A 57671-nucleotide genomic window follows, 5' to 3' on the forward strand; every position below is an offset into this window, starting at 1 on the left:
CCGATCTCACTTGTGTTTGCCACATGGGTTCCTCCGCAGAACTCAATGGAATAATCACCCATATTGACAACGCGCACGATATCCCCATATTTTTCTCCAAACAATGCCTGCGCTCCGGTCTTTTTTGCCTCTTCGATCGGCATGTCCTTTATCACGACTGGATAAGAAGCTGCAATCGCATCGTTCACCAATCTCTCCGTCTCTTTAATCTCTTGTGGCGTCATGGCAGAGAAATGGGTAAAGTCAAAGCGGAGTCTGTCCGCATTGTTCAGGGAACCTGCCTGCTCGACATGAGTTCCAAGCACAGTGCGCAATGCTTTCTGAAGGAGATGGGTCGCACTATGGTTTCTTGCGCCAAGCGCTCTTCTCTCTTTATCAACTTCCAAAGTTACTTCATCGCTGCTTTTTATCATACCGGATACCACTTTCCCGATGTGTCCGATTTTTCCACCGCGCAGTTTAATGGTGTCTTCCACCTGGAATACACCGTCTTTTCCACGTATCATCCCATGGTCTGCCTCCTGTCCTCCGCTTGTGGCGTAGAACGGTGTCTCTTCCACAAAAACAGTGCCTGTCTGCCCGTCAGAGAGCGCATCCACAAGCTCGCTCTCCGTTGCAAGAACAGTCACCTTGGACTTCCAGGAGAGATTGTCATATCCCACAAACCTGGAGGTGACGGAAGGATCAATGGATTCATACACCGTTACATCCGCCCCCATGTAATTGGTAACTTCACGGGCATCTCTTGCCTTCTTCCTCTGAACCTCCATGGCCTGGCGGAATCCTTCCTCGTCAATGCGAAGTCCCTTTTCTTCCATAATTTCCTTTGTAAGATCAAGTGGGAAACCGTATGTGTCGTAAAGTTTGAATGCGTTTTCACCGGACAGAGTCTTCTCGCCTTTTTTCAGCATTTCTTTTTCCATCTCTTTTAAGATGCCAAGCCCCTGGTCAATGGTTTTGTTGAACTGTTCTTCCTCTTTTGCGATTACGTTGAGAATGAAATCTTTCTTTTCCTCCAATTCCGGATACCCGTCTTTGGAACCTGCGATGACAGTCTCACTTAATTTTGGCAGGAACTCTCCTTCAATGCCCAGCAGCCTTCCATGACGGCATGCACGCCTTAAAAGTCTTCGAAGAACATATCCTCTTCCTTCATTGGATGGCATGATTCCATCGGAAATCATAAATGTTACGGAGCGGATATGATCTGTGATGACACGGATGGACACGTCTGTATCGTATTCTTTTCCGTACTCTTTTCCGGCGATTTCACATACATGGTCTCTCAGCGCTTTGATCGTGTCCACATCAAAAATGGAGTCCACATCCTGAACAACGGATGCAAGTCTTTCCAAGCCCATTCCAGTATCAATGTTTTTCTGCTCCAGCTCACTGTAATGTCCTTCCCCGTCATTGTCAAACTGGGTAAATACATTATTCCAGATCTCCATGTAACGGTCACAGTCACATCCAACGGTACATCCAGGTTTTCCGCATCCATATTTTTCTCCGCGGTCATAGTAGATTTCTGAACATGGTCCGCAAGGTCCTGCGCCGTGCTCCCAGAAATTGTCCTCTTTTCCAAAACGGAAAATTCGTTCTTTTGGAATGCCCATCTCTTTGTTCCAGATTTCAAAAGCCTCGTCATCGTCCACATATACGGATGGATACAATCTGTCTGCATCCAGCCCTACAACTTCTGTCAAAAATTCCCAGGACCAGTGAATCGCCTCTTTTTTAAAATAATCCCCAAAAGAAAAATTCCCGAGCATTTCAAAAAAAGTACCGTGTCTTGCAGTCTTTCCTACGTTTTCGATATCCCCTGTACGGATACATTTCTGACAGGTTGTCACACGTTTTTTCGGCGGAATCTCCTGCCCTGTAAAATATGGTTTCAAAGGTGCCATACCTGAGTTGATCAACAGAAGACTTTTGTCGTTGTGCGGCACCAGAGAAAAGCTTTTCATAGCCAAATGGTCTTTACTCTCAAAGAACTCCAGAAACATTTTCCGAAGTTCATTTACTCCATATGCTTTCATATTGTTCCTCCTCTATTGTTCCATTCTCCTAATCTTCAGTCTTTAAAAAACCCAATATGCATAATTATAAAGAGGAACCTTTCTTTTGTCAATGAATGTCCCCTCTTTTCCTCACAGCACAAAAATGCCGCGGACGCTGTAAGTCCACGGCATCTGCCTTATTTTTCCTCTTTTGGGGTTCCGGTATCCTTTGCATCCTTTTTCATACGGAGGTATCTCCCAAAGCGGATGCCTCCATATGCCACTACTGCAATAAACACCATTTTAATCAAAGTCTCTATCAAGCCTGCCAAAAATCCCATACCGCACCTCCGAAACAGTTTGTTGTTATCTATCTTACCATACAAGTATGGGCCTTTCCATTTATTTCAATACAATCTCTTCCAATTCTTTAGGCGGTATCTGTTTAGAAGATTTTGTGACGTATGTATTGAGTTCTTTTTTCGCCTTCGGAATCTCAATATTTGTTCCGGCTCCGGCAATACATCCGCCAGGGCATCCCATTCCTTCGATCAGACATCCATTCATACGGCCTGCCTTTGCAAGGAGCAGTGTTTTTTTGCACTCTGCAAGTCCTTCCGCATGCTCAATCTGCACATCCACGTCAGGATAGTATTCATTGATACATTTCTCAATAGCCGCGGCCACACCGCCGGACGCTGCGTACCCTCTTCCTGCTCCTGTTGCATTGTGGAAGGAAGACTCAGTATCATATTTTGTCAGATCAATATTTTTTGCGTCAAAAATTCCCTGCAGCTCTTCAAAGGTGATGACAAAATCCACATCACTGCGCACAGTTCTCCTGGATGCCTCCAGCTTTTTAGCCGGACAAGGTCCAATAAAGACAACCTTTGCATTTGGATGTTCTTTTTTGATGGTTCTTGCAGTGGCGACCATCGGAGTCAGTTCCTGAGATACCTGATCCACCAAATCCGGAAAATACTTTTTTGTCAGCATTGCCCAGGACGGACAACAGGAGGTTAGAAGGAACGGCAATTCCCCTGTCACCACCTTATTTACATAATGGTGCGCCTCAGCCACTGCTCCGATATCAGCGCCAAGGGCTACCTCGTAGATTTCCTTAAACCCTAGTTCCATCAATGCTGCCTTCAGATTTCTCGGCGTAATGTTTGGACCAAACTGGCCTACAAATGCAGGCGCCACTTCCGCGATGATCTCTCCGCCTTCTTTCAGTGCACGCACAAGCTGGAAAATTTGGGACTTGTCGGAAATTGCGCCAAATGGACAGCTTACCATACACATACCGCAGGAGACACATTTATCATTGTCAATCTTTGCACGCCCAAATTTATCGGATGTGATGGCATTGACTCCGCAGGCTCTCTGGCATGGACGTACCTTCTTTGCAATGGCATCGTAAGGACAGTGAGCTTTACACTTCCCACATTTGATACATTTTGTCTGGTCAATAAACGAGTGCCCGTCCACCATGGAAATGGCGCCAACAGGACAGACTTCACGACAAGGATGTGCCTCGCAACCTTTGCACTGATTGCTCACTTCATATTTATTCTCCTCGCAGGCTGCGCACGCAGACGGAATCACCTGCATAAGGGGCGGTTCATAATATTTTTCTGAAATATTGCTCTCTTCAATTCCTGCGGTCAGATGGACCGGTTCGTCCTCCGGACGAAGCGCCATACCCATGGCAAGCCTTACCCTTTCACTTACAACAGCGCGTTTCCGGTAAACACTCTGTCTGTAATTCTCCATATCCTCGTTCACCAGACGGTACGGAATAGCTTCAATATCGCTGTTAAGACTTTCAGATGTGGAAGTATACGCAACCTTTGCCACTTCTTCGAATACCTTTCTCCGCATCTGTCTGACCGGTGTATTTAAACCTCTCATAATCGATTCCTCCTTGAACTGTTTCACTCTCTACTTATTAACTATATCACCCGTCAAACAATTGTCAATTAAGGCTCCAAGGAATTTTGTATAAAATCGAGTACAAGACTACTACTTGCCTAAAACACTCTGTGCATAATAAACAGACTGCATGGCATCCTTCCCGTAGAAATCCGCGCCGATCATATCCGCATACTCTTGATTCAAAACCGCACCGCCCACCATGACTTTACAGTCAGGTGCCTCTTTTCGAAGAAGTTTGATCGTCTCCTCCATGCTTGTCACTGTAGTCGTCATAAGGGCGCTTAATCCAACGAGTGTTATTCCCTCCTGTTTTACGGTCTGCAAAATTTTCTTTGGGTCAACATCCTTTCCAAGGTCAATGACCTGGAACCCGTAATTCTCCAGCAGCACTTTCACAATATTCTTTCCGATATCATGTATGTCACCTTTTACTGTTGCGAGCACAATTTTTTCTTTCTTCTCCTGCACTGCCCCTTCCGTTTCCATCTTTTGTTTCAGAACCGAAAATGCCTGTTTCGCTGCTTCTGCACTCATCAAAAGCTGTGGGAGAAATACTGTGCCGTTTTCAAATCCTTTTCCCACAGTGTCAAGGGCAGGAATCATATACTGGTTGATGATTTCCAGGGACTCCATGTCTTTTAGGAGCATTTCGCTGATATGTCCTGCCTCTTCTTTCAGACCTCTTTCAATTGCTGTCTTTAAATCCATATGCGCACCGGATGGCTTTACAGCAGATTCCGGGACCGCCTGTGCGTACATCTCAATATACTTTTCACAGTTCTCATCATAGTTCATCAGAGCTAAAAATGAATGGTACGAACGCATCATAGCCTCCGAAGACGGATTGATGATCCCTGCACTCAACCCTTTTTGCATTGCCATTGTGTAGAAATTGGCATTGATAACAGGGCGGCTTGGAAGGCCAAAAGAAATGTTGGATACGCCAAGCACCGTTCGGACACCGTATGCCTTTCTCACCATCTCCAAAGCCTCCAGCGTTGTCTTTGCACCATCAGGCTCAGAGCTTATGGTCATGGTCAGTACATCCACCACGATATCTTTCTTGTCAATCCCGTATTTTTTTGCCTCCTCAATGATTTTTCCGGCAATCTCCACACGTCCCTTGGCATCCGATGGAATCCCGTTTTCATCCAGAGTCAATGCCACTACACAGCCGCCGTATTTTTTCACAAGAGGAAATACCACGTCCATGGATTCCTGTTTTCCGTTGACTGAATTTATCATTGGTTTTCCATTGTAAATGCGCATGGCCTGTTCCATGGCCTTGGCATCAACGGTATCGATCTGTAGCGGAAGACTTGTCACACTTTGAAGCTCTACAATCACTTCTCTCATCACTGCCGCCTCATCAATATCCGGCAGCCCCACATTCACGTCCAGGATATGCGCGCCTTTATCCTGCTGCGTAATTCCTTCGCGCAGAATATAGTCTATATCGTGCTCTTTCAAAGCTTGTTTGAATTTTTTCTTTCCGGTCGGATTGATGCGCTCTCCGATGATCAGAGGTTTGTCGCCGAGAATCACAGCCTGTCCGTAGGAGGAGACGATAGTTTCCTCCTTCCACGCTACTTCCTTTGTCCTCATTCCTCTGCACTTTTCTGTCATAACTTTGATATGTTTCGGTGTTGTTCCGCAGCATCCACCGATGGCACAGGCTCCCATCCTGACGATCTCCTGCATGCAGGATGCGAATTCTTCTGCACCCACATCGTAATATGTCTGTCCGTCCTTTTGTTTTGGAAGTCCTGCATTCGGTTTTACAATGATTGGAAGAGAGGTGTATTTTACCATCTCCTCAAGAATCGGCATCATCTGCTTTGGCCCAAGACCGCAGTTTAATCCGATCGCATCCACACGTAGTCCCTCCAGAAGGGCGACCACAGCCGGAACGGTTCCCCCTGTCAAAAGTTTGCCCCGCTCATCAAAGATCATGGTCACAGTGACCGGAAGATTTGTGTTTTCCTTTACCGCCAGCACTGCCGCCTTGACCTCATAGGTATCGCTCATGGTCTCAATGTGTACAAAATCCACACCTGCTTTCTCAGCGCACACAGCAGCCTCTTTAAAGGCATTGTAGGCATCCTCAAATTCCAGGTCTCCCATTGGTTTTAACAGTTTTCCCGTAGGTCCCATGTCCAGGGCAATGTATGTCTCCTGCTCTTCCTTTGCACCAAGCCTTGCGCCTTCTTTTGCATTCTCAACAGCAGCCAGGATGATCTCCTCCAGCGAATAACTGTCATCATGGAATTTTAAAGCGTTTGCTCCGAACGTATTCGCCAGCACTACATTGCTGCCTGCCTCAAAATACTGTCTGTGAATGTCTATGACATCCTCTTTGTGCTCCAAATTCCATATTTCCGGCAGCTCTCCTGGTTTCAGCCCTTTTTCCTGCAGCAATGTCCCCATTCCGCCGTCAAAAAACAGCAGTTGTTTTCCAAGATGTTCTTTTATCATATCAAGTCTCCCTTCTGTAAGCGCAGTCTTTCTTTTGACAGCTTTCACAGCCCTGTCTGTGGCACGGCGTGTTTTCGCTGCTGATTCCCATCACCGCAGTCACGGATTTGACCGGTGTGAGCATGTAGCTGTCCGTCATCGTAAGCCCGATCGTTTTTGGAAGTTCCAGCATTCGGATCATGTCTTCCTGATGGCGGATGTCAAAATCCCCATATCCCGGACTGAATCTAGGCCGCACATACTTGTTCTCCTTATTCATCATGGCCACGATCTCATCCTGGCAGGAATCGCAGTATTCCTCCAGATCCGCGGCTGCACATGCCTGCAATATAACAGCTTTGCTCATATCTGTCAATGTATATTTATGCATCAGCCTGTCAACCCCCGTGCCAAGCGTTGCCCCAAAGACTACTGCACTCTCGCAGCCTATTAAGTTTTTTTCGAGATTCCTGCTTTTAATCTCCATGGTCCCGATACGGATGACGTGGTCCTTTATTTCCAAATCAAACGTGCGGTATATGGACTTTTTTGCTATGACTCGAGAGAGTTCTTCAAAGCATTCCCTGACTTGGACAAGCACACGGTCTTCAACCTTATGTTTACCGTATCCAAGATAGCGGATTGCTTCTTTTGTCTTTCTGTCCATCTTCTCACTCCTTTTTGTTTCTGTCATAAACAAAGGGCAGACGTCTGTCCGGAGTCTTCACTCCACGGAAACGTCTGCCCGCCATTTTTTTTATTATTTTTCAATGATCTCCGATAGATTTGCCATGATCTGTCCTGCTACTTCCGGTTTATTCATGGAATAAATATGTACATTGTGAATTCCATTTGCGATCAAATCGATGATCTGTTCGGTAGCATAGGCTATTCCTGCCTGTTTCATGGCTTCCGGCTTGTCTCCGAAACGATCAACAATAGCACGGAATCTCGCAGGAAGAGCTGTTCCCGACATCTCGCAGATTCTCTTCATCTGTTTGCCGTTTGTCACCGGCATGATGCCCGGGATAACCGGAACCATAATGCCTTTTTCACGGATACGATAGAGAAAGTTGTAGTGAATGGAGTTGTCAAAAAACATCTGTGTAGTCAAGAAGTCCACCCCACAATCCACTTTTTCCTTAAGGTAACGAATGTCATCTTCTTTATGCTCATTCTCCACGTGTCCTTCCGGATAGCAGGCAGCACCGATACAGAAATCTCCCTGCTTTTTGATATCGCAGATCAGATCTTTTGCATAGCGGTAGCCTCCCGGTATCGGGAATGGCCTGTCGGATGGGATATCCCCGCGAAGTGCCAGAACATTTTCAATCTCATTCTTTTTCAGCTCCTCCACCACTGTCTGCACTTCCTCTTTTGTGGAGGAGGCACAGGTAAGGTGCGCCAAACTTTCCACCTTCAAGTCGTGTTTGATATGGGCTGCTATATTCACAGTATTTTTGCTCGTTCCGCCGCCGGCACCATAGGTCACACTTATGTAGGAAGGATGCAGGGCGCCGATTTTATCCACGGCATCCACTACTTCCTTATACTTAGCATCTGTTTTCGGAGGGAATACCTCCACAGAAATGTGCACTTTTCCGTCTGTCAGTTTTTCTATAATCTTCAATCTTGTAGTCTCCTTAGCTGTCTTTTGTATGTTAAACGATTTTACAGGCTGTCATAGAGGTTTTCGTACTGTTTCGCAGAATTATTCCACGAGAAGTCTTTCTCCATCGCACGTTCAACCATCTTATTCCAGTCACGTTTTTTGTCATAGTAAATGCGTTCTGCATAACGCACTGTCGCCATCATCTCATGTGCGTTATAGTTGCTGAAACTAAATCCTGTACCTGTCTTTTCAAACTCATTATACGGTTCAACCGTATCTTTCAGGCCGCCTGTCTCCCTTACGATCGGCAAAGTTCCGTATCGAAGGCTCATTAACTGGCTTAAACCACATGGCTCAAACAGCGAAGGCATCAGAAATGCATCACTTGCCGCATAAATCTTATGGGACATTGGTTCAGAATAGTAAATATTCGCGGATACTTTTCCATTATACTTCCATGCAAAATGGCGGAACATATTTTCGTATTTTTCGTCCCCTGTTCCAAGTACAACGAACTCCACCGCATCCTGACACATCTCATCCATTACGTAGGCGATCAGGTCAAACCCCTTCTGGTCTGTCAGTCTTGATACGATTCCGATCATCATCACCTTCGGATCCACGTTTAGCCCAAGTTCTTTTTGCAGTTCCACTTTGTTTTTCACTTTATCTTTTCGGAAACTGTCCACTGTATAATGATATGGGATGAATATATCTGTCTCTGGATTATACTCATTATAATCAATTCCGTTTACAATGCCGGAAAGTGAATTGGAGCGGGCCCTCATCAAGCCGTCCAGGCGTTCTCCGTAAAACGCAGTCTGGATTTCTCCTGCATAGGAATTGCTCACTGTCGTCACCTTATCTGCGTATACAATACCACCTTTTAAGTAGTTTGCATCCTTGTATGCTTCCAGTTTGTCCGGCACAAAATAGTAATCAGGAAGACCTGTAATGTCTTTTACTTTCTTTTTATCCCATACACCTTGGAATTTCAAGTTATGGATGGTCATGACGGTTTTAATCCCCCTGTAGTATTCGCCGCCATAACGGAAGTTGTCAAGGTAGATAGGCACAAGTCCGGTCTGCCAGTCGTGGCAGTGAATAATGTCTGGTCGGAAATCTATCAACGGGAGCGCACTCAGTGCTGCCTTGGAAAAGAATGCAAATTTTTCGATGTCCTCATAAATATTTCCATACGGTTTCATCCCCGCAAAATAGTATTCATTGTCAATAAAATAAAAGGTAACTCCTTCATGTACGAGTTCAAGTACTCCTACGTACTGGCTGCGCCAGTTTAAATCCATATAGAAGTGGGTTTTATACTGCAGTTTTTCTTTCCACTCCTGTTTCATACACATATATTTCGGTATCATCACGCGGACATCGTATTTCTCTTTATCAAAATATTTTGGAAGGGAGCCTACTACATCCGCTAATCCACCAGTCTTGATAAATGGCACTGATTCCGACGCAACAAACAATATTCTTTTCATCTTCATATCCCTCCGACACTATAAATAATTATAGTCCCATTATACACGAAATTGTGTGAAATGAAAAGAATGAATTCGTGCGCAGCGCCTATCTTTGCTTATATTCCAGCTGGATCGTGTCCGCAATCAGGGCAATGAATTCAGAGTTTGTAGGCTTTCCCTTTCTGTTGTTGACCGTGTATCCGAAAAGGCTGTCCAGTGTGTCCAGCTTTCCGCGGCTCCACGCCACTTCAATGGCATGCCGGATCGCCCTTTCCACACGGCTTGAAGTGGTCTGATGTTTCTTTGCCACTGTAGGGTACAGCACTTTTGTGATGGCATTTAAGACGTCCATATCCTCAACCGCCATCATAATGGCATCCCGCAGATAGTGATAACCTTTGATATGAGCTGGAATTCCAATTTCATGTATCATGTTCGTCACCTTTGTCTCCAGATTTTCCTGTACATCTGCCATCTGATCCGGCTGGCGTATGGAACCGGTTTCATGTCTTACTGTATTTCGTCCGGTATTTTTGATTCTATTCAGGACCATTTCTGCCTTGAAGGGTTTTAAAATATAATAACTGGCGCCTTTTTTGAAAGCATCCTCCGTAATTTTTTCCTGTCCGACTGCTGTGATCACGATAAATTCTGGATACTTTTTGATACTTTTATCCGCGTTCACCATCTCCATCACTGTAAGTCCGTCCATCTTTGGCATGATCAAGTCCAGAAGAACAACGTCCGGCTCCTCCTTTTTGATAACTTCGTAGGCATCTTCCCCATTTTTCGCTTTGCCCACCAAGCTTAGATCCTTGTCTGTACTAATAATTTCTCCTAATAGTTCCAAAATTCTCTCATTGTCATCAGCAATAGCCACATTCAGCTGTCCCATGCTAAATACCCTCCTTTTTCTATTCCTTTCTTTCAAAAACTATCACGAAGAGTATTATAAAATCCTCTGTTAGGAGAATCAAGAAAATATTGTCATAATATTTCGACAATTTATTCGAGTTTAGACATTGTTCAACATGTTTTCTATAAAAATTCCATAGCCTTTGGAAGCGTCCTGCACAAAGACATGAGTCACTGCTCCGACAAGTTTTCCGTTCTGGATAATCGGGCTTCCGCTCATTCCCTGAATGATTCCTCCGGTCAGTTCAAGAAGCCTTTCATCTGTAACTTCCAATACAATTCCCTTATTGAGTTCTTTGGGATTACAGTCGATTTTTGTAATACGAATTTTGTAATCCTTCACCTCTCCTTCCACTGCACATCGAATCGTTGCATCGCCTTCCTGTATTTCCTCTTTTGGCGCAGCCGGGATGGGCGTAAGTTCTTGAAAGAGTTTGTCAATGTTGTCCACAGTACCATAAATCCCGGCATCTGTATTTTTGTCGATTCTGCCCAGTATATGGTAGTTGTTATACACAATGACTCCCTCAATTCCTCCGGGACTTCCCTTCTTTCCTTTCTGGATATTTTGAATACTTGTCTCATACAGCTTTCCATCCGAAATTTCGAGGAGGGTGTTCGTAGCTGTATCGTGGATTCCATGTCCCAAAGCTCCAAAATGACTGTCTCCGGTCAAAAATGTCACGGTCCCAAGACCTTGGGCGCTGTCCCTGACCCAGATGCCGAGCTGGTATTTTCCGGGAGAACTCTCAACTGCTTCTGTTTTTACATTCAGCGCCTCACCGTCACGCCTGATCTTTAAAATCACTTCTTTTCCATCCATTTGTTCAACTTCTTTTATCAACTCCTTTTTTGTCTTGATTTCACTGCCATTCATTCCTGTGATATAATCCCCGGCCTTTAAAAGATGTTTGGAGGGTTCGTGGTTCTGGCCGTCCATGCCCTTGATCTTCTCTGTTCCAAGGACGATCACTCCATCGGTCTCCATATAGATTCCTATGGGCATTCCACCGGGGATGAGCATACTTTTGGAAATTGCCTTGGCACTGACTTCCTGCTTAAGGGTTTCCTGCTGCCGGACTGTAATCCACTCCATTCCCGCAAAAAATACTGCAAGTGCAAGAGTGAAGGACAAAAATATCCGGTAATACACACGTCTTTTTTTCATCTGCTCCACATCCTTTTCATTAACAAAAATGAAAGAAAAAACAGATACCCTTGAAGGTATCTGTCTTAGTATGTGAAACTTTCTACTTTTCAGTCTGGTATTATTTTGAACGGTTGGCAAGTTCCTTCATTTCTCTGGCATTTTCCAGCACTGCGTCTGTGATCAGCGCACCGCCAAGGATTCTTGCCAGTTCTTGTGTGATCTCTTCGTCCTCCAAACGCCGGATCTGTGTTTTTGTCGTATTTCCAAAAGCATTTTTTTCAATCACAAAATGTTCATCAGCCATGGCTGCGATCTGGGCCAGATGTGTGATACAGATGACCTGACGATCTTTGGCGATCATTCCCATTTTTTCCGATACTTTTTGCGCTGTGCGCCCGCTGATGCCGGTATCGATTTCATCAAATAGCAGTGTATCTACCTCGTCCTTATCAGCCAATACACTTTTGATGACGAGCATGATTCTGGAAAGTTCACCGCCTGAGGCAATATCCTTGAGCGGCCGCACAGGTTCTCCCGGATTCATGGATACCAGAAATTCTGCTTCGTCCATTCCATCTTTAGAATACTGTAATTTCTCTTTGAGACGGATGTCAAATTTTACATCCAGGAAATTCAGCTCCTTCAGTCCGGCTTTGATCTGTTTTGACAAGGAAACAGCCGCATCCTGTCTTTTGGCACGTAGTTTCAGGCTTACCGCTTTTAAAGAACTTTCCATATCGGCTATCTGTGTCTTCAGTTTCTCCATGTAGGTTTCATAATCGCACAGTTGTTCCATCCTCTTTTCCTTTTCCTGCATATAAGAGAGAATCTCATCTATGGAATTGCCGTATTTCATTTTCAGTCTGTTGATTTCATTTAAACGCTCCTCTGTCTCGCAAAAATCCTGCTCGGAAAATTCAAATGATTTTTGATACTGAGCCAAATCTCTGTTGAAATCATTGAGGAGAGCGTCTACATTGACAAGCTCCTCGTAAAGGCTCTGGGCCATGGGTTCATAGGATGAGATTTCCTGCATACAGCGGATTGCCCTGCTGATCAGTGCACTGGCGCTTAGCTCCATCTGTCCGGTATACTGGTAGACCTCATCCAGAGTTTCGCAGATTTTCTTTCCACCAAGCATCCGCCTGTAAGCCTCCTCCAGCGTACCATCCTCGCCCTGCTTTAAATTTGCTTCACGGATTTGCTGGATTTCAAACGCCAGAAAATCCTGCTCTTTTCTCCTCTCCTGCTCATCCATAGAAAGGTCCGCTAATTTTCTAAGTGCAGACTGATATTCCAAAAATTGCTTTTCTACTTCCAGCTTTAATATTTCCGTTTTTTCTTTTGCAAATTCATCCAATATTTTCAAATGATTTTTTTCATACAGAAGAGACTGATGTTCATGCTGCCCATGAATGTCTATCAGGATTTCTGCCGCTTTTTTTACGGTCTGCAGCGATACAGTCTCCCCATTGATCCTGCTGACGCTGCGCCCATCCATCAGTTTTCTGGAAAGGATGACCTCCCCTTCCTCAGGGAAAATGTCCAGACCTTTCAACCTCTCTTTCTGCCGTATGTCGTTCACAGAAAAGGTGAGCTCAACAAGGCCGAACCTGGCGCCTTCACGGATCATGTCTTTAGAAAATCTTCCTCCCAAAGCCAGGTTGACGGATCCTAAAATAATGGATTTTCCAGCTCCTGTCTCTCCGGTCAGAATATTGAGACCTTCCCCAAACTCTATCTCGACCTCTTCAATCAACGCAAGATTTTTTACATGTAAATTTCGCAACATTTTTCTCGACCTCTTGGCACATCAAACTTGTTTTGTCTATGCTACAATTTTTCTGACCTTTCCCATCACCTTCAATGTGTCGTCCACACTTCGGATGGCACACATGATCGTATCATCCCCTGCAATACACCCGACTACTTCATGCCATTTCATGGCATCAATGGCAGCTGCAACTGCCATCGCCATCCCGGAGACGGTTTTTATGACAAGAATATTCTGTGCCATGTCCATGGAAAGATATCCGTCCTTGAGAACGCGAATATATTTTTCGTTCATAGACTGGTCTGTAGTGTGTAAAAGCGCATAGCGCTGGCGCCCGTTTTCCGCAGGTATCTTTGTCAGTTTCATATCCCGTATATCTCTGGACACGGTTGCCTGGGTCACACAGAATCCTTCTTTATTGAGGCGCTCAGCCAGTTCTTCCTGTGTCTCTATTTCATACTTTCCAATCAATTCCACGATTTTTGAATGACGATTCAGTTTCATACTCAGTTTCCTTTCATTTTTTTGCCCAATATTTCCAAGAATCCCGCTTTACTAAGTTTTATCAGAGTCGTCGTCTCCCTTGCTCTTCTTATGTCAAACGACTCTCCGGTATAAAGTTTTTGAATACACTCCCCGTCAAATGCAATCTCCGCTGCTTCTGTATGGATGCCATGGCTTTTCCCAAGCTCTATCTCGATCGTATCCTTAGGGTCCAAAATAATGCTGCGCGAATTCAGAGAATGAGGACAGATCGGTGTGATCACGATCAGCTCTGCAGTTGGCTCCACTACCGGTCCACCTGCTGACAGATTGTAAGCTGTGGAGCCCGTAGGCGTAGAGACAATGATTCCGTCCGCCTGATAGGAATTCAAGTAAGTACCATTTACATAAATATGAAAATTTACTATGCGGATAGGGCCGCTTCTGCTCACCACGATATCATTGAGCGCATTTTCCTTCTGTCCTCCTTTGAAAAGTCCTTCCAACATCATGCGAGGCTCCAGACAATAGTTTCCGTCGATGATCTGATCAATCGCATCCTCAATATCTCCAAGCTCCACCTCTGTCAGATACCCCAACGTCCCCATATTGACTCCGAGGAGAGGAATTTTTCTTCCGAATAAGTCCCTTGCCGCGCGGATAAGTGTTCCGTCTCCGCCGATCACGATCGCCATGTCCACTTTTTTGGGTATCGTGTCCGGAACAATTCTGCCCTCTTTATCATTAATACAGAGTACAGACTTTTTCCCCCTGCTCTGAAGATAATTTTGTATTCTGGATGTCACCTTCATATAGGGGTCTTTGCTTACGTTTGTTATGATATAAAATTTTTCCATCATCTTTTCTGCCCATCCTATCCTGCCAAAGCTCCAAATGCCTCCTCAACTGTCTTTTTCGCCACATCAAGAATAGTTTCCCTGTCTGTTTCCGGCGCCTTCTCCTCTTTCTTTAAATAGACAAGGTATTCGATGTTTCCTTCCGGCCCCTTGATTGGCGAAAACGTAAGGCCCAAAATAGAGAATCCAATAGAATGCGCGTACTCCAGTATTTTGTCTATCACTTCCACATGAGTACTCTTTTCACGCACCACACCTTTTTTTCCTACCTTTTCCCTTCCGGCTTCAAACTGGGGTTTGATAAGCGCCACGATCCTTCCGTCCTCTTTGAGGTAATCTTTGATCGGTGAAAGCACCTTTGTAAGTGAGATAAATGATACATCGATAGAAGAAAAGTCTATCGCTTCTCCAAGGTCTTCCGGCACCACATAGCGTATATTTGTCTTCTCCATACAGACAACTCTTTCATCCTGCCTTAATTTCCAGTCAAGCTGTCCCCTCCCCACATCAATAGCATATACTTTTTTTGCTCCGTTTTGAAGCATGCAGTCTGTAAACCCCCCTGTGGAGGAGCCTACATCTGTACAGACCTTATCTTTTAAATCCAGATGAAACTCAAAAACCGCTTTCTCTAGTTTCAGCCCTCCCCGGCTGACATATGGCAGTGTGTTTCCCTTTATCTCAATCTCCACTTCCTCGGGGAAAGTACTTCCCGCCTTATCCTCCCGCTGTCCTTCCACAAATACATTTCCGGACATAATGATAGCCTTTGCTTTCTCTCTTGATTCTGCCATATTCCTCTTTACAAGCAGTACATCCAATCGTTCTTTCATTCGTCTCCCTCTATTCCAATATAAGCCATAATGATTTTTCTTGTAACGGATTCTTCGTCCAGCCCGCTCTCCTTGCGAAGCACTTGCACATTCCCGTGCTCGATGTACGCATCCGGTACTGCGATCGAAAGAAGGCTTGTATTTGCCTCAGTTGCATTCAGCCACGCAGCGACATGTTCGCCAAATCCACCGTTCTTTACATTTTCTTCTACAGTGACAAGTAACCTATGGTCTTTTGCAGCCTTCTGTAACATCTCCTCGTCCAAAGGTTTTACAAATCTTGCATTCACCAATGAACAGTTGTATCCAATTTCTTTTAGTTTCTCCCTGACATTTGCACAGGTCTCAAACATATGCCCGACCGAAATGAGCACGATATCCTCTTCCTCATAAATCCATTCGCTTTTCCCGTATATGACCGGAGAGGAAAATTCCTTGTATCCGTCATAGGCCTCTCCTCTTGGATAACGAATCGCACATGGACTGTCCAATTTCAGGGCAAACCGCACCATGTCTGCCAGTTCAGTCCCATTTTTCGGGGACATGACCGTCATGTTCGGTATCATGGACAAAAAGGAAAGATCAAAGATTCCCTGGTGTGTCTCTCCGTCGCTCCCCACAAGACCTGCCCTGTCCACAGCAAAAAGTACTGGAAGATTCTGAAGACAGACATCATGGATCAGCTGGTCGAATCCTCTCTGCAAGAATGATGAGTAAACCGCAAAAACCGGTTTCATTCCCCCGGCCGCAAGTCCTGCACAGAAAGTAACCGCATGCCCCTCTGCAATACCAACATCAAAAAAGCGTTTAGGATATCTTCTCCGAAACGAGGCAAGACCGGTACCGTCTGCCATGGCTGCTGTGACTGCCGCGATGCGCTTATCTTTTGCCGCCTCGTCGTAGAGCACTTTTCCAAAAATGTCTGTGTAAGACGGTTTATCTTTCTTTTCCAGAACTTTTCCGGTCCGAATGTCAAATGGCCCTGTTCCATGGTACCTGGAAGGTGCTTTTTCCGCAGGGCGGTATCCTTTTCCTTTCTTTGTCAACACATGCACAAGAACGGCTTGGTTCATCTTCTTTGCCTCCTGAAAGGCTCTGCACAAAGCCTTGACATCATGTCCATCCACAGGCCCAAGATAGGTAATTCCCATGTCCTCAAAAAACATCCCTGGCACAAACAGCTGTTTGATACTGTTTTTTGTCTTTTTGATCTGGTGCACCATACGCCGTCCGGCTACCGGAACTTTATTCAGAGCATGTTCGACCTCCCGCTTTAACCCTGTGTAAGCGTTAGCTGTGCGAAGTCCGTCCAGATACTTTGACATTCCGCCCACATTTTCAGAGATGGACATCCGGTTGTCGTTCAGGACGATGATAAAATTACTGTCAAGCTGAGAGGCGTTGTTTAGCGCCTCATAGGCCATCCCCCCGGTGAGTGCGCCGTCTCCGATAATGGATATCACATAATTTTCCTCATCTAAAAGTTCTCTGGCCTTCACATACCCGATCCCTGCGGAGATGGATGTGGAACTGTGTCCCGTATCAAAAGCATCGCAGTCGCTCTCCTTTCTTTTAGGGAATCCGCTCATTCCCCCATAAGTCCGCAGTTTCTCAAATCCATCTTTCCTTCCGGTCAAAATTTTATGTGTGTAGGACTGATGTCCCACATCCCAGATCATCCTATCCTGCGGAAGACAAAACATCAGATGAAGCGCCATGGTAAGTTCTACGACACCCAGATTGGACGCCAGATGTCCCCCTGTCCTGCTGATATTTTCTATGAGAAAATGCCGGATTTCCTTCGCAAGAATCGGAAGCTGTTTTCTGTCCAGTTTTTTTATATCATTTTCTTTTTGAATTTTTTCCAGAACCATCACAGCACCCCTCTTTATTTTTCCCGGTGTACAAGTTCCAGAAGAAGCCAGGTAAGATAGCTACACTCCCGACCTGTTTCATCCAGAATCTGCATTGCCTGTGCGGTGAGCTCCTCCACTTCTTGCTCTGCCTTATTAAGCCCGTATAATGCCACGTACGTACATTTTTCATTTTTTTCATCACTGTGCACCGGTTTCCCAAGAATTTCGTCTGTACTGGTCACATCGAGGATGTCATCCTGAATCTGGAAAGCCAGTCCTACTTTGGATGCAACTTCTTCTACTTTTTTCACCTCTTCATCCGATGCATCTGCCAGAACCGCGCCGATCATCATAGAGGCTTCTATGAGCGCTCCGGTCTTCAGCTCATAGATAAATGAGAGTGTATCCTGTCCGATCCGTTTTCCTTCAGAGCAGACATCCACAACCTGTCCGCCGATCATTCCGAAAATTCCAGCTTTCCCGGCCAAGATCTTAAGTGCCTTTCCAATCTGCACACTTTTGCCCGGAGCCATATCAAAGGCTTTCATTGCAGTCTCAAACGCATAATTTAAAAGCGCATCCCCCGCAAGGATCCCAAGCGCCTCCCCATACACGATATGGGTAGTTTTTCTCCCTCTCCTGTAATCGTCATCATCCATGGCCGGCAGATCATCATGCACAAGAGAGTAGGTGTGGATCATCTCAATTGCCGCCATAAAAGGGCGTATCACATATGTTTCACCGCCAAACATCCGGAAGGTCTCCCACATCAACATGGGGCGAATCCGTTTTCCGCCTGCCATCAGACTGTACTCCATTGCCTCCATGATAACCTTCTGATGACCTTTTTGCGCTGGAAGGTACTCTCTTAAAACCTCTTCTATCTTCTCTATTTTTTCTTTTCTCTCTATTTCAAAATTCATGTTTCTCACCATTTTCATCCAGAATCAGAATCTTTTTTTCTACTGCATCTATTTTTTCATTGCACACTTTGAGCATCTCCATCCCCTTGTTGTACAGTATAAACGTTTCTTCCAAAGAGGTGTCCTGCTCTTCCATCTGTTTTAAAAGGCCGTCCATCCCTTCAAACAGTTCTTCCACGGACTGTTCTTTTAAGTTTAAGTCCTTTTCTTCCATCCGTCCTCTCCTTTCTGTGTCTCCTCCACCTTTGCACGGAGCCTGCCGTCTGACACATAGATTGAAAGCTTGTCTCCAGGCTGAACGTTTGTCACACTTGTGATTTTTCTTCCATCCTCCCCGGACACATAGGCGTATCCCTGGCTTAATTTGTGCAGAGGGGAAACTCCCTTCATCCTCTCTGCGCAGATGGCAAGTTTTTGCCTTACAGCGACAATCCTGCTGTCCATCAGACGCCGAAACATTTCTTCTGCATCCGCAGCCTGCTGTCTTTGCTCACGGATTTTCTGCTGCGGATGGAGCACCTTTAATTTCCACTTTAATGTCTCGATGCGGGAATGCGCTTCATCCAGTTTTCTGCGCATGTAAAGCCTTGCCTTTGTCTCAAACTCCTTCATACGCAACTTTGCATCCTCATAAGAGAAAACCGCCAGCTCTGCGGCTGCCGATGGTGTCGGTGCGCGCAGATCCGCCACGTAATCTGCAATTGTTGTGTCGGTCTCATGTCCTACCGCGGAGATGACCGGAACCTGGCATTCAAAGATTGCTCTCGCAACCATCTCCTCATTGAATGCCCACAGATCTTCCAGGGAACCTCCGCCTCGTCCCACGATCATCACATCCACTTTTTCTGATTCCAGCATCCGGATCCCCTTCGCAATGCTGGCCGCTGCCTGCTCCCCCTGCACAAGCGCTGGATAGAGAATGATCTGGACATATGGATTTCTGCGCCCTGCAATATGGATAATATCCCGGATAGCTGCTCCTGTAGGCGCTGTCACCACCCCAATACGCTTTGCATACCTCGGAATGGGCTGTTTATACTCAGGGGAAAACATTCCCATCTCTTCCAGCTCTTTTTTGAGAAACAAAAAGCGTTCGTAGAGTTCACCGGCTCCATCCTGACGGATTTCCCGGGCATACATCTGATATCTGCCATCCCGCTCGTAGACACTGACTGCCCCAAATACAACGACCTGCATCCCGTCTGTCAATCGAAATGCAAGTCCGTTTCTGTTTCCGGCAAACATCACACAGGCAATGCTCCCCGACTCATCTTTCAGGGAGAAGTATATGTGTCCGGATGTATGATATTTACAGTTGGACACCTCCCCTTTCAGATAGATCTTTGAGAGCATAAAATCCTGTGTAAACATATTTTTAATGTAAGCATTCACCTGCTTTACTGTATATACATTCTGCATCTTTTTGTCCTACTCTACAAACTTGGCAAGTACTCCATTGACAAATGCCCCTGCTTCCTCTGCGCTGAATTTCTTCGCAAGTTCCACAGCCTCATTGATCGCAACGCTTGTCGGCACTTCCTCGTCCCATTTAATTTCGTAGACTGCAAGCCTAAGGATCGTCAGATCCACTTTGTTCATACGGCTCGTCTTCCATCTTGTGGCATGAGAATTGATCTGCTCATCGAGTTCGTCCAGTTTCTCGGCAGCTGCCCTGTACTTCTTTTCTATATATTCCCTGTCAGAATCGGAAATTCCTTCCATTTTCCCGAAATACAATTCCAATTGCTCCTGCATATCCTGCGGATTGTTAAATTCTCTGCAAAACAGCAGTTTAAATATATGTTCTCTTAATTCTGTTCTTCCCATTCCTGATTCCTTTCGATTTTTCTCTTTCTGTTTTTCTGTTTTGGGATAAACGTACCCTATTTTTCTACACAGTGCGTGCATCCTCCCGGAGTTTTTTGTAATTATAGAAAAGAGAGACCCTTTTCTATATCACAAAAAAATAAGAGGTACGCATAGATACCTCTTATTATACTACATCTTGTTTCATCCTGGCAAGCCGGAAACAACATTTATTCTTCCGGCGGCATATCCACACCGGATATCTTCAAGTTGACGTCTGCCACAGTAAGTCCGGTCATATTCTCAATGGCTGTTTTCACTTTATCCTGGACTTTTGCGGACACATCCATAATACTGTATCCGTACTTCAGATTCAATGCCAATGTCACGGTAACAACTCCATCCAGAACATCGACTTTCACTCCTTTTGACAAAGTCTTCATGCCAAATCTGCTGATAAGCTCTCTTGTAGCATTACCTGCCATCGAAGCCACTCCCTCAACCTCCATGGCAGCAAGACCTGCAATGATGGCCACCACCTCATCAGCAATCTTGACCTCTCCCAGTTTTTCATCGCTTTGTATCGTATAAGTGTTTCGCTCCTCTTTTCCCATTTTCAAAACCTCCTGTCTGGTCTGCATCTCTTTTTATTATAGCAAAATACATTGCAAAAGCAAAGGGAAATGTTTGTATCTAGGAGCGGCCAAACTCGGAAAGGATCAACCCTTCGTTTCTCTCTTCCGTCATGCGGATACTCCAGCTGTTTACAAACAAAAGCAGCGGGCGCCCTTTCAAATCTTTGATTTTCTTCATATCGGACGTACCAGTCAGCCTGTCAAGATCAAGGTCCGTATTTTCAATCCAGCGGATATATTCATATGGCAAAGATTCCAGTATAATGTCCACATTGTATTCATTTTTCAGACGGTACTTCAAAACGTCAAACTGAAGGACACCTACCACACCAACTATGATTTCCTCCATTCCGGTATTGTATTCCTGAAAAATCTGAATGGCTCCTTCCTGGGCTATCTGGTTGATCCCCTTGACGAACTGTTTTCTTTTCATGGTATCTACCTGACGCACTCTTGCAAAATGCTCCGGCGCAAATGTCGGAATGCCTTCATAGGAAAATTTTTCCGGAGAATTCGTCAGCGTGTCTCCGATGGAGAAAATACCAGGATCAAAGATACCAATAATATCCCCTCCATACGCCTTGTCGATCATTTTCCTCTCGCTGGCCATCATCTGCTGCGGCTGGGAAAGGCGTACTTTTTTTCCCCCCTGTACATGATACACTTCCATCCCTGCATCAAACTCTCCGGAACAGATCCGCATGAAGGCAATCCTGTCTCTGTGGGCTTTGTTCATATTAGCCTGAATCTTGAATACAAAGGCAGAAAATTCTTTCTCCTCCATAGGGTCTATAAGACCTGCATTTGATTTTCTTGGAAGAGGAGATGTTGTCATGGAAAGAAAATGTTCCAGGAATGTCTGTACACCAAAGTTTGTCAGCGCGGAGCCAAAAAACACCGGCGAAAGTTTGCCCTGGCTGACCAACTCCTGGTCAAATTCTGCACTTGCACCGTCCAGCAGCTCAATCTCCTCCAAAAGATGCTCTTTTTGTCCTGGGTCTAAAAGCTCATCCACAGCTTTGTCATGCACAGAAACTTTTTTCACTTCTCCGATAGAGGTTCCCTTCCTTGTGTCGGAAAACAGCTCAATTTCTTCGTTTGCCCGATCAAACACTCCTTTGAACGCTTTTCCCGAACCAATGGGCCAGTTTACCGGACAGGTCGCGATTCCGAGCTCTTTTTCAATGTCATCCAGCAACTCAAAAGTGTCTCTTGCCTCCCTGTCCATTTTATTGATAAAAGTAAAGATCGGAATATGGCGCATCACACATACTTTAAAAAGTTTTCGTGTCTGCGCCTCCACACCTTTGCTCGCATCGATGACCATCACCGCGGAATCCGCTGCCATCAACGTTCGGTATGTATCTTCCGAGAAATCCTGATGCCCAGGCGTATCTAAAATATTGATACAATATCCTTCATAGTGAAACTGAAGAACCGAGGAGGTGACAGAAATTCCTCTCTCCTTTTCTATTTCCATCCAGTCCGACACCGCATGTTTTGCAGTAGCCTTTCCTTTGACAGATCCGGCCTGGTTGATTGCCCCTCCATACAATAGAAATTTCTCCGTCAACGTAGTCTTTCCCGCATCCGGGTGAGAAATGATGGCAAAGGTCCTTCTTTTTTTTATCTCATTTGTAATCTCTGACATAACAATTCTCCTATCTTTATCAGGCTTTCGCCTGTTCCTTTTCTTAACGCATCTTACATAGTCTACCACAACTCCTCATTTGACTCAATCAAATTTCTTCTATTTTTTCTCCTGTGTTTCCTCCCCTGTTTTTTCCTGCGTATTGTCTCCTGTGTTCTGCTGAGTTTCTCCTTCGCCCCCCTGCTCTGTTCCTGTCTTATCGCTTCTTATCGGAGTGATAACGATATTTTCCGGAGCAATTCCCGCTTTCCGGCTGATGATATCCTCAATCTGGGCCCGGTTTGCTTCGTTTAGTTCTTCACTGTTGACCACAACATCCGCAGAATCCTCTGTCAGGCTCACCACTGCTTCAGAAAAACCTTTTGACTTCAAAAGTGTCTCAACCGTGGTCTCCTTCTCCGCCAAATCTGTCATGGTGATCATCTGATTAATGGCGTCTTGCTTTTGCTCTTCCGTCACATTGGTGTCATTGATGATTCCCATCAGTGTCTCCTTGTTTTTGGAACGTGTCTGTTCTCTTGCCACCTTTGCTTCCGCCACAATACTGTCTGCCTGTGCATTTGTGAGAACCGCCTCGCCAGGTGTTCCCTCAACCTCTGCATCCTGGCTTTCAATATCCCCGGAATCCGCTGCCGTATCCTCCTCAGAAATATCGAGCAGCTCCTGGTTTGCCAGCTCTGAGCTTGCCTCTTTTGTGTCTTGTTTTTCCGGGAAAATCTTGCCGGAATAATTCAGATACCCTGCAACTGCAATCATCAGTGCCAGTGTTGTGACAATCACCTGATTTTTCTTAAATAATCGTTTCATCTGTTCTCCTCCTGCTTTGTTTGATTCATTTTCATTATCCTAATTTTATGCGTGTCTACATCAAATAATGCCTGCACAGCTTCGGTAATGCGTTCCACCACCACAGGATCATCCCCATGCTCACACACAATTAGAACCCCCTGAACAGAGCCGTCATCCTCCCCATAGAAAGAAGTTTCCTCTGACTTGGAAAGCATGACTTCCAGCTCTCCCACACCCTCTATTTTCTGAAGTGTCTGTTTGAGTCTGCCTTCCACATTTTCCGATGCCGCGGCATCTTCCATCACCCCTCCTCCCTTTCCGCCCTGCGGAATCGCGATAACAAGGAGCAAAATACCGCAAAGCAGCAACAAAATCAGATTATTTTTCTTCTGCAGGAACATCTTCCATTTCGGCATCCTTTTTCTCCTCCTCTTCCTCCATCAGGCGTTCCTCCATAAATTCAGAGGCTTTTTTGATTTCCTCCTGCACCTGATTTTTCTCTTCCTCACGAAAATAACGCTCCACATCCCCCTCCATATCCAATATTTTTAAAACCGGCATGGCCAGCAAAATCACTAAAATCAGTCCGGAAAAAAAGCGAATATATTTTTTGTATTCCTCTCTTGGCAGCACCCAGAAAAAAGCAGTGGCCAGGATTAAATAAAACGCAATATTTTTTATCCACTCATACAAATACGCAAACATAACCCCTCCATTTCCAACCTTAAGAAGTCGTGGCCGCAATGATTGCAATAGACAGAAGAAATAAAATCCCTGTTGTAAATACAATGCGCATCATCATCTGACAGCCCTTTGCCATCCCGCTGATACATCCTACGATCCGCCCGTCTGACACCGGCTGTACAAGCGCCGCGATCAGACGGTAGGCAAAAGCATAACAGGCAATCTCCAAAAGCGGGAACAAAAAGATTCCCATACACACCACTGCTCCTCCCACTCCGATCCCATTTTTTATAAGAACTGCCGTGCCAACGAGCACGCTCCCCGCCCCACCGAGCACATCCCCCACACCTGGTATAATCTGGATGGTCTTTGTCAGTGCATTACGTTTTACCGAATCCACTGCAGGGTGTAAAAGCCCCTGAATAATGTTCAGGCCGATAACCCCTGCCAGCAAAGACTTTAAAATCCAAGATATGAGCATTTCAATAAGCTCTCCAAATTTAGAAAGATATTCTTCAGGAGATAAAAAATTTAAAATCTGAACCATTACCCACACATGGATAAGCGGAAGAAGAAAATTTAAAATCAAAAGTTCGATCAAAAAGATCAAGATCAGAATTAGACTGTAGAAGGAAAGCGCACTTCCAACCCCCTTTGCCATCCCGACTGCTATCATGTATACCGGGCCAAGCACTTTCATAAAATCGAGGAGAATCGAAATCCTTTCCCCTGCCATGTCTGTCAGTGTCCCAAAAGCATTCAGACATATCATGATCATCAGTAGATACAAGACATAAAAACTGATGTCCGAAACCTGCCTGTTTTTGAATATGCTGGAAAAATTGCTGAACACCGCTGCAATGAAAGCAATGAGAAAAATATGTATCATCCCCGCCTTCTGGCTTTGAAACTGATAAAAAAACTGTTCTTTTAAAAATCCTCCTGCGGTTTCCAGCCCCTTGCCGATATCTCCTGAAAAGATTTCCTTTATCAGCACTTCAAAACTTACCTTTCTTCCCGGGAAAATCTCCTCCATCATCCGGTTGATTTCATCGGTATCCATCTGCCCCATCAATTCCTGCGCACTCTCTTCTATCTTTTCCTCCTCACCTGCATATGCCTGAAACATAATTGCGCTCCAGAATAAAATTAAAAGGAGTAACCATGCCAGTTTCTTTTTCATATCCATCCATCCTTTTCTTTATTTCAGCGCAAAAACTGTTCAATCGTTTCCAAAAGAGCAAGAAGAATCGGCATACTAAGAGCCAGAATGGCAAGCTTACTGAACACACCTATCTGACCTGCAATGGTCTGATAACCCGCATCTTTACAAATATCGGATGCAAATTCGGCTATATATGTAATTCCAAGCATTTTGAGCATTAGACCAATATAGGCATTGTCGATGGAAATGTAAGTTGAAATCCTTCTCACTGTGTCCACGATCAGTTCCAGTTTTCCGGATATTCCAAAAAAAATGAAAATGCTGACAACGATCCCCAAAATAACGCCGTATTCTGTTTTTGACTGTTTCAGCTGCAGTGCCAGCAGGGTGCCGAAAATGCCGATCATTCCTATTTTGATTACGTCCATACCCCGCATTCTCCTCCGTTCAAATTGAAAACAGTTTTCTGACATTCTCGAACAGTTCATAAATATATGGAATAATCCAAAGGAGCACAAGAATCAGCCCCGCAAGGCTTGTCAGAAATGCCTGCTCTTCTCTCCCGCTGTGTTTTAAGACTTGGCTGATAACAGATACTAAAATTCCGACTGCGGCAATCTTAAAAATTAAATTGATACTCATTTGTCCCCTCCCCTACAACAGCAATACCACCGCAAAGATTCCTCCCATCAGCCCAAGACTTCTGAATATACGGTTTTTCTGCCCCATTTCTTTTTTTCCGTCTTCCACCTTCCATTCCAGCCTCTCTATGTACAGCTCAAGCACCTTTACAAGCTCTTCTCTGTCCATCCCTGCCATCTCCATCCCAAGCCCTTCCAAAGTCTCCAAATCTTTTTTCTGCCATCCATGTGTTCCCAAGTACTGGTAGAGACTGTCCTTCCAGATTTCCATAAACCCGCCCTCATTTCTCTCCTTTGCTCTATGCTCCAGCGCAAGCATCCACGTTTTATACGGATCTTCAAATCGTTTTGAGACATTCCCAAAAACCTCAAAAAGCGGCATTCCGGAATAGAGGATTTCCTGGCGTATAACAAGAAAAATCCTTTTCATAGTACTAAGCCTGTCCAGCCTCTCATAGAGTTCTCTCCCCATCAGACAGCCAAGCCAAGTGGAGGCAGCAATAACGAGTACGCTCCCCGCTGTTTTTAGATACATAATTCCATTCTCTCCTGTTTTGAAAATAAAAGTTTTTTATCTCTGCCGTATATCTTTTCCACCCTCCCCGCATGGCTGGGGCCAGCAAGAAGGACGTACCGTTCAAACCGTTTCTCTTCAATCAGTTTTCTAAGGTATGGTTTTTCCTCCACCTCTTTCAGCGAAGTACCATGTACTGTGGCAACCATTTTACAACCACAATGCATGGCATACTCTACAGCATGGATATCTTCTTCCATTCCGAGTTCATCTACCGCCAGCACTCTAGGAGCCATGGAGCGTACAAGCATCATCATCCCCTCTGCCTTCATACACCCATCCAAAACATCGGTACGGATGCCAAGGTGATTTTGTTCCCGACCAAGATACATCCCGGCAATCTCGGATCGCTCGTCCACAACTCCGACTGTACATCCTTTGACATACTGGTTTCCGTCCGAAATCTGCCGTATCATGTCTCTCAATACGGTTGTTTTTCCTCCGCCGGGCGGTGCGATCAGCAGTGTGTGCATCATCTGTCTCTCAGATGTGACATACGGGAAAATATCGTCCGCACATCCTCTCACTTCATGGGCAATCCGGATATTGACGGAGGAGATATATTTCATATTTTTTACTCTTCCCCCTTCCACGATGACTTTACCGCTCAATCCGATCCTGTGCCCTCCTTCTACAGTAAGAAAGCCTTGACGCATTTCATTTTCGTACGCATACCTGGAATAGTGACTGATATAATCCAGTATCTCCCTTAAGTCGTTTTCGTCCGCCCGGTATGGCATTCCCTTATCCAAAAGTGTCCTCTCAGCACCGTTTTCCATATATACGACCGGTTTCCCATTTCTCACCCGTATCTCCTGTGCATGTTCAAAATCAATCTGACTTCTGCACAGTTCCCTCATATTGGCAGGTAGAAACGCCATAATTTGTGATTGTTTTGTTGTTTTTCTCTCTAACATTTTGTCCACCTCTTTACACAATGTATATGTGGATGGAAGAGATTTATGATTTTTGAGCGCAAAAAAACAGAGCAACTGTGAAATCTTTGAAATTCACAGTTGCTCTGTTTTTTATTCAGTCATTTATACCGGGTAACTCCCGTTCTCTGTATCAGCTTCTTTTTGGTCAATGCCTGTCTGCTGTGCTTCTCTGTATTTAAAGAAGTCTGTTGCAACCTGCGGGAACAACGCATAGGACAATACGTCTTCATCCTGCTGTTTCCACTGTGACATTTCGCTTTCCAGAGTTTCCATCTCATCCGGAATCAAATCTGCTGGACGGCATGTGATCTGCTCTTCATCGCCGATACATTTCTTTACCACTTCCGGGTTGAATGGTTTTACAGTCGCACCGTATTTTCCGCGGAGAATATCCTTTGTTTCCTTTGTCACCATTTTATAGCGTTCACCCATCAGCACGTTAAACACTGCCTGTGTCCCGACAATCTGGGAAGACGGTGTTACAAGCGGTGGCTCTCCAAGATCTTTTCTAACTCTTGGCACTTCCTCAAGCACATCGTAGAATTTGTCTTCTGCTCCCTGCTCCTTTAACTGGGATGTCAGGTTTGAAAGCATTCCTCCAGGTACCTGGTACAAAAGTGTCTTAATGTTTACGCCCATATTCTTTGGATTCAAAAGGCCGGAATCCAAAGCCTCATCGCGGATCGGGCGGAAGTAATCTGCAATCTCTGCAAGTTTATTCTGATCCAGACCTGTATCATAAGGAGTCCCCTTAAACGTCTCAACCATAACCTCTGTGGCAGGCTGGCTTGTACCAAGCGCAAACGGAGAAATCGCTGTATCAATGATATCCACACCTGCTTCCACTGCTTTCATGTATGTCATGGATGCCACACCAGATGTGTAATGTGTATGCAGATCGATCGGAAGCTTTGTCGCATCTTTCATTGCACTGATCAGCTCGGTTGCTTTATATGGAAGAAGAAGTCCTGCCATATCTTTGATACAAATAGATTTCGCTCCCATATCCTCTACACGTTTTGCCATGTCCACCCAGTAATCCAAAGTGTAAGCATCCCCCAAAGTGTAGGACAGGGCTACCTGCGCCTCTGCTTTTTCATGGTTTGCAGCATCCACTGCTGTCTGAAGGTTTCTAAGGTCATTGAGACAGTCAAAAATACGGATGATATCGATTCCATTTGCAACAGATTTCTGCACAAAATAGCGAACAACGTCATCGCCGTATGGACGGTATCCCAAAATATTCTGTCCTCGGAAAAGCATTTGCAGTTTTGTCTTCTTAAATCCATCGCGGAATTTTCGAAGTCTCTCCCACGGATCCTCTTTCAGGAAACGTAAAGATGCGTCAAATGTAGCTCCGCCCCAGCATTCCACAGCATGGTATCCGACCTCGTCCATCTTGCTCACGATCGGAAGCATCTGCTCTGTTGTCATCCTCGTCGCGATCAAAGACTGATGCGCGTCCCTTAGAATTGTCTCTGTAATTTTAATTGGTTTCTTTTCTATAGCCATATTCTATGTCCTCCTTACATTACCCCAAAGATTGCCATAAATGTTCCGGCAACAACAGCTGTACCGATAACACCTGCAACATTTGGTCCCATCGCATGCATCAGCAGGAAGTTTGTAGGGTCTGCTTCCGCACCAACTTTCTGAGAAACTCGGGCCGCCATAGGGACCGCAGACACTCCTGCTGATCCAATCAGCGGATTTACCTTTCCGTGTGTTGCCACACACATGATCTTTCCAAGAACTACTCCTCCCGCTGTACCAAACGCAAATGCAATCAGTCCAAGGAAGACGATTTTAAGCGTATCCATATTCAAAAACGCCTCTGCACTTGTCGTAGCTCCTACGGAGGTACCCAGCAAAATAACAACAATATACATCATCGCATTGGATGCAGTCTCTGTCAGCTGTCTTACAACGCCGCTTTCCTTGAAAAGGTTACCAAGCATCAACATACCAACCAGCGGAGCCGTTGTCGGAAGGATCATGCAGACAACAACCGTTACGATGATAGGAAAAAGAATTCTCTCCAATTTTGAAACCGGTCTTAACTGCTCCATCTTGATCTTACGCTCTTTCTCAGTTGTGAGAAGTTTCATAATCGGCGGCTGGATGATCGGGACAAGAGACATATAAGAGTATGCCGCAACTGCGATCGGTCCTAAAATCGCTGTCTGCTGCAGTTTTCCTGCCAGGAAGATGGAGGTAGGGCCGTCTGCTCCACCGATAATAGAAATTGCTGCCGCAGCTTTGTCAGAGAATCCCATCGCCATGGCCCCAAGATAAGCTGCGAAAATACCGAACTGTGCAGCTGCTCCCATAAGGAAACTTTTAGGATTGGCAATCAAAGGACCAAAGTCCGTCATAGCTCCGACTCCCATAAAAATAAGTGATGGCAATATTGACCATTCATCCAGTTTAAAGAAATAATACAGCAGACCACCTGTTCCGTTGCTTGCATCCTCGGCCGCAAGCATGATATCCGGATAAATATTAACGAGCAGCATACCAAACGCGATCGGAACGAGCAGCAAAGGCTCAAATCCATGTCTGATTGCCAAATATAGGAACACACATGCAATCGCAATCATCAGATAATTGCCCCATGTGAGGTTGAAGAATGCGGTTTGATGCACGAGGTTTCCTAATGTATTTAAAATATATTCCATGTTTTAACCTCCTGTGTCAATCAAAACGATATGGTTCCTACTAGTTCAATGTTGCCAAAACTGCCCCTGCTTCAATTGCATCTCCTACAGTTACATTGATGCTTGCAACAGTGCCGTCTTCCGGCGCTACAACTGGAATCTCCATCTTCATCGCTTCGATGATGACAACTGCATCTCCTCTTTTCACCTGTGCCCCAACATTTTTCTCAATCTTGAATACTTTTCCTGCTGCACCAGCTTTTACTTCAATGCTGCCTGCTGCCGCTGCTTTTGGAGCGGCCGGTTTTGCAACCGGAGCTTTTACAGGCGCTGCTGCTCTAGGCGCAGCCGGAGCGCTTGATCCATTTTCTTCTACTGTCACATCATACACATTTCCATTTACTGTGATTGTATAATTTTTCATCTCTTTTATCCTCCTAGAATCTTTTTAATTATGAAATCCACTTATTTGTTTTTCTGCGCTTGATGGAACGGACAACAAATCCGTCCGTACTTGTTCCTTCATGTGCAGCAATGGCTGCACTGATAACTGCCACAAGTTCGAGGTCATCAAAAAGTTCCTCTTCATTGACAATTTCCGCCGGTGTTTCTTCCACTGAAGAAAGTTCCGGATCTTCTTTTTTCTTTGAAAATTTAGCCTGAATTGCAGGAATATAATTGAATAAGGAAATAATAAAGGAAATGAAAATCAATACAACAAATACAGTTCCCATTCCAAGCAATGTATTCAGTCCTGCTTTCTTCAAAATCTCTGCTGTGGAATAATGAGCATCTATAGTCATAGAATCCAGCTGTGACTTTTCATCAAATGAAATCGTGATATCCGCATCACGGTCAGCAAAATCTGCTTTCACAATCAGAGAAATTCCGTCTTTTGTCGTCTCCGTTTTATAATCGCCATGGCCTTCATACGCTCCACATTCATCCAGAGCTGCCTGCCAGGCATCAATCATTCCTACGAATGTATCCTTGTCTGCCGGAAGTCCCCCCTGCATCAAAGTAAGATTTACTTCCAGCTCTGAACCGTCTTTAAACTGCTGCAGCACATCATCCGACATCTGAGCAAAGCTTAAGATGACGGTCTCCGCAATCTGTTCCAGAGAATCCTTATTGTACTCTGTATCACTTGACACACTGCTGGCACAGCCGGTGAAACTTAAGACAAAGACAAGCATTGCCACTAATAACCCAATCTTTTTCTTCAATTTACTTCACCTCTCTAAACTGTTCCATGTTTTTTTGCAGGGCGTTCCTCTCTCTTTGTAAAGAGCATCTCAAATGCGCCGATGACATATTTTCTCGTATCTTTTGGCTCGATCACAGCATCCACATAACCTCTTCTGGCTGCCGAAACAGAACTTGTCTGCAGTGCCTGATATTCTGCCGCCTTCTCTTTTACTGTCTCTGCATCCGCGTCCGGGTACATGATCTTTGCCGCAAGTGTTGCATCCATCATTCCGATTTCTGCATCCGGCCACGCATATACCATATCCGCTCCCACAGCCTTGCTGTTCATGGCAACATATGCACTTCCGTAAGCTTTTCCAACAGTCACGTTTACTTTCGGAACCGTAGCATTTGCAAAAGCGTAGGTCAATTCCGCCATTCTTGTAGCCAATGTTCTTTCGGAACATTTTGTTGCTTTCAGTCCTTTTATATTCGTCAATGTCAGCACAGGGATATTAAAAGCATCACAGAATTTTACGAATGCAGCTGCTTTCTGGCATCCTCTTGCAGACAGTGTTCCATCGAATTCTTCTATTACATTTCTGTCTTGTCCATATATTTTTGAACGGTTGGCAACAGCTCCGACAGTCATGCCATTCAATCTGACAAAACCTGTCACCATATCTTTTGCAAAATTTCTTTTTGTCTCAAAAAATACACTGTCATCAGAAATCATTGCCAGCGCAATCGCTGTATCTTCGGCTGCGTTTTCAATTCCTTCACACAGCCTGTTAAGGTCATCCAAACATTCATCATAAGATGCATCATCCTCGTTATTGCACGGAAGCATGCAGACGAGCGCTCGAATCTGCTCAAAAATGCCATCTTCGTCCGCGACTACATCCACCATACCGCTCTCCTCACTCTGGAAGGATGCGGAGGAAGTGTCGCACTTGGAAATTTCATTGCCTGCGATAGCATTTGGAGAATTCACAAACAGTCTTGCACTTTTTTCCTCCATAAACGTAAAATCAGTCAATGCCGGAACTACTGCCATGCCGCCTGCACAGGAACCGAAAATTGCGGTAATCTGCGGAATCACACCGGATGCCATTGTCTGTTTCAAATAAAGTGTCCCGAATGCGTTCAGTGCGTCTGTGGCCTCCTGAAGTCTTAAACCTGCACAATCAACAAGTCCAATCACAGGTGCTCCCATTTTCATTGCCAAATCATAGATCGCAGCAATTTTCTTTGCGTGCATCTCACCGATTGCTCCATTTAACACAGTAGCATCCTGACTGTACACATAGACCAGATTTCCGTCGATCACTCCGTAGCCTGTAACTACACCATCAGCCGGAGTTGCTTTCTGCTGCATGTTGAAATTCGTTGCCCGGGCTGTCACTGCCTGTCCGATTTCAACAAAACTTCCCTCATCAAGTAAAGCATTGATTCTGCGCCTTGCAGGGATGTCTGATGTTCTGTTGTTGCTCATATCCTTGTCCTCCATTTTCTATATTTCAAAGATGTGCAAGTGCCATCTTTTCCATAATGATTTGTAAGTATATAACTCAAATCTTTGCCAAGTATATTATACTTCCTTTCCTAATTTGTGGCAACTATTTTTTCGTTAAGAATTTGACGTTTTCATTTGTTGTTTTGTCGTGTTATTTTATTAAATTGATAACGCTGTGTCTTTTTAAAGCATGTCTGTATTTCATAAAAATAAATTGTTTTTCTATTAAGTTTATGATAAAATCAGTCTCATGGGATTACAGTTTTATCAAGTTGCAGAGGTATAAGTTTTATCCCTGACTGATGGCTTTAGCCATACTCTTATACTGTAATTGCAGCTTATCCGGATGTATTGCTGCATCCATGGCATTTCTCTTATTTTTTCCTTATTTGTTAAGGAAACAAAAATAAACCGGGATGTATAAAATCCCAAAAACTTTATTGGAGGTTTTTTATTCATGGGAGAAACAGCAAAAAAAGCAAAGTACCCTGCCGGGTACTGGGTGTGCTGTCTGGCTTACACATTTGAGCGTTTCGCTTTTTACGGCAGCAAACCACTCTTAATCTTATTCCTTACAACGGCAGTGGCAAAGGGAGGTCTTGGCATCGATGATGTCACCGCTGCTCAGGTTGCTGCACAGTTGACTGCATGGACTTACATTGCACCAGTTGTGGGCGGGTGGATCAGTGACCGCTGGCTTGGCGCAAGATATGCAGTATCCATCGGATGTCTTTTGATGGGGATCGGATACTTATTTGGATGGCAGGCTCATTCTGTAACAAATATCTGGATCATGATTGCCGTTGTATCCATCGGTACAGGTCTTTTCAAAGGTAACCTGGCCGCTATCATCGGACGTATGTTTGACGACAAAGAGCTTCTGGATTCTGCATTTTCTATCCAGTATTCTTTCGTAAACATCGGTTCCTTCTTTGGTTCAGCTATCTGCGGTGTGCTCTATCTGAACCAGTTTAAACAGGGTGAAGTTCTCGGATTCCGTCCAGTCTTCCTCGTATGTGCGATTCTTGTAATCCTTGGAGGCGTCATGTTCACTGCATGTTATGGTCTTCTGAAAGGACAGGGAATCAAACCATTTAAATATCTCACTGATACAGAAGGAAATATTGTCGGTATGATGCACAAAGAAAAAGGAGAAAAATCTACCGAACCTCTCACAAAGAAAGAGAAAGATGGAACAATCGCCATCATTTTGGTTTCCCTTTTCTCCGTTATTTTCTGGCTTGCATACTATCAGCAGGACATCGCCTTGACGCTGTATATGCGTGACTATGCAAATATGAATCTGTTCGGATTCACATTGTCAGAAGCACATGTAACAACTACATGGAATGGTCTTATGTGCATTTTCTTAAGTCTTATTTTTGCAAAAATTTGGGCTGCACTTTCAAAGAGACCACAGGGGGACATGTCCATGTTCAGAAAAATCGGAATGTCTTTCTTCTTCATGGCAGCTGCATACGCTGTTCTGCTTATTGCTGAGCTTGGTCGTGGCAATGGAGAGATCAGTGTTGTATGGTGTCTGGGATTCGGAGTGTTCCTCACAATTGGTGAAATTTTCTTCTCACCTCTTGGAAACTCCTTTGTAAGTAAACATGCTCCAAAAAAATACTTATCCTTACTTATGGGTGTATGGACCCTTGCTACTTTCGTAGCAACACAGATCAATGGTCAGTTCATGAAGGTTGTTGAAAAAATGGGATATTTACAGATTTTCATTTCTTTCACAGTTGGATTGATCATATGCGGAATTATTATGTTTGCACTTACAAAGAAACTCGACAAACTCACACAAGAGTAAACAATTGTCATTTGAATTACAAATAAGAGAAATGAAAAAAGAACTGGGGAATTCCTCAGTTCTTTTTGATTTTCTTCTGAAACCAATCTTTTACTTTTTCAGGCTCTGTTTGGGATAAAAGAATCGCTGCAAAGATTATGGCAAATCCGATTGTCATCCGGGCGGTAACTGTCTCTTTATACAGAATAATTGAACATATTACACCGAAAACTGCCTCCAGGCTCAAAATCATTCCTCCGATGGACGCTGGTGTATATTTCAACCCAAAACTTTGTAAAAACAGTCCTAAAGCTGTGGCAAACACGCCCAGATAAATTACTCCTCCAACAGCGGAAACTGTGACAGTTTCCGGGAAACCTCCGGTTAAAATCACCATTGCCCAACACAGCACCATCACGACGCCAAGTTCAATGGTGGTCAAAAGCAGGGGGTGTCTGTCCCTGCACCCAATGGAGGAAACCACAATATTGGCAGCTCCGGGAATACCGCTCAGAACGGTCATGATATCTCCGCTTGTCATACCAAGTCCTCCCTGAAGAGACAGCACGCCAACTCCGCTGACACACAGGAACACACAGAACAGATGCAGCGCTTTCGGCTTTTCTTTTGTCACGATCCAGTACAAAAACGGAACCAGAACGCAATAAGTGGTAGACAAAAATGCACTCTTCCCCGGAGACGTATCCCACGTAAGACCAACGGTCTGCATCATGTAGCTGCCAAATAGCGTAATTCCCATCAAACCGCCGTGGATAAAATAACTTTTATCCAGCTGTTTTCTCAAAGGATAGGAAACTAAGACAAGAATGCATGTAGCAACCGTAAATCTCATTGCATTGGTAAATGCAGCGGAAAACACTTCGGTCGCAAATTTTGCCACAGTAAATGTACTTCCCCAAATCAGAGCCGTGAGAAAAAGAATTGGTTTTGCCATCTTTTTCATCACCATAAATACCTCATTTCCTGATTCATTGTCTCAAAACCACACATCTGGTAAAAGGGTTTTGCGTCCTTCACGGCCTCCAGCGTAACTTCAAATACGCCCCGTCTTTTCGCTTCCTCAATCAGCATCTCCAGGATACTCCTGCCAATCCCTCTTCCACGGTAAGCCTTTTCTGTGTACATATTCATAATATACGCTTTTTTTCCAGTTGGGTTATGATAAGTAGGCATGACTGTATAAAAGCTGATTCCTCCGATACCAATAATTTTGGTGTTTAGCCTTGCCAGATACATGACAAAGGCTCCCTTCAAAAATCCTTCGGAAAAATATCCGTAGGAATTTTCTTTCACGGACTGTAGATCAATGTCCTCAGGAAGATGATTCACTTCTCTTAAAACTTTGAGTCTCACATCCAGGATCTCATCCAAATCAGCGGCTGTGGCTTTTGCGTAATGGACCTCTCCGGTTTTCTGTACAGGAAAATAAAGCTCAAATTCTTCTGCTTTTCCTCTAGGATCATAACATTCCAGCACTGGTCCTATCAAATTGTATCCCTTCTCCGGCATATATTCATACAGTACTTCCTTAAACACAGCTTCATAAGTGTCCGCAGTACATGTCACTACCGCATATTTATATCCGGGAACTTCGTATATTGTCCACCCTTCCAGGGGCTCTTTTGGACACAGACTTTCATATCCGGCCAGATAAACCCCTTCCTTTTGGGATGGAAGAAAGCTTTTGTCCGCATTGCCCATCAAGCCCCAGCCGGCGATGGGAAGGTTATCCCTCTCCTGTATGATAAAAGGTGCGATCTCTTCTACAGATTGATTCACCTCTCTCCACAGCTCGGCAATCCACTCTCCTGCTTTTGAACAGTCTCCCATCTTTTCTTTTCCTAAAAGAAAAAACGACTGCTTTGTCTTCATCAAAATCTCCAACTGGTCCGCCTCCTTCCTTTTACCGTATCTTACTAATTATACCATGTTTTTTTTCTTCACACAAGAAAAATACACATAACAGATTACTCTGCTATGTGCATTTCCATGAGTAAGGTATATTAATTTTGAAAACGGCTATATAAAATCAACAAAACCTTTACAGGTTTCCAAGTAATTTGTCAATACTTACCAATTTTACACTCAACACAAAGATGTCTGTTGCAATTGCCAGTTCCTCCGGAGTAGGGTAAGATGGGGCAATGCGGATATTGCTGTCTTTTGGATCCTTTCCATATGGGAAAGTAGCCCCTGCATTTGTCATGACAAGACCCGCTTCTTTTGCCTTTGCCACAATGGCCTTTGCACATCCTTCCATTGCATCAAAGGAAATAAAATATCCTCCCCTTGGGGCAATCCAGGACCCGATTTCAAGTCCTCCAAGCTCTCGTTCCAGAACTTCCAGTACAGTGTCAAATTTTGGTCTCATGATATCAGCATGCTTTTTCATATGCTCTACCATGCCATGTATATCTTTAAAGAATCTTGCATGTCTCAACTGATTTACTTTGTCATGTCCAATGGTCTGTATCTTCATCTGATTTCTGATCTCTGCAAGATTTGCATCGGATGCTGCAATTGCAGCAATTCCAGAACCAGGGAAACTGATCTTGGATGTTGATGAAAATTTGTAGACCATATCCGGATTTCCTGCTTTTTTACACTCCATCAATATTTCTATCAGATAATCCTGTTTGTCCTCATACAGATGGTGAATACCATATGCGTTATCCCAGTAAATTCGGAAATCTTTTGCCGCTGGTTTCAGGCATGCGAAACGGTGTACAGTCTCATCGGAATATGTGATCCCCTGAGGATTGGAATATTTCGGCACACACCAGATTCCTTTGATGGATTCATCCTCGCTCACCAGTTTCTCTACAATGTCCATATCCGGTCCATCCGGGGTCATAGGAACATTTACCATCTCAATGCCAAAGTACTCGGTAATCGCAAAATGTCTGTCATATCCAGGAACCGGACATAGGAATTTTACTTTATCCAATTTACACCATGGTGTACTTCCAAGCACACCGTGAGTCATAGAACGTGCAACTGTATCGTACATCACATTCAAACTGGAATTTCCAAAAATAATGATATTGTCCTTTGGCACTTCCATCATATCAGCGAGCAGCTGTTTTGCTTCTGTGATTCCATCCAAAACGCCGTAATTTCTGCAGTCTACTCCTTCACTGCACATCAACTGTGATTCACTGGTCAGTACATCCATCATCCCCATAGAAAGATTCAGCTGAGCTGCGGACGGTTTTCCTCTGGACATATCCAGTTTTAACCCTTTTGCTTTTTCTTCCTCAAACTTTTTCTCCAGACTTTCTCTCAGCTCTAACAATTCTTCTCTGCTTAAGTCTTTGTATGCCGCCATCACAAGATTCCTCCACTTCATTTTTATCACTGCTTGTTATTTTATAGAATTTTTGACGTTTCGTCAATGCTTTCCTGCAAAATTATTTATAAAACGAAGATTTTCTTTACTTTCCACACCTTTTCTGCATCCTTTCATGCTGATTTATTCATTTTATAACAAAAGCACAGTAGTTTCCTGAGTTTCCCTGACATCAAAAAACCCCGGGATAAGCATATTCTCATCCCGGGTTGCAAAACCTTTTAACCTTCAATCAAAAGCGAGGTTCCTGTCATTTCTTTTGGCTGTTCCATTCCCATCAATTCAATCAGGGTAGGCGCAATATCTGCCAAACATCCGCCCTCTCTTAACTTATATTTTGAATCTGCATTGACAAGGATAAACGGTACCTGGTTTGTTGTATGCGCTGTGAACGGTTCATGGGTATTGTAATCAATAAGCTGCTCTGCATTGCCGTGGTCTGCACAGATAAACATCTGTCCGTTTACCTCTTTAACTGCATCTACTGCTCTTCCTACGCATACATCAACTGTTTCGATGGCCTTGATGGCAGCGTTCTCCACGCCTGTATGTCCAACCATATCCGGGTTGGCGAAGTTAATGATGATAACATCGTACTTGCCGGATTTAATGGCATCCACCAATTTGTCGCATACTTCCGGAGCGCTCATCTCTGGCTGCAGATCATACGTAGCCACTTTCGGAGATTTTACAAGGATTCTGTCCTCCCCTGCATTTGGCTCTTCCACTCCTCCATTGAAGAAGAAAGTTACATGTGCATATTTTTCTGTTTCAGCTATTCTCGCCTGTTTCAGGTTATTTGCTGCCAAAAATTCACCGAATGTATTTGTAATCTCTGTCTTCACAAAAGCAACCAGCTTGTTCGGAATAGTCACATCATATTCTGTAAAGCACACAAACGTTGTCTTTACACGCTCTCCTCTTGCGAATCCTTCAAAATTGTCATCACAAAATGTTCTGGTAATCTCTCTTGCACGGTCTGGTCTGAAATTAAAGAAAATAATGGAATCATTTTCTTTGATAGTCGCCGTAGGTGCACCATTCTTCATAATAACAGTAGGAATGACGAACTCATCTGTCTTCTCATTGTCGTAGGACTCCTGAATAGCCTTCACCGCATCATCGCCTTTGTTTCCTTCGCCTTTTACCATAGCATTATATGCAAGCTCTACACGATCCCATCGGTTGTCACGATCCATTGCATAATAACGGCCCATCACAGTTGCAACCTGGCCTACCCCAATTTCTTCCATCTTTTCCACAAGCTCAGAGACAAAATCTTTTCCAGATGCAGGCGGTGTATCGCGTCCGTCAAGAAAACAATGAACATACACTTTTTCAATGCCCTGACGTTTTGCAAGCTCAAGAAGTCCGTAAATATGGGAATTATGGCTGTGTACTCCTCCGTCAGACACCAGACCAAAAAGGTGGAGGGCACTTTCGTTCTTTTTCACATTTTCGCAAGCTGCAAGCAGTGCTTTGTTTTCAAAGAAATCTCCATCCTGAATCGCCTTTGTGATCTTTGTGAGATCCTGATAAACGATTCTTCCTGCGCCCATATTCAAATGTCCAACTTCTGAATTTCCCATCTGTCCATCCGGAAGTCCTACGGCCATACCGCTTGCATTTCCTCTCACAAACGGGCACTCTGTCATCAATTTATCCATAACCGGAGTATTCGCCTCCGCTACGGCATTTCCTTCCGTTTTTTCATTCAATCCATATCCATCTAAGATCATTAAGACTGTTGGTTTTTTGCTCATCGGCTTTCTCCTCTTTCTTTTTACATTTTCTACCGTAAATCATTGTACATGATTTTATTTTCTGTTGCAAGATACGCATCCAAAATTGTCTTTTTTCTGTCACAACCCTGTTCCCATATATTTGCACATGACAGAAAAGAAGACGCTGCCAATAGCAGCGCCTTCCTCATTTATTATTTCCAGTTTACGATCTTTCCGAAGTCTGCTTTCAAAGATGCTCCTCCGACAAGCCCCCCATCAATATCTGCCTGAGCAAACAAATCAGGTGCTGTAGCCGGATTTACAGAACCGCCGTACTGAATACGGATTTCTGCTGCAGTTGCATCATCGTAAATCTCAGCGATGCATGCACGAATTCCTGCACATACTTCCTGTGCCTGTTCTGTTGTAGCAGTTTTTCCTGTTCCAATAGCCCAGATTGGCTCATAGGCGATCACCGCACTCTTTGCTTGGTCAGCTGTCACGTTCAAAAATGCGATCTTAATCTGCTGACGGATGAAGTCCATCGTCACGCCCTGTTCTCTCTGAGTAAGTGTTTCACCACAGCAGATAATAGGTGTGATTCCGTGCTCAAATGCTTTCAGAACTTTTTTGTTGACAGTCTCATCTGTCTCAGCAAAGTATTCTCTTCTCTCAGAATGTCCGATAATAACATATTTTACTCCTGCGTCTGTAAGCATATCCGGAGCAATTTCTCCTGTATAAGCACCTTTTTCTTCAAAGTACATATTCTCTGCACCTATTTCGATGTTTGTGCCTTTTACGGCCTCAACAGCCGGAATAATGTCGATTGCAGGTACACAAAATACTACATCTGCATCTTCAGTGGCAACCAGTGGTTTCAACTCTTCAATCAATGCTACAGCCTGACTTGGAGTCATGTTCATTTTCCAGTTTCCAGCAATAATTTTTCTTCTTGCCATTGTAAAGTTCCTCTTTTCCTATTTATCGTTTGCTGCCGCAACACCTGGCAGTTCTTTTCCTTCCAAGAATTCCAAAGATGCTCCTCCACCTGTTGAAATATGAGTCATCTTATCACCATATCCAAGCTGATTTACAGCTGCTGCGGAATCTCCTCCGCCAATAATGGTAACCGCATCTGTATCAGCAAGTGCTTTTGCAACTGCTTCTGTTCCATGTGCAAAGTTTGGCATTTCAAAGCAGCCCATTGGTCCGTTCCAAACAACCGTTTTTGCATCTTTCACAGCATCTGCAAAAAGTTCTGCTGTTTTTGGTCCGATATCCAAGCCTTCCCATCCATCTGGGATCTCACCGCTTGCTACAACCTGGATATTTGCATCATTGGAGAAAGCATCTCCGATGACATGGTCTACAGGAAGAAGCAATTTTACGCCTTTTTCCTTTGCTTTTTCCAACATGTTTGCAGCATATTCCAGATAATCATCTTCGCAAAGAGAAATACCAATTTTTCCGCCTGTTGCTTTGGAGAATGTATAAGCCATACCTCCGCCGATGATCAATGTATCTACTTTATCCAAAAGGTTTTCGATAACAGAAATCTTACTGGAAACTTTTGCTCCGCCAAGAATTGCTACGAATGGGCGCTCCGGATTATTTACTGCATTTCCAAGGAAATCAATCTCTTTTTGCATTAAGTATCCAACCACTGCTGTATCTACATACTTCGTAACACCTACGTTTGAGCAATGTGCTCTGTGGGCTGTTCCAAATGCATCATTTACAAATACATCGCAAAGGGATGCGAGCTCTTTGCTGAATTCTTCGCCATTCTTTGTTTCTTCTGCTCTGTATCGTGTATTTTCAAGAAGGATAACATCTCCGTCTTCCATCTCTTCTACTGCAGCTTTTGCATTTGCTCCAACTACTTCAGGATCTGCTGCGAATTTTACTTCCTGATCAAGCAGTTCGGACAGACGTTTTGCAACTGGCGCCAATGACAATTCTGGTTTTGGCTCTCCCTTTGGTTTTCCAAGATGTGAGCAAAGAATCACTTTTCCGCCGTCTGCGATTAATTTTTTGATTGTAGGCAGAGCTGCAACAAGACGGTTTTCATCTGTAATTTTTCCATCAATAAGCGGAACATTGAAATCACATCTTACAAGAACTCTTTTTCCTTTTACGTTGATATCATCTACTGATTTTTTGTTAAGCATAGCCAAATGCCTCCTTATGTTTATAACAAAAGAGTCCGGTCCATAAAGACCGGACCCCTTTTGTGAGTCTATTTATGATTGAAACTCTTTATTCTTTTACACAAAATGATTATAACAATGTTCCGAAATGTTTGATTGTTCTTACCATCTGGCTTGTGTAAGAGTTTTCGTTGTCATACCAAGCAACAACCTGAACTTCTGTTGTTCCGTTGTCCAGAGGCAATACCATTGTCTGTGTAGCATCGAACAAGGAGCCATATGTCATTCCAACGATATCGCTGGATACGATTTCATCTTCGTTGTATCCATAGGACTCTGTAGCAGCTGCTTTCATAGCTTCGTTGATCTGCTCTTTTGTCACATTTCCTTCAACAACTGCTGTAAGGATTGTTGTGGAACCTGTTGGTGTTGGAACACGCTGTGCAGAACCGATCAGTTTTCCGTTCAATTCTGGGATAACAAGACCGATAGCTTTTGCTGCACCTGTGCTGTTCGGCACGATGTTGCAAGCTGCTGCACGTGATCTTCTTAAGTCACCTTTTCTCTGTGGTCCGTCAAGAGTCATCTGATCTCCTGTATATGCATGGATTGTGCACATGATACCAGACTTAATCGGAGCAAGGTCATTCAATGCTTTTGCCATTGGAGCCAAGCAGTTTGTTGTACAAGAAGCAGCAGAAATGATGTTGTCTTCTTTTGTCAATGTTTCGTGGTTTACATTGTAAACGATTGTTGGAAGGTCATTTCCTGCTGGTGCAGAGATAACAACTTTCTTAGCGCCTGCTTTAATGTGAGCAGATGCTTTTTCTTTGGATGTATAGAACCCTGTACACTCCAATACTACATCTACACCGATTTCTCCCCAAGGAAGTTCTTCTGCGTTAGCTTTTGCGTAGATTTTGATTTCTTTTCCGTCTACAACGATAGAATCTTCTCCTGCTGTCACTTTATCTGCCAAAGCGTATTTTCCCTGTGTTGAATCATATTTTAATAAGTGAGCCAACATTTTTGGAGATGTCAGGTCGTTGATCGCAACCACCTCATATCCTTCTGCCCCGAACATTTGTCTGAATGCAAGACGTCCGATACGTCCGAATCCATTAATCGCTACTTTTACTGCCATGATTAATTCCTCCTAAAGTTTAATTGGTTTTGCTGTATTGCAGCTCATTTTCATTCTTTAGCATATTGTTAAAGAATCATCAACCTGCAATTTATTGTACTAAATTATGAACAAAAATTCAAGAGTCTATGCTGATATTTTTCCTTTCTCTGGAATTTTCTACAGTATTTTAATAAATTGCGGTTTTCGCTCTTTAAATTCGGTATAATAACGAAATCCGCAGGCCTTTAAGATTTCATCCGCCTGATCATACGCATACCCGATGTGCTCCGGTTTGTGACCGTCTGCGCCCACGGTCAAAAGTTCCCCGCCAAGTTCCCTGTACCGTTTCAGAACGTCCGGATGCGGGTGTGCAAACCCAAGTCCGTATTTGAGACCGGCTGTATTGAACTCTAATGCCTTTCCTTTAGCTATAATGCACTTTAAAATCTCATCGATCTCATCTGCGAATGCGCGGTAAGAGTAATGCAAAGCCTTCTCTTTTCCATACCGCACAACATAATCCAAATGCCCAAGAGCATCAAAGGCATCCACTGCCTTGACATATTCCAGCATTTCCACAAATGCATTTCGGTACTCCTGCTCATCATCCGCATCTTGTACATGGCAATTGTAATATGGATCTTTCCCTGCAAACACATGGGCAGAACCAATCACAAAGTCAAACGGATATTGCTCTGTAAGCCTTTGGTAAAATTCTCCAAGATGAGTCTGGAGACCAAGCTCAATTCCAATGCGCACCTCGAGCCTGCCCTCATATTTTTCCTTCAAAGGACAAAGGGTCTTAAAGTATTGCTCAGGGTCAAAAATAAACGCACTCTCATCCAGCTCTCCGTTTGTGCTCTCAAAAGGATAGTCCTTATCATAATGATCCGTAAAACAAATGCGCTCAAGTCCTTTTTCCAAAGCCTTCCGTATCATGACCTCCGGAGTGCTGCTCTTTGGCGCATCCGATGAAAAATTGGTGTGCATATGGCAATCTGATTTCATTTTATTCATCTCCTGTAATGGTTCCGCCGCCAAAGACATACTCTCCGTCGTAAAGCACAATGGCCTGTCCCGGCGTCACTGCTCTTTGTTCTTCCTCAAAGGTACATAAAATTTCATCTTCCCCCGTCTTTTCCACCGTACACCACGCACCTTTATGGTTATAACGAATCTTGGCGAAAAGACGGCGCGTTTCTTTTAAATCCGCCTCAGACATAAAGTTTACCTTGTTCGCCCTCACATACCTTGTCATGGAATCCTGGGCGGTACCAATGACAACTTCGTTTGTATCCGGTCTGATTTCCAGTACGAAAACAGGGTATCCAAGCGCAAGCCCCAGCCCTTTTCTCTGGCCAACCGTATAATGAGTAATGCCTTTGTGTCTTCCGATCACTGTTCCGTCACTCAACACAAAGTTCCCCTCCGGAACCTTTTTCTTTGTGTACTCGTCTATAAAATCCGCATATTTTCCATCCGGGACAAAGCAAATATCCTGACTGTCCGGTTTATTCGCAACCATCAGACCGATTTCTTCGGCAATCTTTCTTATCTCTTCTTTCTCATACAGCCCCACCGGCATAAGTGTGCGGGAGAGCTGCTCCTGGCTTAAGTTGTACAATGCATATGTCTGATCCTTTGCCAGTGTTTTTGAACATTTCAGCGTATACCTTCCATTCTCCAGTCTTTCAATCTGTGCATAATGGCCGGTGGCAATATAATCTGCTCCAATGCTCATACTGCGCGCCAGAAGAGATTCCCACTTCACATACCTATTGCAGGCAATACACGGGTTTGGGGTTCTGCCGTTCAAATACTCGTCCACAAAATAATCAATGACATTTTCTTTAAACTCTTTTTTAAAATTCATCACATAATAAGGAATCTCAAGCTGGGATGCAACCCTCCTGGCATCATCCACAGCACTCAGACCACAACAGCCCCCGTTTTCCTCCAGGACTTCCCGGTCTTCCTCCTGCCAAATCTGCATGGTAACACCGATGACATCGTATCCCTGTTCCTTTAAAAGATATGCGGCAACAGATGAATCCACTCCGCCGGACATTCCAACGACCACCTTTTTCTTATCCATCGAATCTCTCCGCCTTTTCTTTTAATACTCTTCTTCCTCTTCTTCATCTTCATGAATGTCAGATTTTGGTTTTTCCAATCCTTCAATTTTAATACCGTTCTTTTCTGCATAATCCCAAAGCGCAGCGTGTATTGCCTCCTCAGCGAGAAGAGAGCAGTGTACTTTTACTGGAGGAAGGCCGTCCAACGCCTCCATAACTGCCTTGTTTGTGACCTTCAAAGCATCATAAATACTCTTTCCTTTTACGAGTTCTGTAGCCATGCTGCTTGTAGCAACAGCTGCGCCGCACCCAAATGTTTTAAATTTCACATCGCGGATGATCTGATTTTCATCGATATCCAAAAAAATCCTCATGATATCTCCGCACTTTGCATTTCCTACTGTTCCTACACCGCTTGCGTTTTCAATTTCTCCTACATTTCTTGGGTGCTGAAAATGGTCCATTACTTTTTCTGTATACATGTATCTAATACCTCCAAACTCTATTATCTGTTTTGTTTTTTCATAAAATCTTCGTACAGCGGGGACATACTTCTTAAATTTTTCACAATCTCTTTCAGAGTCTCGACCACGTAGTCCATATCCTCTTTTTCAAACTCTTCATTCAATGTCAGCCGAAGAGAACCGTGTGCAATTTCATGAGGAAGACCGATGGCCAACAGCACATGGGATGGGTCCAGGGAACCTGACGTGCATGCAGAGCCGCTGGAACCACAGATTCCCTTCATATCAAGCATGATCAGAAGAGATTCCCCTTCAATGAAACGGAAACTGAAGTTAGCGTTGTTCGGCAGCCTTTGCTCTCTGTCTCCGTTTAATCTTGTATATGGAATCTCCTCAAGCACTCTGCCGATCAGATAATCCCGAAGTTCTCTTTCCTTTTTTGTGCGCTCCTCCATGGTCCTTACAGCACGCTCCACTGCTTTTCCAAGACCGACAATTCCAGGTACGTTTTCTGTACCAGCACGACGCCTTCTCTCCTGTGCGCCTCCGTGGATAAAGGAGCGGATCTTCACGCCTTTGCGGATATATAAAAATCCAATTCCTTTCGGGCCGTTCAGCTTGTGCCCGCTGGCGCTGAGCATATCAATATGACATTCGTCCACATTGATCGGTATCTGTCCAAATGCCTGAACCGCATCTGTGTGGAAAAGAATCCCTTTCTCATGAGCAATCTTCCCAATCTCCTGAATTGGTTCAATAGTACCGATTTCATTGTTTGCGTACATGACAGATATCAGAATCGTATCCGGACGGATTGCTGCCTCCACATCCTCTGGTCTGACTTTACCGTTTTCATCTACATCCAGATAAGTCACTTCAAACCCCTGTCTTTCCAGGTATTGTGCAGAATGCAGAATCGCATGGTGCTCTATCTTTGTTGTGATGATATGTCTTCCCTTGTTTCCATAAGCCTCCGCGGTTGCCTTCAGCGCCCAGTTGTCGGCCTCCGTCCCTCCTGCTGTGAAATAGATTTCATTCGGTGCCGCACCAAGGGCCCCTGCAATGATCTCTCTTTGACGGTTTACTGCATCTTTGTTTTTGGCAGCAAAACTGTATACACTGGACGGATTGCCATAATTCTCCGTAAAGTATGGAATCATCGCCTCCACAACCTCCGGTGCCGTCTTAGTCGTAGCCGCATTATCTAAATATAAAAATTTATCCATGATCTTCCTCCTTATTTTGTTCCTTGGCATTTTCTTGCCCTGTTCGCATCCTTTTGTCCGCAGACTTGTTTACTCTCTGCCACAAGCTCATCCAGTCCAATTCCATCTACAGTATCATTGATGCTTTCGTTGATTTTTTTCCACACATACTTTGTCACGCAGATATCTGCAGCCTTGCATCCTTCTTCGTGGTATGCTGAGCACTCTGCCGGCTCTAAATCTCCCTCCAAAGCTCTCAGGACATCTCCAACGGAGATTTCAGAAGGTGATTTAGAGAGTACATACCCTCCTGCTGCTCCCCGGATACTCTTGATCAACCCTGCTTTCTTCAGTTTGGCCATCAACTGTTCCAGATAGCGTTCTGATATGTCCTGTCTTGCCGCTATGCTGTTTATAGAGACCGGAGCCTTCTCACTGTACTGGGCAAGATCCACCAATGCCCGAAGTCCGTATCTTCCTTTTGTTGAAAGTTTCATTCTTTCACCTTCTCTCAAATCCTACCAATTCACTAGGTTTTGTCTTCTGTAGGATATCACTGCTTGTATGTTCTGTCAACCCACATCCTCGAATATCTTATAAAGATATCTGCTTTCAAGGAGCATCACATGTCAACTAAAAATGTTTTCTTAAAAGGAACGCTCATTTTAACAGCAACCGGCTTTTGTACCCGTTTTATCGGTTTTTTTTACCGCATCTTTTTAAGCCACTCTTTTGGAGAAGAGGGTATGGGGCTTTATCAGCTTATTTTCCCCGTGTATGCTCTCTGTTTTTCCCTGACCTGTGCAGGCATTGAGCTCTCCATTTCCAGATGCACAGCAAAATACCGGGCATCCGGTCAGAATAGCCGTGCACTGGACTGTCTTTATATGGGACTTTCCTTTGCCTTTGCCTTCTCCTGTATAGTCACCTTTGTCATTCAAAAATATGCTGTTTCTATTTCCTCTTATTTTCTTGGGGATACCCGCTGCATTCTTTTACTGAAGGTCATCGCATACGCCCTGCCATTTGCAGCCGTGCACAGCTGTATTGTCGGTTACTATCTTGGCTTGAAAGAGACAAAACTTCCGTCCGTTTCCCAGCTTTTGGAGCAAAGTGCACGAATTCTTTCTGTTTTTCTTTTGTACTGGTTTCTTACAAAAAACAATGATTCTCCTTCCATTGTCATTGCAGTCATTGGTCTGGTATTCGGCGAAATTTTTTCCTCGTTTTTTGTTTTTTTCCACTTTCAGAAAAATGCCCGGATTTTGAAAACCAATAAATTCTCTCATCATTATTTTGCGTCTCTGAGGGAAGTCCTAACTCTTGCCTTTCCTTTGACCTCCAACCGGGTCCTCCTCAACATTCTGCAGAGCGTAGAAGCAGTATCTATTCCATTTCAGCTGCAGCTTTACGGGTATTCTTTGAAGGAATCTCTAAGCTTATACGGTGTTCTGACCGGAATGGCCCTGCCCTGCATCCTGTTTCCCTCAGCGATCACAGCCTCTGTATCCACCATGCTGCTGCCAACTATCACGGAAATCAATGAGACTCATTCTGGAAAAACTTTAGCTGCGGTCACAAGAAAGATTACCCGGGCTTGTCTTCTTCTGGGATTTGCATGTGCACTTTTTTTCCTCATCTTTTCCCATTTTATAGGAATGATTTTGTTTCACAGTGAAAATGCAGGAAAATTTATTTTTATACTTGCATGGATATGTCCATTTCTGTATACAAATTCTACATACATCAGTATTTTAAACGGGCTTGGAAAGACTTTTTCTTCTTTTCTCTTTAATTCTCTCGGACTTTTTGTCCGTATTTACGGCGTGTTCTTTCTTATTCCCCGTTTTGGGATGAAAGGCTATCTATGGGGAATGCTGATCAGTCAGATCCTCGTCTTCCTTCTCTGCCGCATCAAAATTTCACGTGTTATCCGCACCAAACAAACCGGGACGCTTTGAAACAAAAAACAGGAGATGTTGCTTTTGCACCATCTCCTCAAAGAAAGCGAATCACCATTTTCATTAAAATTGGATTGACATAGCCTTCCATGATCATCCCCATACAGAACACAACCACAGTGAAAACCGTTTTTGAAGTATTCCATCTGGATGTTTTGCTTGTATAGAAATACCAGAGAACAACCGCATAGGCAAGTATGTAAAAAATGAAATGCGGCAGCAGTCCTGCAAAACAAAGAACCAGTCCAAAGACTCCCATTCTCAGAAAGCCAGTCACGATCACAATACCGCCAAGAAAGCCTGTCCATATCAGAACTGCTATGACAACCCCTCTCTTAAAACGTGTCAGGCCAAGTACGCACATACAGGCAAAAGGGATCAGGCGGATGCGGACCAGGTACCAAAGATAATCTTCGGGCACAATCTTTGTCCTAAGATATTCGTTCAGGAAATATTCATTGAAAATCCCTGTCACAGCAGTGTGGTCTTTTGAAATCAGATTCGCATACAGAATTCCCACAAGAAATCCTGCCAGATAAAACAGCAGCAGCTGTCTTTTATTTTGTTGTAATCTCACGGCATATCCTCCTGTCAGATGATACTTCATTATATGCCGCATGCTTGTGTTTATTCTTACTTTCTCTATGCACGGTTATACTTTGCATCGAAGGCAAGAATCGCAGAGATCGTCTTGGAGTCTTCTATTTTTCCTGCAAATATCTGCTGTTTCAGTTCCTCCACCGTACACTCCCTGACATCAATAAATTCATCTTCATCCAGATGCTGTTTGGATGGAATCAGGTTTCTTGCCACAAATATCGGAATTTTTTCATCACAGAATGCAACTGTTGTGTGTACGGTGATCAGCCATTCAATGTCTTCGCTTCTGAAACCAGTCTCCTCCTCCAACTCCCTTTTCGCACATACGATTCCCGGCTCATCCGGCTCATCCAGAGCTCCGGCCGGAATCTCCAGTGTATATCTTCCAAGCGCAGGCCGGTACTGCTCCACCATTAAAATAGTCCCTTTTTCTGTCACAGGAACTACTGCAGCCGCTCCATTGTGATGGACAAAATCCCAGGTTGTTGTCTTCCCATCCGGATTTCTCATCGTATCTGCATAAATCTCGAGAATCTTTCCTTTGTATTTCAGCTCGCGATTAATGCGCTCTACATGTTCTCCCATAACTTTACCTCTTTTCTCTTTCAATTTTCTTGTTCCATTATACCACATCCTGCCTTGTCGGTTATAAAATTCCAAAAAAATCAGAAAAAGGATGGCTATAAAACCATCCTTTTTTATGTTACATGAAATATTATCTGGCATAATCAGTGACTCTTGATTCACGGATTACATTGACTTTAATCTGTCCTGGATATTCCAATTCAAACTCAATCTGTTTTGAAATATCGCGCGCCAGCAATACCATATCATCGTCAGACACCTGTTCCGGAACTACCATGATACGAATCTCTCTACCCGCTTGAATAGCAAAAGACTTATCCACACCCTTAAATTGGTTTGTGATATCTTCCAATTGTTTCAATCTGTTAGTATACGTTTCTAATGTTTCTCTTCTTGCTCCTGGTCTTGCCGCGGAAATCGTGTCAGCAGCCTGCACAATACATGCAATCAATGACTCAGGCTCCACATCCCCATGATGCGCTTCCACTGCATTGATGACAACCGGTGATTCTTTATACTTTCTGCATAAATCCACTCCGATCTGAATATGCGAGCCTTCCACATCGTGGTCAATGGATTTTCCGATGTCGTGCAGAAGTCCTGCGCGTTTCGCTACCCTGACATCCAGGCCAATCTCGCCTGCAAGCAGTCCGGAAAGCTGTGCAACTTCAATAGAATGTTTCAGCGCATTCTGTCCATAACTGGTCCTGAATTTCATCCGTCCCAAAAGCCGGATCAATTCTGGATGAATGCCATGCACTCCTACTTCAAGAGCCGCAGCCTCTCCTTCCTCGCGGATCACGGAATCCACTTCTTTTTGAGCTTTTTCCACCATTTCTTCGATTCTTGCCGGATGGATCCTTCCATCGACAATCAGTTTCTCAAGAGCAATTCTTGCAACTTCCCTTCTGATCGGGTCAAATCCGGATAATACAACCGCTTCAGGCGTATCATCGATGATCAATTCCACACCTGTCAGCGTTTCCAGAGTACGGATATTCCGTCCCTCTCTTCCGATGATTCTTCCCTTCATCTCATCACTTGGAAGCTGAACTACTGAAATCGTAGTCTCTGCCACATGATCTGCTGCACATCTTTGAATTGCATTTACAACATATTCCTTTGCCTTCTTATCTGCCTCTTCTTTAGCCTGGCTTTCTAATTCCTTGACTAATTTTGCAGTGTCATGTTTCACATCGTCTTCAACAGTTTTTAACAGATACTCTTTTGCTTGTTCGGAGGTAAGTCCTGAGATTCTTTCCAGTTCCTGTACTCTCTGTCGATTAAGCTCTTCTGCTTTTTCTTCTCTTTGCTTAATCTGCTCTTCTCTTGCTGCGAATCCGGTCTCGCGCTGTTCGATTGCCTCTGCCCGTTTGTCAAGCGCCTCCTCCTTGGAGAGTACGCGTTTTTCATAGCGCTGCACTTCCGCGCGGCGTTCCTTGGTTTCTTTTTCAAGTTCATTCCTCGTTTTAATGGACTCTTCCTTTACTTCCAAGAGGGCTTCTTTTTTTGTAGTCTCGGCTGTCTTTAACGCATCGTCAATAATCTCTCTGGCCCTACTCTCAGCGTTTCCAATCTTACTGTCCGCGTCTTTTTTCAGGCTGGATGCCGTTGCGTAATAGGTCACTACAGCCGTTATAATAAGCGTTACGACCACAGCTATTATAATACCAATCAGCACAGGAGCACCTCCTTATTTAATTTTCATTGTACAAATACAACACTTAAATTTTATACTGTTTTTACAAATATGTCAAGCTTTCATCGCCTGGCAAAGGAAATCCTGTAAAATATTTTTTAATTACATTTTATTTCCTTTTTTCAAGTATCATGGCATAATGCCCCATCTGTTCATAATGTCTGAAAAAAGATTCTTTCGGATATTCACATACACCGACCAAAGGATCGCAGACTGTTACAGAGTCTTCATCATAACCGGTCAAGACACAGACATGTTCATTGGACGGCCACAGAAAATACTCATCGCTGTACTCTCCGTCTTTTTTCACATACCATCCTCTTTTATACTCAATCTCCAAATCATACATTGATGTCCAAATACATACCGGTATTCCATTGTCAACCATGTTTAAAATCTCTTCTTCACTGTACCCGTACAATTCCCTTGCAATATGTTCTCCTTGCTGCATATCGATTACATTTTGGACTGCCTCCGCCAAAACGTGAGGGAAAGCCCCGTACGAAGAGGTGCTGGATGGATCCCCGATAAACGCCTTATTTGGATGAGGCGCATAGTATCTTCCGTTTTTCTCCTCCATGGGAACTTTTTTTATCTGTTCGGCGACTTGAATTTTATCCGTCCGATAACCATATCCCTTAAGGATCATAGCCCCTGCAGTCGCCTCACATCCGGTCGGCAATTCCGGGTTTTGAAGGATTGGTTCCACATTTATTTTTTTGTTTTCCTGCCCCAAAAAATTCTCTTTACTTACGAATTCGTCACTCCACATTTCCATTGGCCTGGAATGGATTTCTTTTTTCTGCAAAACTACCCAGATACACCCACAGAGCAGAATGATGCATCCCAGAATTCCCAATATACGTCCAATATAACATCTTTTTTGATATTGTACCTTTTTCAATTTTAGTTCCTCCTCACACATCTTCATGTCGCCAATTTTATATAGAGGAAGGAACAAAACCGCATCCTTTTTGTATTATTTTTGTATCATATCATCTTGACTGAGTATTGGATAACACATACATTCGTAATCTGATCCCATGAAACAATATACAATCTTTTGTTCAGCCAGCGTTCTCCAGAATTCATCCTTTTCTTCTTTTAAATCCATATCCAAATATGTTCTCCATCTTTCTTCCATCCACTCTTTCCCTTTGCCTGCATTCGGACAAACTCCTTCATATGCCAGTTCCATCTGTATAATCTTCTCCGTCTCACTTTCCATCAGAATATGCAGATACCAGTCTTCCTCTTCCAAACGAATATCCCACATCACTGCATATTCTCCCAGTTTGTTGCTATAAGTATTGATCTGATAATCCCAGCTCCACGACATATTGCAAAACACAGACTCTATCGGCGTAGAAATCAGTCCAAGTTCATCCAGTTTTTTCAATTCTCTGTCTATCACACGTCCAACTGCCTCTTTTCCTCCGGCACTCTTTTCTTCGTTTTGTCCATTGTATGTCTGGGTTTTCTGAACAAAGCCATCAGAGGATAAGGAAAGCCCTATTTTTTCCGCCAGAGTTAATGTTTGTTCTCTGCTTTTCTGATTTTCCGTTACCTGTACTTTTCCTATGAGTTTTTGATCCTGCAAGTCTGATATAAGCACAAAGGATCCGATAGATGCTGCAATCACACACGCAGATGCCAGTCCTGCTAAAATATTTTTCTTCATCATTCTTTAAAACTAATCGTTATCCTGGTCTCTTTCCCTTCCGTACTTTCAATTTCCATATCCGCGCCGTGAAATTCCAGCACCTTTTTACAGATAGAAAGGCCAAGTCCCACTCCTTCATTTTCATATTTTCTCGACTTGTCCGCCATATAAAAGCTTTCTGTCACTCTTTTAATATCTTTTGGAGATATTCCTTTTCCATTATCCCATACGGATATTCGGATGAATCCTGGCACTTTTTTTGACTCAATACATATCTTCCCATTCTTTTCGATCGCCTTTTTACTGTTGTCTATCAGATTCAAAAATACAGATTTCAAAAGAACCGGTTCCGCCATCAGATAGGTCTCATCCGCTTTGACTTCCAAAACAATCTCCCTCTCCTGCAGGACGGGTCTTAATTCTTCCTGTATCGTTTCCAGGAAATTTTTCAAATTTACTCTCTGCATTCTAATGTCTTTTTTTTCCATGACGATCAGCTCCAGCATTCTGGCCGATAATTTTTCCAGCCTTTTACCCTGTCTCAAAATGTAATCACCGTACAGCATACGCTCCTCTTCCGTCATCTGTCTGGATCTTAGCATGTCTGAATATCCGATGATGGATGTAAGCGGAGTTTTCATTTCATGAGAAAAGCTTCCCACGAATTCCTCTTGCCTTTTGGCATATTCTTTTAACTCCAGCATATTTTGTTCTAATTTTTCCATCATCCAGTTAAATTTCTTCGCCAGTTCATTGACCTCATCCGTTCCACAAACCGGAATCCTCTTTGTGTAATCTCCATTCCCAATATCCTGTGCTGCCTGCGATAATTTTCGGATAGGCCGCAAGATCCAGACCGCAAGAAAAAATATGACACCAGAAACAGATACGATCAATCCGCACATACAGTTTCTATAGATCCGGTACTGGTCTTTTTTCTGTTCAAAAACAGAAGTGATCTCACTTATGCTTTCCACATAATATTTCCATTTTCCTACAGAAATCACACTTGCTGCATGAAGATAATATTGCCCTGTTTCTTCTTTTATTGTATATGCCACCAGTTCCTCCTTGGCGTGATCTTTTAAAGCTGTATCCGGCGTTGGAAACTGTTTTGTCTTTTGATACAATACTTTTTCCTCCTGATCGCGGATGACAAGCTGTATCATATCCGGCATCTCGGAAAAACTGATCGACAATACCAGCCCCACAGCCTCTTTCTCCTCTAGCATCTTTCGATTGTACATTTTTTCCGCTGCAATCTCAAAAGAAGAGGCAAACGCAGCATTCACTCCCGCGATCCTTTTGCTCTCCTTATTCAGGGCAGAATGAAAAGAAGTATAGACAAGCATATGTCCGCTGACGCAAAAAGCAACCGCAGTCACTGAAATAATACAAAAAAACAGTTTCCAGAATAGTTTCATTTCCTATCCTCCAGCCTGTATCCGACTTTATATACTGCCGTAATCTGATCCTCCCAATTCAGTTTCTTCCTGAGTCTTTGTACATGAAGATCTACGGTTCGACTGTTTCCCATATATTCTTCTTTCCATACACTTTCATATATTCTGTCCCGAAAAAGTGCGACATTCTTATTTCTTACAAAAAGCAGCAGCAACTCATATTCTTTTGATGTAAGGTTCACGATCTTTACTCCCTTTTTTACGACACGTGAGGAAAGATCCACAGTCACATCCTGGAACCGGACGACCGTATCCTGTTTGTGATATCTGCGCAGAACCGTTTCTACCCTTGCCAGCAGCTCTATGATCTCAAATGGTTTTGTAAGATAATCCTCCGCCCCCATCTTCAGCCCTTTCACAATATCCTTCACCTGAGCTTTTGCAGTCAGAAAGATGACGGGAATCTCCTTTTCACGAATATAGTCAAACAATTCATATCCGCTGATCCCCGGCAACATAATGTCAAGCAGCACCAAGTCAAAATACTGTCGCTCCACCAGATCTCCTGCCTCAATGCAATCATAGGCACAGGTACACTTGTATCCTGCATCTTTTAAATTCACTTTGATCAGATTTGCGATTTGCCTGTCATCTTCCACAATAAGTATTTCAACCATTTTCCCCTCCCAGTGCGCATGCATTATCAATCAAACATTTCCTTTCATCCGCCTATACCAAAAGAATACCTCTTTGTTGTATCTTTTTTGTATCATCCGGATATTTTCTTTTTTACTATTCCCATCCCACAGATTCTCTGATCGCACTGTACGAAAAACCTTTTCTTGCAAGATAGGCCGCCATTTTTTGTTTTTCTTTCGCATCCGCAGTGTCCCGGCAAAATCCTTTCTTTCTCAAAAGGTTGGAGATTGTTTCATTTTCTGTTGTCTCTTCAAAATACAGTTCCATCAATGCCTGAATCTTCTCTCCATCAAGTCCCTTCCGGCATAGCTTTGCATAGATTGATTTTCGGCTTTCTTTTTCTTTTTTACTGCGGATAAAATTTTCTATATATCTTTCATCATTGATATATCCAAAAGATTTCACATAGGAAACCGCCTGCTGCACTGCCCAGTCCGGGAACTCTTCCCTTTCCAGTTTTTCCTGCAGTTCACGTTCTGTTCTGTCCGATATATTGAGAAGGTACATTGCTTTTTTCTTTGCACGTTTTAAGATCACTTCTGTCCGGATTTCTTTGTATACACTCTCTGATATTTCTCCTCCTTCATGAATATGAAAACGAGAAAGTTCGCCTTTATACAAGACAAAGGCGAACTCTTCCTCTATATAGATTCGATATTTATTTTTAGCAGTCTGTTCTATTGCTGTGACAATCATGCTATACGTCCTCTTCCTTTTCCTCACTTTCCTTTGGCATCTCTCCGAGATGATAGTGCTCACGCACTTTTGCCTCCAACTCTTCCATAACTTCCGGATGCTCTGTCAGATAAGTTTTTGCATTTTCACGTCCCTGTCCGATCTTGGTACCCTCATAAGCGTACCATGCTCCGCTTTTGTTGACTAAATTTAAGTTTGTCGCAAGGTCCAGGACATCCCCTTCCTTGGAGATTCCTTTTCCGAACATGATGTCAAACTCCGCTTCTTTGAACGGTGGTGCGATCTTATTTTTCACCACTTTGATCCGCGTTCTGTTTCCGACCATCTCACCGCTCTGCTTAAGAGTCTCAATCCTTCTGACATCCATACGGATGGACGCATAAAACTTCAGTGCACGTCCACCTGTCGTAGTCTCCGGATTTCCAAACATGACTCCGACTTTTTCACGGAGCTGGTTAATAAAGATGACCACGCAGTTTGACTTGCTGATGACCGGTGTCAGTTTCCGCAATGCCTGGGACATCAGACGTGCCTGCAGACCCACATGGCTGTCACCCATATCTCCTTCAATCTCCTGTTTTGGCACAAGTGCTGCCACAGAGTCAATGACAATGATATCCATGGCACCGGAACGGACCATCGTCTCTGCAATCTCCAAAGCCTGATCCCCGCTGTCTGGCTGGGAAATATAGAGTTCCTCAATATCCACCCCGATATTCTTTGCGTATGCCGGATCCAGGGCATGCTCTGCATCGATGAATCCTGCAATTCCTCCTCTTTTCTGTACTTCTGCAATCATATGAAGGGCAACTGTCGTCTTACCACTGGACTCTGGTCCGTAAATTTCAATAACTCTTCCTTTGGGAACTCCTCCAAGTCCAAGGGCAATATCCAGGCTCAAAGAACCGGTAGGTACTGTCTCCACCGCCACATGAGCGCTGGCATCCCCCAGTTTCATCACTGCTCCCTTTCCAAAATCTTTCTCTAATTTTGAAATCGCTGCATCAAGCGCTTTTAACTTTTCTTCACTTGCCATAATTGGTATACACTCCTTTAATAGCGAACTTATGTTCGTTCATCTTTTACTATCTTATTATACTTGTTCTTTGTTGTCAATCATTATTTCTTATTCTGTTCGCTATTATTTTATCATAGTTTTCACTATATTTCAAATACCTTTTCTATTTTGTATTTCTCTGCTCAAGAGAACGTTTCTTTGTTATGACAACTTTTTCTTCATAACATGCAAAAAGTTCATCCAGTTTCTCTTTCTGCAGTTTTGAGGTAAACACGCTGACCACGGGAACCACCACAAGCCCTGCTATCATGGCAACGGCTCCTGCGTTGATAGGCGATTCAATATAGTGCAGAAACATATTGGATACTGTAATGCCAACTCCGCAGGCAAAACTTGCCCACACAGCAGCACGTGTCACGCCCCGCCAGTACAGCCCATACAAAAACGGCGCCAGAAATGCTCCGGCCAGAGCGCCCCAGGAAATTCCCATCAATTGAGCGATAAATGCCGGTGGTTTCAATGCCAGGACTACGGAGAGGACAATGAAAAAGACAATGAGCCACTGCATGACCCTCACCTGTTTTTTCTCACTCATGTTCTTTAACACATTCCCTTTCAAGAAATCCAGTGTCAATGTAGAGCTGGAAGTCAGTACAAGGGAAGACAGTGTGGACATAGAAGCAGACAATACGAGCACGATCACGATTCCAATCAGGATATCCGGCAATGTCGAGAGCATATGCGGGATAATGCTGTCGTACACAATATTTCCAGTCTTGTCATAAAGTGAGGTGTCGTCAAAAAGACGTCCGAACCCCCCGAGAAAATAACATCCTCCGGAAATCACGACTGCAAAAAGAGTGGAAATGACTGTTCCGGTATTGACTGATTTTTCATCCCTTATCGCATAAAATTTGT

57 protein-coding genes (2 of these 57 cut by a window edge) are annotated in these 57671 nt (G+C 43.9%); 2 read left to right on the forward strand and 55 right to left on the reverse strand.

What is annotated here, in order from left to right; all coding sequences use genetic code 11:
- The 33 genes from alaS to B5F18_RS00410 all read right to left on the reverse strand — a co-directional run.
- Positions 1 to 2039 carry the 5' portion of an alanine--tRNA ligase gene (gene alaS / locus B5F18_RS00255; protein WP_087155662.1) on the reverse strand. It extends 604 nt beyond the left edge of the window, so the window shows 2039 of its 2643 coding nt (coding positions 1-2039); the start codon lies at positions 2037 to 2039; the stop codon falls past the left edge of the window.
- Positions 2040 to 2197: 158 nt separating this feature from the next.
- On the reverse strand, positions 2198 to 2341 hold the full coding sequence (locus B5F18_RS12540) for a hypothetical protein (RefSeq protein ID WP_204217039.1): 144 nt from the start codon (positions 2339 to 2341) through the stop codon (positions 2198 to 2200).
- 61 nt (positions 2342 to 2402) lie between these two features.
- A complete protein-coding gene (locus tag B5F18_RS00260; RefSeq protein ID WP_087155663.1) occupies positions 2403 to 3911 on the reverse strand; it encodes a 4Fe-4S dicluster domain-containing protein in 1509 nt (502 codons plus the stop codon).
- Positions 3912 to 4022: 111 nt separating this feature from the next.
- Positions 4023 to 6410 (reverse strand): homocysteine S-methyltransferase family protein, encoded by a 2388-nt coding sequence (locus B5F18_RS00265; protein WP_087155664.1) that lies wholly within the window; start codon positions 6408 to 6410, stop codon positions 4023 to 4025.
- Position 6411: 1 nt separating this feature from the next.
- Positions 6412 to 7056 (reverse strand): vitamin B12 dependent-methionine synthase activation domain-containing protein, encoded by a 645-nt coding sequence (locus B5F18_RS00270; protein WP_087155665.1) that lies wholly within the window; start codon positions 7054 to 7056, stop codon positions 6412 to 6414.
- A 93-nt stretch (positions 7057 to 7149) separates the two neighbouring features.
- Positions 7150 to 8019 carry a methylenetetrahydrofolate reductase [NAD(P)H] gene (metF, locus tag B5F18_RS00275; protein WP_087155666.1) on the reverse strand — a complete coding sequence of 290 codons (870 nt, stop codon included), beginning with the start codon at positions 8017 to 8019 and terminating at the stop codon, positions 7150 to 7152.
- 41 nt (positions 8020 to 8060) lie between these two features.
- The gene (glgA, locus tag B5F18_RS00280; protein WP_087155667.1) at positions 8061 to 9497 is read right to left on the reverse strand and encodes a glycogen synthase GlgA; all 1437 of its coding nucleotides are present in this window, start codon (positions 9495 to 9497) and stop codon (positions 8061 to 8063) included.
- 88 nt (positions 9498 to 9585) lie between these two features.
- Positions 9586 to 10374 (reverse strand): sporulation transcription factor Spo0A, encoded by a 789-nt coding sequence (gene spo0A, locus B5F18_RS00285; RefSeq protein WP_087155668.1) that lies wholly within the window; start codon positions 10372 to 10374, stop codon positions 9586 to 9588.
- Between the two features lie 120 nt (positions 10375 to 10494).
- The gene (gene spoIVB, locus B5F18_RS00290) at positions 10495 to 11562 is read right to left on the reverse strand and encodes a SpoIVB peptidase (protein WP_087155669.1); all 1068 of its coding nucleotides are present in this window, start codon (positions 11560 to 11562) and stop codon (positions 10495 to 10497) included.
- Positions 11563 to 11662: 100 nt separating this feature from the next.
- Positions 11663 to 13336 carry a DNA repair protein RecN gene (gene recN, locus B5F18_RS00295; RefSeq protein WP_087155670.1) on the reverse strand — a complete coding sequence of 558 codons (1674 nt, stop codon included), beginning with the start codon at positions 13334 to 13336 and terminating at the stop codon, positions 11663 to 11665.
- 36 nt (positions 13337 to 13372) lie between these two features.
- Complete coding sequence (gene argR, locus B5F18_RS00300; RefSeq protein ID WP_087155671.1) at positions 13373 to 13822, reverse strand: arginine repressor; 450 nt, start codon at positions 13820 to 13822, stop codon at positions 13373 to 13375.
- A gap of 2 nt (positions 13823 to 13824) precedes the next feature.
- Positions 13825 to 14658, reverse strand: coding sequence for an NAD(+)/NADH kinase (locus B5F18_RS00305; RefSeq protein ID WP_087155827.1), 834 nt, complete (start codon positions 14656 to 14658; stop codon positions 13825 to 13827).
- Between the two features lie 17 nt (positions 14659 to 14675).
- Complete coding sequence (locus B5F18_RS00310; RefSeq protein WP_087155672.1) at positions 14676 to 15491, reverse strand: TlyA family RNA methyltransferase; 816 nt, start codon at positions 15489 to 15491, stop codon at positions 14676 to 14678.
- Positions 15488 to 17365, reverse strand: coding sequence for a 1-deoxy-D-xylulose-5-phosphate synthase (dxs, locus tag B5F18_RS00315; protein ID WP_087155673.1), 1878 nt, complete (start codon positions 17363 to 17365; stop codon positions 15488 to 15490). The genes B5F18_RS00310 and dxs overlap by 4 nt, the downstream gene beginning before the upstream one ends.
- A 14-nt stretch (positions 17366 to 17379) precedes the next feature.
- A complete protein-coding gene (locus B5F18_RS00320) occupies positions 17380 to 18270 on the reverse strand; it encodes a polyprenyl synthetase family protein (RefSeq protein WP_087155674.1) in 891 nt (296 codons plus the stop codon).
- Positions 18260 to 18484, reverse strand: coding sequence for an exodeoxyribonuclease VII small subunit (gene xseB, locus B5F18_RS00325; protein ID WP_087155675.1), 225 nt, complete (start codon positions 18482 to 18484; stop codon positions 18260 to 18262). Before xseB ends, B5F18_RS00320 begins: the two co-directional genes overlap by 11 nt.
- On the reverse strand, positions 18466 to 19689 hold the full coding sequence (gene xseA, locus B5F18_RS00330; protein WP_087155676.1) for an exodeoxyribonuclease VII large subunit: 1224 nt from the start codon (positions 19687 to 19689) through the stop codon (positions 18466 to 18468). The genes xseB and xseA overlap by 19 nt, the downstream gene beginning before the upstream one ends.
- A 9-nt stretch (positions 19690 to 19698) precedes the next feature.
- Positions 19699 to 20097 carry a transcription antitermination factor NusB gene (gene nusB / locus B5F18_RS00335; protein ID WP_087155828.1) on the reverse strand — a complete coding sequence of 133 codons (399 nt, stop codon included), beginning with the start codon at positions 20095 to 20097 and terminating at the stop codon, positions 19699 to 19701.
- A gap of 209 nt (positions 20098 to 20306) precedes the next feature.
- Positions 20307 to 20690: an Asp23/Gls24 family envelope stress response protein gene (locus B5F18_RS00340; protein WP_087155677.1), complete on the reverse strand. Its 384-nt coding sequence runs from the start codon at positions 20688 to 20690 to the stop codon at positions 20307 to 20309.
- Between the two features lie 79 nt (positions 20691 to 20769).
- Positions 20770 to 22362, reverse strand: a complete 1593-nt coding sequence (locus B5F18_RS00345) for a peptide chain release factor 3 (RefSeq protein ID WP_087155678.1) — start codon at positions 22360 to 22362, stop codon at positions 20770 to 20772.
- 99 nt (positions 22363 to 22461) lie between these two features.
- Positions 22462 to 23169, reverse strand: a complete 708-nt coding sequence (locus B5F18_RS00350) for a SpoIIIAH-like family protein (RefSeq protein ID WP_087155679.1) — start codon at positions 23167 to 23169, stop codon at positions 22462 to 22464.
- Positions 23166 to 23567, reverse strand: coding sequence for a hypothetical protein (locus B5F18_RS00355; protein WP_087155680.1), 402 nt, complete (start codon positions 23565 to 23567; stop codon positions 23166 to 23168). Before B5F18_RS00355 ends, B5F18_RS00350 begins: the two co-directional genes overlap by 4 nt.
- Positions 23530 to 23856 (reverse strand): stage III sporulation protein AF, encoded by a 327-nt coding sequence (locus B5F18_RS00360; RefSeq protein ID WP_087155681.1) that lies wholly within the window; start codon positions 23854 to 23856, stop codon positions 23530 to 23532. The genes B5F18_RS00355 and B5F18_RS00360 overlap by 38 nt, the downstream gene beginning before the upstream one ends.
- A gap of 19 nt (positions 23857 to 23875) precedes the next feature.
- Positions 23876 to 25018 carry a stage III sporulation protein AE gene (locus B5F18_RS00365; protein WP_087155682.1) on the reverse strand — a complete coding sequence of 381 codons (1143 nt, stop codon included), beginning with the start codon at positions 25016 to 25018 and terminating at the stop codon, positions 23876 to 23878.
- A gap of 23 nt (positions 25019 to 25041) precedes the next feature.
- Complete coding sequence (locus tag B5F18_RS00370; protein ID WP_087155683.1) at positions 25042 to 25428, reverse strand: SpoIIIAC/SpoIIIAD family protein; 387 nt, start codon at positions 25426 to 25428, stop codon at positions 25042 to 25044.
- Positions 25429 to 25447: 19 nt separating this feature from the next.
- Positions 25448 to 25642, reverse strand: coding sequence for a stage III sporulation protein AC (spoIIIAC, locus tag B5F18_RS00375; protein ID WP_087155684.1), 195 nt, complete (start codon positions 25640 to 25642; stop codon positions 25448 to 25450).
- 12 nt (positions 25643 to 25654) lie between these two features.
- On the reverse strand, positions 25655 to 26176 hold the full coding sequence (locus tag B5F18_RS00380; protein WP_087155685.1) for a stage III sporulation protein AB: 522 nt from the start codon (positions 26174 to 26176) through the stop codon (positions 25655 to 25657).
- Positions 26167 to 27132: a stage III sporulation protein AA gene (gene spoIIIAA, locus B5F18_RS00385; RefSeq protein WP_087155686.1), complete on the reverse strand. Its 966-nt coding sequence runs from the start codon at positions 27130 to 27132 to the stop codon at positions 26167 to 26169. Before spoIIIAA ends, B5F18_RS00380 begins: the two co-directional genes overlap by 10 nt.
- Before the next feature lie 123 nt (positions 27133 to 27255).
- Positions 27256 to 28665 carry an oxaloacetate decarboxylase subunit alpha gene (locus tag B5F18_RS00390; RefSeq protein ID WP_087155687.1) on the reverse strand — a complete coding sequence of 470 codons (1410 nt, stop codon included), beginning with the start codon at positions 28663 to 28665 and terminating at the stop codon, positions 27256 to 27258.
- A 14-nt stretch (positions 28666 to 28679) separates the two neighbouring features.
- Positions 28680 to 29831, reverse strand: a complete 1152-nt coding sequence (locus B5F18_RS00395; protein WP_087155688.1) for a sodium ion-translocating decarboxylase subunit beta — start codon at positions 29829 to 29831, stop codon at positions 28680 to 28682.
- Positions 29832 to 29871: 40 nt separating this feature from the next.
- The gene (locus B5F18_RS00400) at positions 29872 to 30234 is read right to left on the reverse strand and encodes a biotin/lipoyl-containing protein (protein ID WP_087155689.1); all 363 of its coding nucleotides are present in this window, start codon (positions 30232 to 30234) and stop codon (positions 29872 to 29874) included.
- Between the two features lie 28 nt (positions 30235 to 30262).
- Positions 30263 to 31036 (reverse strand): OadG family transporter subunit, encoded by a 774-nt coding sequence (locus B5F18_RS00405; protein WP_087155690.1) that lies wholly within the window; start codon positions 31034 to 31036, stop codon positions 30263 to 30265.
- A gap of 14 nt (positions 31037 to 31050) precedes the next feature.
- On the reverse strand, positions 31051 to 32493 hold the full coding sequence (locus B5F18_RS00410; protein ID WP_087155691.1) for an acyl-CoA carboxylase subunit beta: 1443 nt from the start codon (positions 32491 to 32493) through the stop codon (positions 31051 to 31053).
- 478 nt (positions 32494 to 32971) lie between these two features.
- Between B5F18_RS00410 and B5F18_RS00415 the strand changes: the two genes are divergently transcribed.
- Complete coding sequence (locus tag B5F18_RS00415) at positions 32972 to 34333, forward strand: peptide MFS transporter (protein ID WP_087155692.1); 1362 nt, start codon at positions 32972 to 32974, stop codon at positions 34331 to 34333.
- Between the two features lie 55 nt (positions 34334 to 34388).
- Here B5F18_RS00415 and B5F18_RS00420 read toward each other — a convergent pair whose 3' ends face one another.
- The 12 genes from B5F18_RS00420 to B5F18_RS00475 all read right to left on the reverse strand — a co-directional run bounded on the left by B5F18_RS00420 (position 34389) and on the right by B5F18_RS00475 (position 46926).
- On the reverse strand, positions 34389 to 35282 hold the full coding sequence (locus B5F18_RS00420; RefSeq protein ID WP_087155693.1) for a DMT family transporter: 894 nt from the start codon (positions 35280 to 35282) through the stop codon (positions 34389 to 34391).
- Positions 35276 to 36217 (reverse strand): GNAT family N-acetyltransferase, encoded by a 942-nt coding sequence (locus B5F18_RS00425; protein WP_087155694.1) that lies wholly within the window; start codon positions 36215 to 36217, stop codon positions 35276 to 35278. Before B5F18_RS00425 ends, B5F18_RS00420 begins: the two co-directional genes overlap by 7 nt.
- A 157-nt stretch (positions 36218 to 36374) precedes the next feature.
- The gene (locus tag B5F18_RS00430; RefSeq protein ID WP_087155695.1) at positions 36375 to 37661 is read right to left on the reverse strand and encodes an aminotransferase; all 1287 of its coding nucleotides are present in this window, start codon (positions 37659 to 37661) and stop codon (positions 36375 to 36377) included.
- Positions 37662 to 37903: 242 nt separating this feature from the next.
- Positions 37904 to 39445: a 2,3-bisphosphoglycerate-independent phosphoglycerate mutase gene (gene gpmI, locus B5F18_RS00435; RefSeq protein WP_087155696.1), complete on the reverse strand. Its 1542-nt coding sequence runs from the start codon at positions 39443 to 39445 to the stop codon at positions 37904 to 37906.
- Positions 39446 to 39618: 173 nt separating this feature from the next.
- Positions 39619 to 40368, reverse strand: a complete 750-nt coding sequence (gene tpiA, locus B5F18_RS12655; RefSeq protein WP_087155697.1) for a triose-phosphate isomerase — start codon at positions 40366 to 40368, stop codon at positions 39619 to 39621.
- A gap of 18 nt (positions 40369 to 40386) precedes the next feature.
- Positions 40387 to 41580: a phosphoglycerate kinase gene (locus B5F18_RS12660; RefSeq protein ID WP_087155698.1), complete on the reverse strand. Its 1194-nt coding sequence runs from the start codon at positions 41578 to 41580 to the stop codon at positions 40387 to 40389.
- Between the two features lie 109 nt (positions 41581 to 41689).
- Positions 41690 to 42703 carry a type I glyceraldehyde-3-phosphate dehydrogenase gene (gene gap / locus B5F18_RS00450; RefSeq protein WP_087155699.1) on the reverse strand — a complete coding sequence of 338 codons (1014 nt, stop codon included), beginning with the start codon at positions 42701 to 42703 and terminating at the stop codon, positions 41690 to 41692.
- Between the two features lie 159 nt (positions 42704 to 42862).
- On the reverse strand, positions 42863 to 43693 hold the full coding sequence (locus B5F18_RS00455; protein WP_204217040.1) for a histidinol-phosphatase HisJ family protein: 831 nt from the start codon (positions 43691 to 43693) through the stop codon (positions 42863 to 42865).
- A gap of 1 nt (position 43694) precedes the next feature.
- Entirely contained in the window at positions 43695 to 44780 is a 1086-nt protein-coding gene (mnmA, locus tag B5F18_RS00460) for a tRNA 2-thiouridine(34) synthase MnmA (protein WP_087155701.1), read from the reverse strand.
- A 21-nt stretch (positions 44781 to 44801) separates the two neighbouring features.
- On the reverse strand, positions 44802 to 45242 hold the full coding sequence (nifU, locus tag B5F18_RS00465) for a Fe-S cluster assembly scaffold protein NifU (RefSeq protein ID WP_087155702.1): 441 nt from the start codon (positions 45240 to 45242) through the stop codon (positions 44802 to 44804).
- Positions 45243 to 45265: 23 nt separating this feature from the next.
- The gene (gene nifS, locus B5F18_RS00470) at positions 45266 to 46450 is read right to left on the reverse strand and encodes a cysteine desulfurase NifS (protein WP_087155703.1); all 1185 of its coding nucleotides are present in this window, start codon (positions 46448 to 46450) and stop codon (positions 45266 to 45268) included.
- Between the two features lie 11 nt (positions 46451 to 46461).
- Entirely contained in the window at positions 46462 to 46926 is a 465-nt protein-coding gene (locus B5F18_RS00475) for an RrF2 family transcriptional regulator (RefSeq protein ID WP_087155704.1), read from the reverse strand.
- A 129-nt stretch (positions 46927 to 47055) separates the two neighbouring features.
- Here B5F18_RS00475 and B5F18_RS00480 point away from each other — a divergent pair, with 129 nt between their 5' ends.
- Entirely contained in the window at positions 47056 to 48390 is a 1335-nt protein-coding gene (locus tag B5F18_RS00480) for a polysaccharide biosynthesis protein (protein WP_087155705.1), read from the forward strand.
- 37 nt (positions 48391 to 48427) lie between these two features.
- On the opposite strand, the gene B5F18_RS00485 is transcribed toward B5F18_RS00480, so the two are convergent.
- From B5F18_RS00485 to B5F18_RS00530, 10 genes are all read right to left on the reverse strand, one after another.
- On the reverse strand, positions 48428 to 48967 hold the full coding sequence (locus B5F18_RS00485) for a stage II sporulation protein M (RefSeq protein ID WP_087155706.1): 540 nt from the start codon (positions 48965 to 48967) through the stop codon (positions 48428 to 48430).
- Between the two features lie 65 nt (positions 48968 to 49032).
- Positions 49033 to 49575 (reverse strand): NUDIX hydrolase, encoded by a 543-nt coding sequence (locus B5F18_RS00490; protein ID WP_087155829.1) that lies wholly within the window; start codon positions 49573 to 49575, stop codon positions 49033 to 49035.
- Between the two features lie 130 nt (positions 49576 to 49705).
- Complete coding sequence (rny, locus tag B5F18_RS00495) at positions 49706 to 51256, reverse strand: ribonuclease Y (RefSeq protein ID WP_087155707.1); 1551 nt, start codon at positions 51254 to 51256, stop codon at positions 49706 to 49708.
- Between the two features lie 127 nt (positions 51257 to 51383).
- Entirely contained in the window at positions 51384 to 52178 is a 795-nt protein-coding gene (locus B5F18_RS00500; protein ID WP_162607520.1) for a C39 family peptidase, read from the reverse strand.
- Positions 52179 to 52253: 75 nt separating this feature from the next.
- Positions 52254 to 52958 carry a hypothetical protein gene (locus B5F18_RS00505; protein ID WP_087155709.1) on the reverse strand — a complete coding sequence of 235 codons (705 nt, stop codon included), beginning with the start codon at positions 52956 to 52958 and terminating at the stop codon, positions 52254 to 52256.
- Positions 52955 to 54361 carry a HAMP domain-containing sensor histidine kinase gene (locus B5F18_RS00510; RefSeq protein ID WP_087155710.1) on the reverse strand — a complete coding sequence of 469 codons (1407 nt, stop codon included), beginning with the start codon at positions 54359 to 54361 and terminating at the stop codon, positions 52955 to 52957. Before B5F18_RS00510 ends, B5F18_RS00505 begins: the two co-directional genes overlap by 4 nt.
- Positions 54358 to 55017, reverse strand: a complete 660-nt coding sequence (locus B5F18_RS00515; RefSeq protein WP_087155711.1) for a response regulator transcription factor — start codon at positions 55015 to 55017, stop codon at positions 54358 to 54360. The genes B5F18_RS00510 and B5F18_RS00515 overlap by 4 nt, the downstream gene beginning before the upstream one ends.
- Positions 55018 to 55132: 115 nt before the next feature.
- On the reverse strand, positions 55133 to 55735 hold the full coding sequence (locus tag B5F18_RS00520; RefSeq protein WP_087155712.1) for a regulatory protein RecX: 603 nt from the start codon (positions 55733 to 55735) through the stop codon (positions 55133 to 55135).
- A 1-nt stretch (position 55736) separates the two neighbouring features.
- Entirely contained in the window at positions 55737 to 56771 is a 1035-nt protein-coding gene (gene recA / locus B5F18_RS00525) for a recombinase RecA (RefSeq protein WP_087155713.1), read from the reverse strand.
- Positions 56772 to 56916: 145 nt separating this feature from the next.
- Positions 56917 to 57671, reverse strand: partial view of a sodium:solute symporter family transporter gene (locus tag B5F18_RS00530; protein WP_087155714.1) — the end only. 784 nt of this gene lie beyond the right edge of the window; only the last 755 of its 1539 coding nucleotides appear in the window; its start codon lies off the right edge, out of view; it ends in the stop codon at positions 56917 to 56919.

It is taken from the genome of Lachnoclostridium sp. An181, assembly GCF_002160325.1.
Lineage (GTDB): Bacteria > Bacillota > Clostridia > Lachnospirales > Lachnospiraceae > An181.

Coding starts and splice junctions, on each gene's coding strand:
- B5F18_RS12540 (WP_204217039.1), bottom strand. CDS start 2,341: ATGGGATTTTTGGCAGGCTTGATAGAGACTTTGATTAAAATGGTGTTT.
- B5F18_RS00260 (WP_087155663.1), bottom strand. CDS start 3,911: ATGAGAGGTTTAAATACACCGGTCAGACAGATGCGGAGAAAGGTATTC.
- B5F18_RS00265 (WP_087155664.1), bottom strand. CDS start 6,410: ATGATAAAAGAACATCTTGGAAAACAACTGCTGTTTTTTGACGGCGGA.
- B5F18_RS00270 (WP_087155665.1), bottom strand. CDS start 7,056: ATGGACAGAAAGACAAAAGAAGCAATCCGCTATCTTGGATACGGTAAA.
- glgA (WP_087155667.1), bottom strand. CDS start 9,497: ATGAAAAGAATATTGTTTGTTGCGTCGGAATCAGTGCCATTTATCAAG.
- spo0A (WP_087155668.1), bottom strand. CDS start 10,374: ATGGGACAGCTGAATGTGGCTATTGCTGATGACAATGAGAGAATTTTG.
- spoIVB (WP_087155669.1), bottom strand. CDS start 11,562: ATGAAAAAAAGACGTGTGTATTACCGGATATTTTTGTCCTTCACTCTT.
- recN (WP_087155670.1), bottom strand. CDS start 13,336: ATGTTGCGAAATTTACATGTAAAAAATCTTGCGTTGATTGAAGAGGTC.
- argR (WP_087155671.1), bottom strand. CDS start 13,822: ATGAAACTGAATCGTCATTCAAAAATCGTGGAATTGATTGGAAAGTAT.
- B5F18_RS00305 (WP_087155827.1), bottom strand. CDS start 14,658: ATGGAAAAATTTTATATCATAACAAACGTAAGCAAAGACCCCTATATG.
- B5F18_RS00310 (WP_087155672.1), bottom strand. CDS start 15,491: ATGAAAGAACGATTGGATGTACTGCTTGTAAAGAGGAATATGGCAGAA.
- dxs (WP_087155673.1), bottom strand. CDS start 17,365: ATGGTTCTGGAAAAAATTCAAAAAGAAAATGATATAAAAAAACTGGAC.
- B5F18_RS00320 (WP_087155674.1), bottom strand. CDS start 18,270: ATGAATTTTGAAATAGAGAGAAAAGAAAAAATAGAGAAGATAGAAGAG.
- xseB (WP_087155675.1), bottom strand. CDS start 18,484: ATGGAAGAAAAGGACTTAAACTTAAAAGAACAGTCCGTGGAAGAACTG.
- xseA (WP_087155676.1), bottom strand. CDS start 19,689: ATGCAGAATGTATATACAGTAAAGCAGGTGAATGCTTACATTAAAAAT.
- nusB (WP_087155828.1), bottom strand. CDS start 20,097: ATGGGAAGAACAGAATTAAGAGAACATATATTTAAACTGCTGTTTTGC.
- B5F18_RS00340 (WP_087155677.1), bottom strand. CDS start 20,690: ATGGGAAAAGAGGAGCGAAACACTTATACGATACAAAGCGATGAAAAA.
- B5F18_RS00345 (WP_087155678.1), bottom strand. CDS start 22,362: ATGTCAGAGATTACAAATGAGATAAAAAAAAGAAGGACCTTTGCCATC.
- B5F18_RS00350 (WP_087155679.1), bottom strand. CDS start 23,169: ATGAAACGATTATTTAAGAAAAATCAGGTGATTGTCACAACACTGGCA.
- B5F18_RS00355 (WP_087155680.1), bottom strand. CDS start 23,567: ATGCCGAAATGGAAGATGTTCCTGCAGAAGAAAAATAATCTGATTTTG.
- B5F18_RS00360 (WP_087155681.1), bottom strand. CDS start 23,856: ATGTTTGCGTATTTGTATGAGTGGATAAAAAATATTGCGTTTTATTTA.
- B5F18_RS00365 (WP_087155682.1), bottom strand. CDS start 25,018: ATGAAAAAGAAACTGGCATGGTTACTCCTTTTAATTTTATTCTGGAGC.
- B5F18_RS00370 (WP_087155683.1), bottom strand. CDS start 25,428: ATGGACGTAATCAAAATAGGAATGATCGGCATTTTCGGCACCCTGCTG.
- spoIIIAC (WP_087155684.1), bottom strand. CDS start 25,642: ATGAGTATCAATTTAATTTTTAAGATTGCCGCAGTCGGAATTTTAGTA.
- B5F18_RS00380 (WP_087155685.1), bottom strand. CDS start 26,176: ATGTATCTAAAAACAGCGGGGAGCGTACTCGTTATTGCTGCCTCCACT.
- spoIIIAA (WP_087155686.1), bottom strand. CDS start 27,132: ATGTTAGAGAGAAAAACAACAAAACAATCACAAATTATGGCGTTTCTA.
- B5F18_RS00390 (WP_087155687.1), bottom strand. CDS start 28,665: ATGGCTATAGAAAAGAAACCAATTAAAATTACAGAGACAATTCTAAGG.
- B5F18_RS00395 (WP_087155688.1), bottom strand. CDS start 29,831: ATGGAATATATTTTAAATACATTAGGAAACCTCGTGCATCAAACCGCA.
- B5F18_RS00400 (WP_087155689.1), bottom strand. CDS start 30,234: ATGAAAAATTATACAATCACAGTAAATGGAAATGTGTATGATGTGACA.
- B5F18_RS00410 (WP_087155691.1), bottom strand. CDS start 32,493: ATGAGCAACAACAGAACATCAGACATCCCTGCAAGGCGCAGAATCAAT.
- B5F18_RS00415 (WP_087155692.1), top strand. CDS start 32,972: ATGGGAGAAACAGCAAAAAAAGCAAAGTACCCTGCCGGGTACTGGGTG.
- B5F18_RS00420 (WP_087155693.1), bottom strand. CDS start 35,282: ATGGTGATGAAAAAGATGGCAAAACCAATTCTTTTTCTCACGGCTCTG.
- B5F18_RS00430 (WP_087155695.1), bottom strand. CDS start 37,661: ATGGCGGCATACAAAGACTTAAGCAGAGAAGAATTGTTAGAGCTGAGA.
- gpmI (WP_087155696.1), bottom strand. CDS start 39,445: ATGAGCAAAAAACCAACAGTCTTAATGATCTTAGATGGATATGGATTG.
- tpiA (WP_087155697.1), bottom strand. CDS start 40,368: ATGGCAAGAAGAAAAATTATTGCTGGAAACTGGAAAATGAACATGACT.
- B5F18_RS12660 (WP_087155698.1), bottom strand. CDS start 41,580: ATGCTTAACAAAAAATCAGTAGATGATATCAACGTAAAAGGAAAAAGA.
- gap (WP_087155699.1), bottom strand. CDS start 42,703: ATGGCAGTAAAAGTAGCGATTAATGGATTCGGACGTATCGGACGTCTT.
- B5F18_RS00455 (WP_204217040.1), bottom strand. CDS start 43,693: ATGAAATCAGATTGCCATATGCACACCAATTTTTCATCGGATGCGCCA.
- mnmA (WP_087155701.1), bottom strand. CDS start 44,780: ATGGATAAGAAAAAGGTGGTCGTTGGAATGTCCGGCGGAGTGGATTCA.
- nifU (WP_087155702.1), bottom strand. CDS start 45,242: ATGTATACAGAAAAAGTAATGGACCATTTTCAGCACCCAAGAAATGTA.
- nifS (WP_087155703.1), bottom strand. CDS start 46,450: ATGGATAAATTTTTATATTTAGATAATGCGGCTACGACTAAGACGGCA.
- B5F18_RS00475 (WP_087155704.1), bottom strand. CDS start 46,926: ATGAAACTTTCAACAAAAGGAAGATACGGACTTCGGGCATTGGTGGAT.
- B5F18_RS00480 (WP_087155705.1), top strand. CDS start 47,056: ATGTCAACTAAAAATGTTTTCTTAAAAGGAACGCTCATTTTAACAGCA.
- B5F18_RS00490 (WP_087155829.1), bottom strand. CDS start 49,575: ATGGGAGAACATGTAGAGCGCATTAATCGCGAGCTGAAATACAAAGGA.
- B5F18_RS00505 (WP_087155709.1), bottom strand. CDS start 52,958: ATGATGAAGAAAAATATTTTAGCAGGACTGGCATCTGCGTGTGTGATT.
- B5F18_RS00510 (WP_087155710.1), bottom strand. CDS start 54,361: ATGAAACTATTCTGGAAACTGTTTTTTTGTATTATTTCAGTGACTGCG.
- B5F18_RS00515 (WP_087155711.1), bottom strand. CDS start 55,017: ATGGTTGAAATACTTATTGTGGAAGATGACAGGCAAATCGCAAATCTG.
- B5F18_RS00520 (WP_087155712.1), bottom strand. CDS start 55,735: ATGATTGTCACAGCAATAGAACAGACTGCTAAAAATAAATATCGAATC.
- recA (WP_087155713.1), bottom strand. CDS start 56,771: ATGGCAAGTGAAGAAAAGTTAAAAGCGCTTGATGCAGCGATTTCAAAA.